The sequence below is a fragment of the Vreelandella azerica genome, from assembly GCF_013112225.1.
Taxonomy (GTDB): domain Bacteria; phylum Pseudomonadota; class Gammaproteobacteria; order Pseudomonadales; family Halomonadaceae; genus Vreelandella; species Vreelandella azerica.
Genome location: NZ_JABFHI010000007.1, coordinates 1 through 56857, shown reverse-complemented (window position 1 = coordinate 56857; position 56857 = coordinate 1). Strand labels below are relative to the sequence as shown.

Here is a 56857-nt window from a genome sequence, read left to right as displayed (position 1 = left end):
GTCGTTGAGCAACTGAGCCAGAAGTCGAGCATTAACTTCACCCGAGTAACCGCCACAGGCACCGCAGTGAAGGGCGCTGGCGTGGGCATTGTTAACCACCTGCGCGCCATGACCGGTCATCAGCACAAGACGAGCGAAGCCTTGGGTCAATGACATGGCGCGTAAGATTTTCTCCGCGGTATCAGCCTGTGCTTTGTCATCCAGCGGTGGCTCAAAACGCGGTACGGGGTCCTTAGGCTCGCTTGCGTGTGTTCGATGTAGCGCGCTGCTCAACAGCTTGGTGACGTAGAGCGGGCCGGCCGCTTCAACGAACGCGAAGGAGGACACAGCCGCAAGTTTGAATCGGTTCCAGGCTCTCACTGCCCGAGCTGTGTAGCGGCTCTTTAGGTCAGCTTCGATATCTTCTTCGCCGGTGGCGCAAGACGACACGGCGGGTGTTAATAGCACCGGGAGACGTAGCTCCGACAGGTCAGAAGCAAAGCGACGATGCGCAACCGGAATGCCGAAGAAGCCAGCAAAGCCATGCGTGCGAACGCCGGAATCGATTGACTCTAGCGCCCGACGAAAGACTTCCGAGCGTACATCAATGCAAAACGCTGCCTGCATCGTTGGGCGTGCGTCCGGCGTTTTAGTAGATGGTGCCTTCAGGGTATCGGCCAAGGCGCGCTGCGATGAGCGTTCAGCGGCTTCTTGCAAAATGGCGTCAATCACCGTTTCGGTATCCGGTTCGGGAGGAACAGAATGGGATGCCACCACGGCCTGCCACTGGTGCTTGAGCGGCGTCTGATACTGTATGAAAAGCGCTTCCTCCCAAAGTAAACGAATGGCAAGAAATTCTTGGGTAGAGTTATCAATAGAGCCGCTTTGTTCTGCCTTCCAGAGTCGATAGCGGGCACACTGTGACCAGCCACCAAGTGTCATCAATAGCTGGTGAAAGTAGGTGTCAAGCGCTTCCGGCGGTAGACCAAGTCTTTCAACCACCCGAATCATGACGTCTTCAGCCTTCTCGGGGGCATGGGTGACGTGTGTGGCAAATCCTTTGAGGCCGCCGATTTCTGGGGTTAGATCGCGGCTTGCGAAGGCCCGCCAAGCCGCATAGGCACTGGTGTCTTGCGGTGCCGCCCAAAGCGCCTGGCCCTGGTCAAAATAGGCCGCTGCCCAAGCGCCAAAGCGCTCCGCCAGGAATGCTGGCCAGTCGATGCCAGAGGTGTCCGCGGCCAAATCTGCCACCGTGGGCAAGGCTTTTGAGCGGATAGATGCCTTGGCTGCTGCCGTCTTCAATGCTTCCAGGTTAGAAGGCCTAAGCTCAGCGGGCGCCCGCGACAGTGCAGCCGAAAGGTCTTGGTCTGTTATTTCACCGCTAACAATGCGCTCGTGATACCAGCGACGCGGCATGGTAACCGAGATACCCGCGACGCGTTCCAGCCTTGCACCGGTACTCGCCAAGTCGAGTTGAGCCTGACCCAGGAAAGGATTGACTGCGACACTAGAATCCAGAGGCCAGAGTGGCGGTATGTTCAACACCGCTGCGGCAGCAGCATCAAGAACGCCGGGTTGCTGATCGGTAGGATTGACATGCGTCATTGGGAAGCCCCTTTTTTAGATTGACGCGGGCGGGCCCAGCCGCCAACAAGTCGGTCAAAGACTGCGTTGATGTACAGACCATTTGAAAGATGGACGCGTAAGCCAGCAGCGGCGGGGTGGTAAGCCCATAGGGGAAACATGGCCTGGGCAATAGCGACGAGACCGAAGCTCAGTACCACTAGAGTGAGCAGTGCCCATTCCAGCGGGCGCGGTTCTGGCGCAGGCGGCAGAGTGCCTTGGGTTAGCCACTCGGCAATAGTTTGAAGCGCAAAATAAGCAATACCGGCCAGTAGGGAATAGAGGGCTGTGCGCTGAGTCAGAATCTTGGGGGCGGTATCGGCCAACCCCTGGGCCAGCAAGTAGGCGACGCCCAGTATCAGCACGGCACCCAATGCAATCGCTTGGGGCGATTTGCTATCGAATCCAAAAAATGTGCCGACCAATCCATATAACAGCAGGGCCACCAAGAATGAGCGCGCCACCGCAGCACCGCTGGGAATCGCTATGGGGCCTGGGCGGCGCACCTTGGCGACTTGTTCGACAGCGCTACCAGCGCTGAGGAAAGCATGAGCTTTGTAGAGGGAATGGGCCACGATATGAAGCAGCGCTATGGGAAATAGTCCCAAGCCGCACTGCAACATCATAAAGCCCATTTGAGCAATCGTTGACCACGCAAGCGACGTTTTGACTGCCGATTGTGTCAGCATCGTCAGGCCACCTAACAGAGCTGTAAAACCACCGACCATGACGAGCACTGCCATGATGGCGGGCGAAAGCAGAATCACATCCGCCAGGCGAATCAGCAGAAAACCGCCAGCGTTGATGACGCCAGCGTGGAGCAGCGCTGATACGGGTGTCGGTGTTTCCATTACCTCAGTCAACCAGCTATGTAAGGGAAATTGAGCGGATTGAACCAGTGCTGCCAGCACAAGCATTGCCGCCGCCCAAGGGGCTATAGCTGGGCTTGCCCCATCACGAATGGCTTCACTGATAGCGGCTATATCGGTGGTACCATAACCGAAAGCCAGTAGCAGGACGGCAATCAGCAGTGCCAGGTTACCAAGCCGACTGGTCAAAGCTTTCTTACGGGCTGCCCGCTGAGCTGGCGCACGACCTGGATAGAACAGCAACAATTGGTGCAAGAACCCCCGATCATCAACCAGCTGATAATCAATTGGACGAGGTTTCCTGCCTGTACCAGTAGCAGGACGGTCACCAAAGTGGCGCACAGCCAGCCCGTGAAAATTCCCTGACGTGCTTCGCCTTTCATATAGTTGGAGGAATAGCGCAATACGACCCAGCCTACGAAAGACACCAGCAGCAGCATAATGGCACTGACGGAATCAAGGCGTGCCGAGAGACCTATTCCGCCTATACCCAGTAAAGGGCTGGTGCCTGGGCCATGAGTGATGAGCGTCACGCACGCTAAGATGGACAAAAGAAACGCCGTAAATGCAGAAGCTTCGGCTAACCTTGTCGTTAAGCGTAAATGTTGTTTGGAAAGAGAAAAGGCAGCGATAGATGCCATCAAAAGTAGTGCAGGTGGTAAATACGCAACAAGATAGGTAGACAAGCGCTATTCCTTCTTCGTCATCAGTTTCAAGCCAAGATACACACAAAAAAAAGATAATTTAAATATATTTATCATGATATTTTGTTCTTTTAAAAAGAACGTTAAGTGTGTACTTAGAAACTAATCGCGTGACAAATTCCATCGTGCCGAGTGGGCGAATAACCTTACCCAAACCGCCATCACCCCAAGCGGCGTTGGCTGATGGCAATGCCGAGTAGAATCATTACCAGGGCCACATAGCGGTCAGCGGAGGCGGCTTCGCCCAGAAAGGTGACGCCAGCGGCGAACGCAATCACTGGTATGATGTAGTTGATCATGGACAGAAAGCTCGGGCCCTGGCGCTTAACGATCGTAAAGTAGACCCAGTTGGCCAGCCCCGACGAGAACATCCCGAGTATCAGCACTGCCCCCAGGGGCACCCAGTGGATCTCCAGCGTCCAAGGGCGATCTACCACCAGCGCCACTGGCCATAGCATCAGGCTGCCTGCCACTAGGGTTCCGGTACCGGCCACCAGCACGGACAGCGTCGGCAGTCGTTTGGTGTAGATGCTATTGATCGAATAGCAGACGGTGGCTGCAATAATCGCCATTTGCGCCCAGAAGGCATCCCCGCCGAGGTTGGCAAGCGCCTCAGCGCCGACCAGTATCAGCACACCCAGAAAGCCAAGAACAAACCCGATTGCCTTGCGCACCGACATGGGTTCGTTGGCAATAAAGAAATGTGCCAGAATCATCACATTGATCGGCATCAAGGCCATCAAGATACCGGCCAGGCTGCTGGAGACATACAGTTCGCCCCAGGAAATCAGCGAGAACGGCATTACATTGCCAAGCACTGCCAAGGCGGCGAATCGCTGCCACCAGCCTTTATCCGTCGGTAGCCGCAAGCCTGCAGTGCGCATGATGATATACAGTGTTAGAGCGCCAAGGCTCAGCCGCACTGCCACCAGCGTCAGCGGCGGAAAAGACGGCAGCGCCAGGGCAATTAGCATGAATGCCATCCCCCAGGCCAGCGAGAGGTACAACAACAGAATCCAATCCAGCGGTGTGCGTGTCGGCATCTTGGGCAAAAGAGTGTTCGTCAGTTATTTTGGAGGAAGCGCCGAGTGTAGTGCATCCGCCACTGGCCAACCAGTGGTGGCCCTGGAGTTTAACGTCATGCGCGAAATTCCACGTCCAAGCTACGCATTGGGCGTGGATGGATAGCGCGCCGTCCGTTAGGGCGGCCTGATTGAGTTGTCGTGCGTTGTGTTTTGATATTGATACGCACCTTTTTCCTGATATATTTACAGTAGGTGTTACTCAAAAGGCGACTCATGTTTGTTAATCGCGTTGAACGCATCATCATTCGCCCCGGCCATGCCAATCATGCGGCATGCCGTCAGCTGTGTGTGGCAACGCGAAAAGTGGCCAACGCCACGTTGTATCACATTCGACAGGCACTCTTTGCCGAGGCGCCGATCAGTGCTAGTCAAGCTGACAAAATCCTCAAACGTGAGCATAAGGACGTGTATAGCCTACTGCCTTCAGCGGGTGCTCAGCGCACCACACAGCTGGTTGGCGATAGCTGGAAAAGCTGGGTCAAGGCCAAGGCAGATTATGCCCGCCATCCTGAAAAATACCGCGCGCCGCCCAAAATCCCCGGCTATGGCAAAGGCGCTCGAACCTATGTCGTCAACCGTAATGGCTATAAAATCGTCAACGGTATGATCTATTTTAGCGGTGCCAAGGCGTTCGGTTTTCAGCCCGTTAAGACCACGGTGTGCCAACACCAAGCCTTCAATGCCAAGGCCGATGAAACGGTGGTGACGGATATCCGCATCGTGCCGCTAGGCACCTCTTTTTGCATTGAGATCGGCTATACCAAGGAGACCTCTTCACCCCCACTGCTCGACATGAGCCGTGTACTTTCGCTCGATATCGGTATTGATAACCTTGTCGCCATCACCTCCAATCAGCCGGATTACTGTTCTGGTCAAGGGCAAGGTCATCAAGTCGATCAACGCGAAGTACAACAAGGACAAGGCGGCATTAGCCAAGAAAGATAAAAAGCGGCACATCCGCTCGAAAGTCGGAAAACGTCATGCGCGCATCCACGACTATTTTCACAAGGTCAGTCATTGGATCGTGAGCGAGTGCGTGCGCACCTGCACGGGCAAGCTGGTCATTGGTAAAAACCTAGGGTGGAAACAGGGCGTGAATATTGGCCGTGTCAACAACCAGAAGTTCACCGCGATCCCGCACGCCAAGCTGATTGACATGATCCAGTACAAGGCAGAAGAGCAGGGCATCGAGGTGGTACTGATGAACGAAGCCTACACCAGCAAAGCCAGCGCCCTGGATCTTGACCCCATCCCCGACTATGACGAAGCACGAAAGCAAAAACCGACCTTTAGCGGCCGGCGCGTCAAGCGCGGTCTCTACCGTATCGCGTCACGTCAGCGGATCAATGCAGACGTCAACGGTAGCGCGAATATCATGCGAAAAGAAATCGGCGACGAGTGGATCAGCGATCACCTTCGAGCCGGTAAGGGCGTTGTGGACACGCCCATGACCATCACGCATATCGATGCGCGGTTGTCATTAGAAGCTTGCCAACGCGCAAGCGAAACCACCTCTAACGGCGTAGCCGCTTAGGCGTGGTAGTTCATAGCTTTTGTACAACTAATGGTAAGTTTTGTAAAAGTTATGAACGGCAAACAAAGGTGTCCAAAAAATGACTTCGACAACATCCACCGCTGATATGAAAAAATCAGCAGCGGCCGAGCTCTTTCCGCGTACCGTCATGCTCGCAGGTCAAGACCCCGAGGCGACGCGTAAAGAGATCGAGGCCTGCTTTACCGCGACCTTCGACCGCTATGAATCGCTGTTTACCACCCTGGTCAGTGAAGAGTCCTACATTCGTAAGTCAATCCCCCTCAGACACCCGCTGATTTTCTACCTGGGCCATCCCGCCACCTTTTACGTCAACAAACTGGTGCTTGCCAAGCTGCTGCCGTCGCGTATTGACCCCAGGATGGAATCCACCTTTGCCGTTGGCGTGGATGAAATGAGCTGGGATGATCTCAACGAAGACCATTACGAATGGCCGACGGTAGATGAGGTAATGGCCTACCGTGGTAAGGTTCGCGCTGCCGTACTGCAGCTGATTCGTGAGTTGCCGTTGACCCTGCCGATCGGCTGGGATAGCCCCTTCTGGCCGATTGTGATGGGCATCGAGCACGAGCGGATTCACCTGGAGACGTCGTCGGTATTAATCCGCCAGCAGCTGCTCCACCTGGTCACTCCCCAGAAAGAGTGGGAGCCGCTGCGCATCAGTGGTGAGCCGCCGGAAAACAGCCTGATTACCGTGCCGGGAGGAGAGGTCACCCTGGGCAAGGATTTTGATGATGCCTTTTACGGCTGGGATAACGAGTACGGCCATCACAAGGGTGAAGTCGACGAATTCAAGGCCAGCCAGTTCCTGGTCAGTAACAGTGAATTCCTCGAATTTGTCGAAGCCGGTGGTTACCTGAGCGATGAATTCTGGTCAGAAGAGGGATTGGGCTGGCGCAACTTTGCCGAGGCCAAGCACCCGACCTTCTGGGTGTGGAAAAACGAGTGGCATCTGCGCCTGATGACCGAAGAAGTGGAAATGCCCTGGGATTGGCCGGTAGAAGTCAACTTCCACGAAGCCAAGGCGTTCTGTAACTGGAAGAGTGCACAGCTCGGCCAGCCGGTGCGCATGCCCACCGAAGATGAGTGGCACCGTCTGGCAGAGGAGGCCGGGGTGTCTGAGCTGGAAAATGATACCCCTGCCAATGCCAACCTGCACCTGGATCACGGCGCTTCTTCCTGCCCAGTAACCCGCTTCCAGCACGGCCAGTGGTTTGATGTCGTGGGCAACGTCTGGCAATGGATTGAGACGCCGACCTATCCGTTCCCGGGCTTTGATGTTCATCCGCTGTACGATGATTTCACCACGCCGACCTTTGATAACCAGCATAACCTGATCAAGGGTGGTTCCTGGATTTCCTGTGGCAACGAAACGCGCCTCAGCGCTCGCTATGCGTTCCGCCGTCACTTCTTCCAGCATGCCGGTTTCCGCTACGTGGTGTCGGATGCCGAAGTCAAGATGCCCAGCGCCTACTATGAAAGCGATGCCCGCATGGCCGAGTACGCTGAATTCCATTATGGCGATGAGTGGTTCGGGGTTGCCAACTTCCCACAGGCGCTAGCCAATAAGGCGTTGGCCAGCATGGCCGGTCGCCAGAAAGCTCGCGCCCTAGATCTGGGCTGCGCCAGCGGGCGCTCCAGCTTTGAGCTGGCCCGCGAGTTTGAACACGTGGATGGGGTGGATTTCTCGGCTAACTTTATCCGCCAAGGGGTGGAAATGGCTGAGCAGAAAGTGCTGCGCTATACCCGTGTTGAGGAAGGCGAGCTGGTCAGCTATCAGGAACGCACCCTGGCGAGCCTGGAGCTGGAAGATTCAGCCGAGCGCGTCAACTTCCACCAGGGCGATGCCTGCAACCTTAAGCCGCAGTTCAATCATTATGACCTGGTGCTGGCCGCCAACCTGATTGATCGCTTGTATAAGCCGTCACAGTTTTTGCAGAGCATCCATGAGCGCATCAATGCCGGGGGCATTCTGATGATTGCCTCGCCCTATACCTGGCTTGAAGAGTACACGCCCAAGGAAGAGTGGATTGGCGGCTTCAAGCGCGACGGGGAGAATGTCACCACCCTGGAAGGCCTGAAGGAACTGCTTGAACCGCACTTCCGGATGATCAGCGAGCCTGAGAAGGTGCCCTTTGTGATCAGAGAGACCATGCATAAATATCAGCATAGCCTCTCGGAAGTGACCCTCTGGGAGCGTCGCTCCTGAAGCCTCTGATGGGCGGCTAGCCAACCAGAGACTCAATCGCCCGGTTAATCGACGCCTGTTCGGTTAATCGGGCATATAAAACCTCATCAGCCGCTTCAGCGTTGATAAGCCCCAACAAGACCCCCAGCACGGCGCCTCTGTGAACGTTGTCACCGCCCACTTCAGCATTGATCTGCATGGCTTTTAGCGGGTTATCGCGGTGTTTGCATGCCAGATAGAGTACGGCTGGCCAGGCATCGGTGATGTAGCAGGCCGTTGATAGCACCCCACCAATCACTTCCCGCTCGCTATGCTGGCTTTTTACCAGAGTCGTCAGTTCACGCTTTGCCAGGCTGCGGGTGGCGCTAAGCAGCGCTTCCTCTATGTGGTCGTCCGTATCTCTGAACAGCAGGGTGTCGATCAGCTCGACATAGGCATCACACACGTCCGCCAGGAAGGTATCCGGGTGGGTCAGGGCGAGATGCTGACGGCAACGTTTACGGGTATCTGCCAAAGAGGTGCCTTTCAGGCGTTCACCTATGGCCAGCGGTGCTATGGTTACCAGTCCACCAATCGACGGGGTGTCGTGGGTGACGGCGCCACACTGCTTGGGCGGCAAGCCTTTTTCCAGGTTGGCAAAAAAACCGCGATGGTAGGATTCCGCGTAGGTATCCGGGTGGGCGGGCGTTTCGGCGGTCATCAGCTGGATGTAAGCTTCCAGAAAGGCGTCGCTGTCATAATGCTGATCAGTGTCTGCCATGCTGTGCATCAGGGTTAACGCACAGTGGGCATTCAAGGTGTTGTCACCGGGCTGCATGCCCTGGTGGTAGTGAACATTCGGGCGATTCCAGTAACCTTGCTTGCCCTTGAGTATAACGTCACCGACGATCTCGGGCTGCGGGCTGCCGGAACGCTTGCGACCGCCGCTGCTGGTGGAGTGCATCGACATGATCGACGATGGGTGATACTCAGGCGGCGCTTCAAAGGTAGTGATGCCGTCAGGGAAGGCACGGTCAATGTCATGAACGTTGTAGAACCAGTGGACAGGCATGGCTAATGCATCGCCAATAAACAGGTTCTTGAGTGCAGCGCTTGCTCGGTCGGTTACCTTGGGGGTCATCTAACGCATCCTCTGGCAGTATGTTGGAAGCAGTGCAGCTATTTACGCCCAACCCTTGGCCTCTTTGGCATAATTGTCGTCCGTGTTTATTTCCTCCAGCTTATCAATTTAAGGGGCGGTATGAGTGACTTTTTGATTGTAGGCGGTGGCGTTATTGGCATGATGACGGCACTGCAACTGGCCGATAGTGGCTTTGACGTAACCCTGGTGGAGCGCGGTGAGACCGGGCGTGAATCGTCCTGGGCAGGCGGCGGCATCGTCTCGCCGCTTTACCCCTGGCGTTACAGTACAGCGGTGTCCAATCTGTCACGCTGGTCAGAAGGTTTCTACCCTGAGCTTGCCCTGCGTCTGCTGGAAGAAACCGGCATTGACCCGGAATATCGCCAGAAAGGGCTTGTCTACCTGCGCGTGGATGATGAACAGCAAGCTCTGGACTGGGCGCGACAGGTGGGTAAGCCGCTGGAGCGAGTAGCGGGGGACTTTCTTTACGCCAAAGAACCGAATGCTGCACCGGGCTTTGAAACGGCGCTGTGGATGCCGACCCTGGGCAGTATTCGCAACCCGCGCCTGGTTCGCGCCCTGAAGGCCCGGCTGATGGCTATGCCAAAGGTAACGCTGCGTGAAGGCGTCAGCGTTACTGGTTTTGCCCGTCAGGGGAGCGGGTTTTAGGCGTTGAGACATCGGCTGGGCGAATCGAGGCCGACCAGATTATCGTGTGTGGAGGTGCCTGGACGGCAGAGCTGTTGGCGAGCCTTGATGTGCATCTGCCGGTGCGTCCCGTCAAAGGTCAGATGATTGTCTTCAAGGCTCCGCCGACCCTGGTTAACCGTGTGGTGCTGATGGACGGGCGCTATGTGATTCCACGTGCCGATGGGCGGGTGCTGGCAGGCTCAACTCTGGAAGAAGCTGGTTTCGATAAAACCCTGAGTGGCGAAGCGCGGGAATCCCTCTGGCACAGCGCCACGCGGATTATTCCTGGGTTGGCTGAGTGTGAGGTGGAACACCACTGGGCCGGATTGCGCCCCGGCTCGCCAGATGGCGTACCCTTTATCGGCTGTTTGCCGGGGTTGGAGAATCTGCACGTCAATGCCGGGCACTACCGCAACGGCCTGGTGCTGGCGCCTGCCTCCACCCGCCTGCTGGTCGATCAGCTGCTCGGGCGCACGCCTATTGTTGATCCGTCGCCGTATTTGCCATCCGCCAGCCTTACGGTAACTCCTGAATAACACCGGCCTGGCGCAGCTTGTCACGGGTCTCGTGATCGATACCCAACTCGTCAAGCACTTCCTCGGTATGCTGGCCAAGGGCTGGGCCACCGTTACCCAATCGTCCCGGTGTGGCGCTGAGCTTGGGCAACACGCCGGGTACCTTGAGCGGCTTGCCATTGGGGCGGGTAAACGCTTGGATCATCTCGCGGGCCAGGTAATGTGGGTCGCTGGCAATATCTGCTGCCGTATACGGGTAACCAACCGGCACTCGGGCGTTATCCAGCGCTGCCAGGATGTCTTCGCGGGGATGCTGTTCACTCCATGCCTGAATGGCGGCATCGATCTTGTCTGCCTGCTGGCTGCGGCCATCGTTATGGGCCAGCGCTGGATCATTGGCCAGGTCATCACGGCCAATCACGCCCATCAAGCGTTTAAAGATGCTGTCGCCGTTACCGGCAATCAACACATAGTCGCCACCCAGGCAAGGGTAGGCATTAGACGGCGTAATGCCGGGAAGAGCGCTGCCGCTGGGTTGGCGAATCTCTCCGCTGGCGTCATATTCCGGTAACAGGCTTTCCATCATGGCAAACACGGATTCGTACAGGGCGACGTCAATTTCCTGTCCGAGACCGCTGCGTTGACGTTCCTGCAGGGCCAGCAGGGTGCCAATCACAGCATACAGCGCCGAGAGCGAATCACCAATGCTGACCCCGACACGTACAGAAGGCTCATTGGGTTGGCCGGTCAGGTAGCGCAGCCCGCCCATGGCTTCGCCTATCACGCCAAAGCCCGGTTTATCGCGATAGGGGCCTGTCTGACCATAGCCTGAAATGTGCACCATGATCAGCCGTGGATTAAGCGCTGACAGATCCGACCATCCCAACCCCCAGTTATCCAGGGTGCCGGGGCGGAAGTTTTCCACGACGACATCAGCTTCACAGGCCAGCTGGCGCACCAGTGCCTGGCCTTCTTCGCTACGCAGGTCCAGCGCGACCGAGCGCTTGTTACGGGTTTGAACGTGCCACCACAGCGAGGTGCCGTCTTCTATTAGTCGCCATTTACGCAGTGGGTCGCCGGTGCCGGGTGGCTCAATCTTGATCACATCAGCGCCAAACTCGCCGAGCATCTTGGTGGCGAACGGCCCGGCAATCAGTTGGCCAAGTTCCAGAACCTTCAGCCCTTCAAGCGGCAGCTGGCGTGCTTCTGATGGTCGCATGGAAAGCTCCTTTTTTGTTGGTCTCTTGTTGGTGTCGCGCATCAGTATACAACGCAAAAAACCAGGGATTGGCAGGTGTGCCCTTGTATTTGCCTTATACATCTCCATTTAGGAGGTAAGCGTTAAGTTAACAAAGTTGAATAGCACTGTTTTCAAGCAGTCAACCTGCAGGAGCATTTATGAGTAAGCAGATTCTGGTCGTCCTGACATCACACGATCAACTGGGCGATACCGGTAACAAAACCGGCTTCTGGCTGGAAGAGCTGGCCGCCCCCTATTACGTGCTTAAGGATGCGGGCGCGACCCTGACGCTGGCATCACCGAAAGGAGGTCAGCCACCCTTGGACCCGGCTAGTGACGCTGAAGAGAGCCATACAGACGCCACTCGGCGTTTCGAAAAGGATGCTGAGGCCCAGGCGGCGCTGGCGTCTACTCATCGCTTAAGTGAGATGAAGGCCGAAGATTTTGACGGGGTCTTCTATCCTGGTGGCCATGGCCCGCTGTGGGATCTGGCGCAGGATACTGACTCGATCCGCCTGATCGAAGATTTTATTGCCCAAGGCAAGCCCGTCGCCAGCGTCTGCCACGCACCCATTGTGCTGGTCAATGCCAAGACCAGCGACGGCGAGCCGCTGGTCAAGGGCCGTGAGGTAACTGGCTTTACCAATGGTGAGGAAGAAGCAGTTGGCCTTACCCAGGTAGTGCCGCACTTGGTGGAAGAAGCACTGCAAGCCTGCGGCGGTGTCTATTCCAAGGCGGATGATTTCACTCCCTATGTGCGCGTGGATGGCCAGCTGATTACTGGCCAGAACCCACCGTCTTCAGCGCCCACGGCGGATGCTTTGCTGGAATGGTTTGAAAAGCAGTGAGTGGTTAAGCGTGAATGGTGAATAGTAAGTCGCCTTAACCCCGTCATTTCCGAGTGCTTTTAGCCGGAATGACAAATTAAAGCCCGCCCTGTTTGAACAGGGCGGGCTTTTTTGTCGCTGGTGTTTCGTCAGCGCGGGTTACTTGCCTTTCTTGGTCTTTTTGGCCTTGGTGTCTTTGGCCGTTGGGGTCTCTTTCTTAGCGCCTTTCTGAGGTTCTTCCTTGGCCTCGTCAGGCTTGGCGCTGCCCTGGTGGGCAAGCGGGCTGGCCATGTCCAGGCGTGGGTGGTTATCCAGAAATTCGCGCTTGAGATCCTTGATACCATCCAATGATTTGATGGTGTGGGTCAGGGCATGAATGGCGGCCAGCACGTCCTGGGTGTTACCCGTTTCGGAAATGGTGTGCATGTTGCGAATCGGGAAGCCAATTGAGGTGGCGGCGCTGTCTACGGAGGCCAGCACACCGGCCATGCCGTCAGTGCCGGTATCCACGCCGACAATATCGCGCTGCATGGGAATCTCGTTGTCGCTGGCGGCCTTGGCAATCACTCGGTTGAGCTGCTCGCTGGCGATGGAGCCCACGGCCATGGTGAAGCCTTTGCCCATTTCCAGCGGCTGCATGCGCTTGTCACCAATGCCCGGTGCGGCGACATAGTCATGGTTAACGTCAACGCCAATCAGCGCATCCGGCTTGAGCTCACCGGCAAACACGCGGCTGCCAAAGCGGCCGATTTCCTCGTAGCTGGCAATTGCAAACATGACGCGTACCTGCTGGGTGCCACCCGCTTCGGCAATCAGGCGTGCCACTTCAGCGGTGACAAAGCAGCCCAGGCCGTTATCCAGGTAGGCACCGTAGAAGGTGTCAGGGCTGAAGCCGGGGCGGATAGGGCGGTCAAAAATGATCGAATCGCCCGGGCGTACCCCCAGATTGAGCACCTGCTGCTTTTTATTCTCACCGTGAATCTGCAGGTCAAGATAGATCTGCTCTTTCTTGATGCCTTTATCACCGGTGCGCACCGCCGGGTCAGAGAAGTGGATGGCGCCAAGGGCTTCCACGGTGCCGCCTTCAATGCTGCGGTAGCTGCCTGGGGCTTCCGGGTCTTCGCTGAACAGCTTGACCTCATGACCAATCAGCACGGTGGGCAGGAAGGAATCGGTGTTGATCCAGATTTTGCCGTCTTCACCAATTGAGCGCACCTGCATGCGGATCTTATCGGCGTGACCAATGATCATCAGCTTGAACATGTCATCCTGGCCCGGATGCGTATCCAGCACGACACCGGCGTTGCCGCGAAACTGATGCAGCTGCCAGCTTTTTGGCGCAAAGCTCTCGAAATGCGGTTTCAGTACGCCGTAGGTCATCGCACCTTCAAGCCCCACGGGGCTGGGGGCGGCGAGAATGTCGCGCATCAGCTCGAACTGCTTTTCCGGCATGGGCTGTGCCCAGGGCTGGGTATTTGCGCTGCGTTCGCTCATTACAACCTTCTCCTTGATCGTGTGCCGATAGTGAAAAACGGCAAGGTGATTTAACCTGTCCAGTGTGCCAGACAACGACGTTGCTTGCCTTGTCTATCTTGTGCTGAGCGGGCGACACCGTTAAACGCTGGGTTGACGTTGGCAGGGGCAAACCGTCGATTTAACGCGCCAGCCAGATGCCGACCACGACGGCACTGATGACAGTGATGAAAAAAATCCAGTTGCGGCTGCGGGTATCACGGCGTTGGTTCATAAAAGCCTCTTGCAGTTAAAAAATGAGCCACCGTCGAGTTTGCTGATGAAGGCTGGCTGAGCTGAAATGGTAGCGATTCGATATCACAACGTCACCTGAAGATGGGCATAAACATGGGAGATACCAGACTTTTGGAAACAACCGTATCCGCTGATTCAGCTCAAGCGTTCACCCTGGCCGGAGGGCGCCTGGCGGCGCTGAGCTGGGGTAGCCCGTCAGCGCCGACCTGGCTGGCGCTACATGGATGGCTGGATAACGCGGCCAGCTTCAGCCGTCTGGCGCCGCGCCTTGCCAGTACCTTGGGGGTGCGTATTGTCGCGCTGGATTTTCGCGGTCACGGGCACTCAGCCAGCCTTGCGCCATCGGAATCTCAGGATATTGCGCTGTGGGACTACTGCCATGATGTGCTGGATGCCATGCAAGCTCTTGAGCTTGAACAGGTAAGCTTACTGGCTCATTCCATGGGGGCCGCGGTCAGTTGCCTGCTGGCCTCAGCACTGCCTGAGCGCGTTGATCAACTGATGTTATTAGATGGGTTAGGGGCCTTGAGCACTCCGCCTGAAGAAACGCCTGACCAGTTGCGCAAGGGGTTACTGGCCCATCGTCGGCCTGCATCAAAGCCGCCGCGTTATTCAGGGCTTGAAAGTGCCGTTGCCGCCAGGGTCGCTGGGGGCGTGACGCCCATTGATGCCGACACCGCACGGCCGTTAATGGCGCGTAATAGCTATACCGGTAACGACGGTGGCTGTTACCTGCGTACCGATAGGCGCCTGATGAAGCCTTCATTGGTGCGGTTTACGCCTGACCAGGTGTTGGCGCTTTTAACTGCAATACGCTGCCCGGTACTCCTGATTGAAGGCGATAAGGGCATTCTGGGGAACCGGCCCTGGGCAGAGCGTTGTCGTCGTGCTGTCGCCGACCTCAGCCGTCATGTGCTGGTAGGCGGCCATCATCTGCACCTGGAAAAACACACGGTTAACCAAGTCGCTGACGTTATTGTCCAACATCAGAATCTTCGAAAGGAAGCGATGAATCATGCAATCTCATGAACTATCCACTCAGCAGGACTCACCGGCAGCGCAGCGCGAGAAACTGTCTCAGGCGGGCAACAAGGTTGCCCTGATATTGGGCAGTGGTGGGGCGCGTGGTTATGCGCATATTGGCGTGATCGATGCCCTGGAAGCCCGCGGCTACGAGGTGATCGCGATTGCTGGTTGCTCCATGGGGGCCCTGGTCGGTGGCGTGTATGCCGCAGGCAAGCTGGAGGAATATCGCGACTGGGTATCTCAGCTCGACTACCTGGACGTGCTCAAGCTAGTGGATGTCACCTGGAACCCGATGGGCGCCATGCGCGCCAACAAGGTCATGCAGAAGCTCGAAAGCCTGCTCGGCGATACCCTGATTGAGGATCTGGCTATTCCGCTGACCACCGTCGCCACTGATCTGGTGCGTCAGCGCGAAGTCTGGTTTCAGGATGGTCCGCTATTGCAGGCCATTCGCGCTTCTATTGCGGTACCCGGGGTGATTACCCCAGTGCATCTAGGGGATCAGGTGCTGGTGGATGGCGGCCTGCTCAACCCCCTGCCGATTATGCCGGTGATTGCCGCTCATGAGGCGGATATGGTGCTGGCGGTGAATGTTACCGCCCACACGCCACGGCCGGTGACGCTGGAATCCTTGTTACCTGCAAACGCCGATGTTGCCAAGGCTGGCGCCGCTTCATCAGATGGCACAGATGATGACGCTGAAAACGACGATACCTGCAGCTGGGTTGACAACGTGCGCGAGACAACCCAGCGGCTCTGGAAAGGGCTGGGTAATCTGGGCGGTGAGGATGACGAAGGCGCGGAAGAACGTGGCAAGCGAGACTGGGGCAAGCTGGATATGGTGATGGAGTCCTTTGATATTACCCAGGCAGCGCTGGCCAAATATAAAGTGGCAGGTTACCCACCGGATATCCTGATTGAAGTGCCCAAAACCGTGTGCAGCGCCTATGAATTTCATCGCGCCAAGGAGCTGATCCAGCTGGGTCGAATGCTGACGGATGAAGCCCTCAACAAGCATCACCCGGTCAAAGCGGGAGACTAGTGCCCTTTGCGGCGTAACAGCACATAAAGAGCACCGGTGCCGCCATCAATGTCAGTGGCCGAGCAGAAGGCCAGTACGCCCGGCCATTCGCGCAGCCAGGTGTTGGTGTGGCTTTTAAGCACCGGATAGTCGGCATCGGTACCCCAGGCCTTGCCATGCACAATCAGGACGCTGCGCATCCGCTGGTTGATGGCATCACGCAGAAAGCCTTCCAGCTGATGGCGGGCTTCTTCCAGCGTATAGCCATGCAGATCAAGGCCTGCCTGCCAGGCCAGCTGGCCGCGTTTTAACTGGCTGAAGGTGCGCCAGGGCAGATCCGGAACGCTGAACTCCAGGTATTCAGAAGGGCGAACCGCTTCAACACGACCATCAGAGGTACGGCCGTTGGTTTGCAGCACCTGGTTTTCAACCGCCGCCCGGCGGCGCGCCTCATGGGCTGGCTGATGCTGCCTGGGGCGGCCAGGGTCAGCGCGGTTAGTGGTGATACGCCGAACGCCCGCAGCTTCCAGCGCATGGCGAAAGACATTGATCTCTTCCTCTTGGGGCGTATGGCGACGAGTCATGGCATGCTCTGATGGAAACGGGCGTAAAAATTGGACGTTAAGGGAAAAACGCTGCTTTAACACTGATGGCAAAGCGCTATTTTAAAGCTTCACTATAAAACTCTGTTAAAAAACGCAGCAGCGCACAGTATAGCGAGATTAACGCTGCTGTGAACCGGCTGGAGTGAAAGGTACAATCATTGTCATACCGCTTACTCAAGTGTGATGTCACCATTAATCAGGAGCCATTGTGGCCACGTTATCTTCCACTGAATTAGCTGACCATGCTGCTATCGGCACCTCAACGCTGTGTTTGAGCGATGTCGAACTGGCACAGGAACTCTTTACTCTACGCGACTATCTGCGCTGGACGGCCAGCGAATTTCATCTCGCTGGGCTGTATTATGGCCATGGTACCCAATCCGCCTGGGACGAGGCGGTCGCGCTTTGCCTGGGGGCCTTGCACCTGCCCTGGAACGTTGACCCAGCGGTGCTGGAAGCTCGCCTGCTGCCCATGGAGCGCAGCCGTATCGTGGCGTTGACCCGGGCGCGCGTCAAGACGCGCCGCCCGCTGCCCTATCTGCTGGGCGAGGCGTTTTTTGCTGGCTACCCCTTCAATGTGGATGAGCGCGTGCTGATTCCACGCTCGCCGATGGGCGAGTTGATTGAAGATGGTTTTGCCGCCTGGTTCACGGAGGAGCCGCCAGAGCGGGTGCTTGATCTGTGTACCGGGTCAGGATGTATCGGGATTGCCACGGCGCTGCATCTGCCGACCTGTGACGTCATTCTGACGGATATCAGCCAGGAAGCGTTGGGTGTCGCCCGTGAGAATATCACCCGCCACGCCGTGGGTGACCGGGTGCGCGCGGTTGAATCCGATGTGTTTCAGAACCTTGAAGGGCAGCGCTTTGACCTGATCGTCTCCAACCCGCCTTATGTGGATGCCCGCGATCTGGCCACCATGCCGGCTGAGTTTCGCCATGAGCCTGACCTGGCGCTGGGAGCGGGTAGCGATGGTCTGGATATCGTCCGCCAGATTCTGCGCGATGCCCGAGCGCATTTGAGCGATGACGGCTGGCTGATAGTTGAGGTGGGCAATTCTGACCGCCATCTTGAACAAGCATTTCCCCAAGTGCCATTTATGTGGCTTGAATTCGAGCGCGGTGGCCAGGGCGTATTTGCCCTGAGCGCCGCTGAACTCGACGCCCATGCGGCGTCTTTTGCGTAAAGGAAATAACGCCCATGTCCGGCAATACAATTGGCAAACTGTTTACCGTTACGACCTTTGGTGAGAGCCATGGCGTCGCGCTTGGCGCCATTGTGGATGGCTGCCCACCGGGGGTCATGCTTAGCGAGGCGGATCTGCAGCGTGATCTGGATCGCCGCCGCCCCGGCAGCTCCCGCCATACCACCCAGCGCAAGGAACCCGATCAGGTACGGATTCTTTCCGGTGTGTTTGAAGGCATGACGACCGGCGCCTCAATTGGGCTGCTGATTGAAAATACCGATCAGCGCTCCAAGGACTACTCAAAGATCAAGGATCAGTTTCGTCCGGCCCACGCGGATTACACCTACCACCATAAATACGGTCACCGGGACTATCGCGGTGGAGGGCGTTCCAGTGCTCGCGAAACCGCCATGCGCGTGGCCGCCGGTGCGATTGCTAAACAGTTTCTGGCCAGCCGGGGAGTTCAGATACGCGGCTACATGAGCCAGTTAGGGCCGATCAAGATCGACTTCAAGACCTGGAACAGCGTTGACGACAACGCTTTTTTCAGCCCTGACCCGGCCAAGGTGCCGGAGCTTGAAGCCTATATGGATCAACTGCGCCGCGACCAGGATTCTGTGGGCGCCGAGGTGACCGTTGTGGCCGAAGGGGTGCCCGTAGGGCTAGGCGAGCCGGTGTTTGATCGCCTGGATGCTGAACTGGCCCATAGCCTGATGAGCATCAATGCGGTCAAAGGCATCGAAATCGGCGATGGCTTTGCCAGCATTGACCAGCGCGGCAGCACCCACCGCGATGAAATGACCCCGGAAGGCTTTCTTTCCAACCATGCGGGTGGGGTGCTCGGCGGTATCTCCAGCGGCCAACCGATTGTTGCTCGCCTTGCTCTCAAGCCAACCTCCAGCATTACCACGCCGGGGCGCTCTATCGATATCCATGGTGAGCCTGTTGAGGTGGTGACCAAGGGGCGTCACGATCCCTGTGTCGGTATACGCGCAACCCCGATTGCGGAAGCCATGATGGCTATTACACTAATGGATCACTGGCTGCGCCAGCGCGGCCAGAATGCCCATGTCAAGGTAGATACGCCACGCCTTGGCCAGTGCTGAAAAGCACCAAAGGCATAGCGTTGATAGCCGGGTGTCATAGCAGTGTCATCCGCAGCGGTGAAACTGACTTTTGACTGCTACACTCAGGGGAGAGCGATAAGGAGCCGCCGATGAAGATTAATGTTGAATTTGATCTGACCCCTGATGAATTTCGCCGTGCGCTGGGTCTGCCGGATGTAGAAGCCTTTCAGAAAAACCTGCTGGATAATATCCAGCGTCAGATGGAGTCCGGCGTTGAGGGTTATGACCCGATGAGCCTGATGAGCCCTTTCATGCAGCAGCCAATGATGCAGCAGGGGCTATCCCAAGGGCTTTCAAACTTTGGCACCTATCAACAGATGATGCTGGATATGCTGCGTCAGGCCGGTAATGCCAGTTACTCCTCGAGCGGCAATGATAGCGACAGTTCCGCCGCCAGTAACAAAGGTTCATCAAGTGGTGATAGCAGCAGTCAGCAGGGCAGTGCCAGTAAAAACAAAACCGGTACGGCGTCAGCCAGTTCACGCGCCAAGCGGTCTAAAAGTGATTAGCCTTAAGCCTGACGCAACGGCGTAATAGCCATGTTTTCTGCATGAGACGTGGCTAAAGATTAACCCGTTACAGTGTTAACGGTTGCAACGCTGAGTATTACGGGCTAGTCTTTGTGCAGTGCAACATAGACGACAGGGCAGCTCAGTCGGCAGCCCGAATATTTTTAAAAAAAGGGTGATAACGATGCAAGATAAAATGATGGATGCTTTCAACACGCAAACTCGCCAGATGTTTGAACCGATGCGCAAGGTTAACTCGCTGATGCTTAACAACATGGAAAAGATGACCCAGTACCAGCTGGAAGCCATGAAGCGTTACAGCCAGATGGGTACTGACCGGATGCGTAGCGCCAGCGAAATTGACGATGCTGATGACCTGCGCGAATTTGCTGCCAAACAGGCAGAAATGCTCAACGAGCTCTCCCAGCAGATGCAGGAAGATGCCAAGACCATGGGCGAGATGAGCATGGAATTTAAAGCTGAAATGGAAAAACTGTTCAGCGAAGCCACTCAGCAGATGAACGATCAGGTTAACACCGCTGCGGCCAAGAAAGACGAGACGCCTGCCAAGGCTACCAGCCAGGCATCTCGCGGTAGTAGCAAAAGCTGAATAAATGATTGCACGGCGCCAGATTAACGGCGCCGTGTTTGTTTTGTCTGCTAAAAAACACTCGCCTTTTCAAGGCTAGTGTTTTTTAGCGTGACGAAGAGAATAACGGTCAATGGCCTATGCGCAAAGCTGTCATGCGCTTGCCATAAGAGTGGGAGAGTAAGTATGCAATCAGGATGGGAAATGCCATCTCAGGTCGATATGGATGCCTGGAATACCCAGTTGAAAGAACTTGGGGAACAGTATCAGGGATTGATGCAGGATCTGATGGCGCGCATGGCGCCCAGCGACGCTGCAGATTCTGTCCATAAGGACATGCGCGAAAGTTTCGAGGCCGGTGCACAGGCGCTGATGCAGAACCCCACGCTCTTATGGCAAACCCAGGCGCGTCTATTACAGGATCAATGGCTCCTGTGGCAGCAGAATGCCAGAGCCATGGCCGGCGAAAACGTTGACCCCTTGATCAAGCCTGCCAAGGGTGATCGTCGTTTCAAGGACGAAGCCTGGACCAAGGAACCTCAATATCTGGCGATCATGCAGCAATATCTGCTGTTTGCCCAACTGGTCGAGGAGCTGATCGATAATCTGGATGGGCTGGATGAGACCCATAAGCATCATCTGCAGTTCTATGCCCGTCAGTTAGTCAATGCCATGGCGCCCACCAACTTTGTGGCCACCAACCCTGAAGTGATGCGGCGCACCCTGGAAACTCGTGGCCAGAACCTGGTCGATGGCTTGGCGCTTCTACGTGAAGACCTTTCCAATTCGGCTGAAGGGATCAACGTGCGCATGACCGACCGCACCGCTTTTGCGGTAGGTGAGAATATTGCCGTCACGCCCGGTTCAGTTGTGTATGAAAATGAGCTGATCCAGCTGATTCAGTATACGCCCACCACCGAACAGACTTTCAAGACGCCGCTGCTGGTTGTGCCGCCCTGGATCAACAAGTACTACATTCTTGACCTGCGCCAGGATAATTCCATGGTCAAGTGGCTAGTGGATCAGGGTCATACGGTGTTTCTGATTTCCTGGCGTAACCCTGGGCCAGCTCAGCGCGATGTTACCTGGGCAGACTACATGCAAATGGGCCCGATCAGCGCAATTGATGCCATTGAACAGGCCTGCGGTGAAAAGTCAGTTAACCTGTTGAGCTACTGCATCGGCGGTACGCTAACGGCGTCTACCCTGGCTTACCTGACCAGTACCCGACGCGGGCGCAAGGTAAAATCGGTTACCTATATGGCGACCCTGCAGGATTTCCGTGATCCGGGCGACATCGGCGTTTTCCTCAATGAAGGCGTTATTGAAGGTATTGAAAAAACGCTGGAAACCAAAGGCTATCTGGATGGCCGCTCCATGGCGTACACCTTCAACCTGCTGAAGGAAAATGACCTGTTCTGGTCTTTCTACGTCAATAACTACCTGAAGGGCGAGCCGCCGGCTGCCTTTGACCTGCTTTACTGGAACACTGACGGCACCAACCTGGCGGCCGGTACCCATGCCTGGTACCTGCGCCATATGTATCTGGAAAACCGTCTGGTTGAACCGGGTGGTATTGAGCTGGATGGCGTCAAGATTGATCTGCGCAAGATTTCCACGCCCTGCTATTACGTTTCCACCAAGGAAGACCATATCGCCAAATGGAACAGCACCTACTATGGCGCCTTGTTGCCTAAAGGCCCGGTGACCTTCGTGCTGGGCGGTTCAGGCCATATTGCCGGTATTGTGAACCCGCCGCACAAGAACAAGTACGGCTACTGGACCAACAGCGAGCTGCCTGACAACCACGAAGACTGGATGGCCGGTGCGCAAGCCAATGAAGGCTCCTGGTGGCCTCACTGGCAGGCATGGATGGTGGAAAACGGCTTTGTTGACCAGGAGAAAATGGTGGCTGCGCGCCAGCCGGGTGAAGGTGAGTTGCCGACTATCGAAGCTGCACCGGGGCGTTACGTGCGTCAGACAATTCCTGAAATCATCAACGCAGATGAAGAAGCCACCAAGGCTGCCAGCGCTAACAGCAGCCGTTAAAGCATCAGTTCTGTAGCTCATCATGTTGATGTAGAAAGTACGTACACCACAAGGCGCCCCCAGGGGCGCCTTGTTGGTTTCAGGGTTTGTTGAAGAGCTTGCTTTGGGGTCTGGCGTGGAGGTGCTTACGCCTGATCCTTTCTGCCCAGCCGCAGGGAAGGTAGCACCAGCAGACCCGCCAGCAGCCAGACCGGCCAGCTACCCATCTGGGTGAAAGGAGTCAGGCCTTGCATGGCATAGAACTCACCGGTCAAGGTGGTGGTTTCAAACTGCGGCGCACGTTGGGTTATCTGGCCCTGCGGGTCGATGATGACGGTAATCCCATTGCTGGTAGCGCGCAGCACGTAGCGGCCGTTTTCCAGCGCACGAAGGCGTGCCATCTGCAGATGCTGGTGGGGGCCAATTGAGCGGCCGAACCAGGTGTCGTTGGAAATGGTAATGATGGCCTGGCTGTTGCGTGCCCGGCTGGCCACCAATTGAGGGTAGATAATCTCGTAGCAGATGGCATTGCCCAGAGAAATGCCTGCCGCCTGCATCGATGGCTGTTGGTCTGGCCCTGGCGTGATGAAGGAAGTGGGCAAGTCAAAGAAATTGATCAAACCCCGCAGCAGGCTTTCCAGTGGCAGGTACTCTCCAAAGGGTACCAGATGTTCTTTCTGATAATCGCCTTCGACGTTACCAACCCCTATCACGCCGTTGAAAAATTGCTGGGCCTGTTCATCCTGTTGCAGGATGCCGGTAATCAGCGCTGTGTCAGCGGGAAGGCTGGACTGCACCTGTTCGAGTACAGGGCGCGCCTGATTTTCCAGCATGGGCAGCGCGGTTTCCGGCCAGATAATCAGCTCAACGTCATCGCTGATCGCCTGGGTTTGGCGGGTATAGGTGGCAACGGCTTCGCGCTGACCGTCAGCGGTCCATTTGATCAGTTGGGGCAGGTTGCCTTGCACCATGGCGACCTTGGTGGGCTGCTCGCTGGGCGTTGTCCATTGGGTGGGCAGGATGAAGGGTGTCAACCAGATAGCCGCAAGGGGCGCGATGGCCCACAGGCGACGCTTGATCAGCAGCGTTATCAATAAGCTGCCACTGAAGGCGACCAGTAACGACAAGAGGTAAACGCCACCGATAGGTGCCCAGGCCGCCAAGGGTGAATCGACAAAACCGCTGCCAAGCAGCAGCCAGGGAAAGCCAGTAAACAGATAAGTGCGTAGCACCTCGGCCAGCACCCAGATGCCCGCAAAGCCTAGCAGTGAGTAGCGCGGTGAGGTAAAGCGTCGGTAGACCCATAGCATGGCGGCAAAAAACAACGCCAGCGCAAACACGAACAGCGCCGTGAGCAAGCCGGCAAGCAGGGGGCCGGTATGGCCATAATCGTGAATGGAAACGTAAACCCATGAAGCCCCGCTGGCAAATAGTGCCAGCCCATAGACAAGGCCCTTGAACGCGGCGTGGGCGGGCGTTAATGCATGGCTGCCCCAATAGACCAGTGCTGCGGCCAAAGGCCCCAGCCACCAGAATTCAAACGGTGAGGCGGTCAGCGTAGTGAAGCCCCCAGCAATAACGGCAGCCAGAAGCTGCCAGCCCAGGGAAGGAGAGAATCCTGTATGCATTAATGACTATCCTTATTGATAGACGCGGGTAATCTGAAGGGTGTCATCTATCAGCCTGATTAGCACACTCCGCGTAAACCTTCGCCCAATCGGGCGGAGATATAAGCGGGCAGCGCGACAGCGCTGCAAGGGGTTGACCTTTGCCCTTCGTCATTTATGATGGATAGATATACAGCTTTAATAGCCCATGCCATGCTGAAAGCCACAAAAGTACGCCTCTACCCGACCCCTGAACAGGCAGCGTTCTTGAACGCCCAGTTCGGTGCGGTACGGTTTGTGTATAACAAGGCACTGCATATCATCAGCACGCAGTATAAACGGCATGGCACCAAGTTTCGCGCCAAAAAGACCTCAAGCCGCTACTGGCGGTGGCAAAGAAGTCCCGCAAGTATTACTGGCTCAAAGATTTTGACTCGATTGCCTTGCAACAAGCCTGCATTAACCTCGATCAGGCTTTCCAGAACTTCTTTAACCCTAAGTTGCCTGCTCGCTATCCGAGGTTCAAGCGCAAGCACGGCAAGCAATCAAGCTATCACTGTACCGGCATCAAGCTTGGTCAGGGTAATATCAAATTACCAAAGCTCACGCCGATTAAAGCGCGTATCCACCGTGACATCACCGGCACGCTGAAAAGCATCACCTTAACCCGCACCACCACCGGCAAATACTATGCCTCAGTGCTGGTCGATGATGGAGAAGAGGCCCCGGTACCGCTGCAAACCGTCGATTCGGTGCTGGGGGTCGATATGGGGCTGACATACCTCTCGCCACCGACTCGGAGGGGCACAAAACCTCTAATCCCCGCTTCCTCAAGCGGGCGCGCGCCAACCTACGTCGCAAGCAGAAAGTCCTCTCCCGCTGCCAGAAAGGCAGCAAGGGCCGTGCGAAAGCACGGCTCAAACTCGCCAAGGCGCACGAGCGTCTGGCGAATACCCGTGCTGACTTCCAACACAAGCTGTCTCGACAACTCATTGACGACAACCAAGCGGTGGTGGTCGAGACCTTGAAAGTCAAAAACATGCTGAAAAACCGCAAGCTGGCCAAGCACATTGCCGATGCCAGTTGGCACAGCCTGATCCAAAAGCTGGCGTACAAGGCAGAAGCCCAAGGCAAGCACCTGGTCAAAATCGACCAGTGGTTTGCCAGCTCCAAGACCTGCGCGGGCTGCGGCCACAAGGTTGCGGACATGCCGCTGAAGGTTCGCACCTGGGATTGCCCCGTCTGTGGCACCCAAGGCATCGACCGTGACATTAACGCTGCGATCAACATTCGCCAGCAGGGCATCATCAAACTACGAGCCGAAGGACTGTCGGTTCCTGCCAGCCGAGGCATGCGTAAATCCGGCCACGTGTCGGTTGCTGCCTAAGAAGTTGGAAGCCTCGCCCGTGGCGCGTCAGCGCTTAGGGTGAGGAGCGGTCAGTGTGCCGGGCATGGCGCACATCTATAGGGTGAAAGTCCCGAGCAGTGACGTTGGGAGTAGCTGTTAGCCAACACGGCAAGGGTGTCCATCGCAAGGTGGAATCTGAAGGAAGCCTGCGGCAAATCGCTGAGCCGAGGAACACGAACCTCATACGAGGCGGGCTGCGTGGAGTAAGTGTGCTGAAGAACACAAAGCTCATCCCAACACGGCAGCGCAGTACGTATATGAGGCGGCTACCTGGCGAGAAAGATGTGCGTCTTACCCCGGGAGGTCCCTCGCAACCGCTAGAGCCAAGCCAACCGCACAGCGGGAGGGGCGGCAAGGCTGTGAGGGAAGTCAGCAGCGGCCATAGTAGGTGGCCACATTCCACCCAAGGGCCAAAGGCAAGTGAAAGGGTTTCTCTGTGATCTCTGACCAACGCGATGACAACCGACCGCAGTTTAGTAGCAGCGGCAGACCGGTCACGGGCTGGAACCCTTGCGAACCCTGCTACCCGGTTTCCATGGATGATGTGCTAGATAGCGCCAACATGGCGGATGCATGGAACCGGGTGCAGCGCAATAAAGGGGCCCCAGGCCCCGATGCACGCACCATTGAAGACACCGAATCTTACCTGAAGACATCCTGGCCTGAAATCAAGGAAGCTCTTCAGTCAGGCGCTTATCAGCCAGGTTCGGTGAGAACGGTCTATATCCCGAAGGGCAATGGCACGCACCGCATGCTGGGCATCCCTAACGTGATAGACCGCTTAATCCAGCAAGCCATCCATCAAGTGCTCAGCCCGTACTATGAAAAGGATTTCTCTGCCTCAAGCTACGGCTTCAGACCGGGCCGTAATGCCTGGCAAGCGATTGAGCAGGCTCATGACTACGCCAAACAGGGCTACACGATTGTGGTCGATATTGATCTGGAGAGATTCTTTGATCAGGTCAACCACGATATCCTGATGGCCAGACTAGCGAAACGTATTCACGATAAGCGCCTGCTTGGCGTGATTCGTCGCTATTTACAGGCCGGGATGATGATGGGGGTGTCGTCAGTCAGCGTGAGAAAGGCACACCGCAAGGATCGCCCTTGAGTCCTCTACTCAGCAATATCCTGCTTGACGATCTCGACAAGCAACTGGAAGCCAGAGGCCATCGGTTTTGCCGGTACGCCGATGACTGCCAGATCTACGTCCAAAGCCGTCGAGCGGGCCACCGAGTCAAGGACAGTGTGACCGCCTTTCTTGAGACGCGACTCAAACTCCCGGTTAACCGGGCGAAGAGCCGCGTCGTCTCTACCTCACGCAGCAACTTTCTCGGCTACAGCTTTGTAGGAAAGGCTAACCCGCGTATCCGTTGCAGTACGGAGACGGTCAATCGCTTCAAGAGACGGATCAGGCAACTGACCCGTGGGCACGACCGTGAAGCCATTGAAGTGAAGCTAGCCCGTCTCGATCGATATATTCGAGGCTGGACAAGCTACTTTCGACTGACAGAGACGCGGCGCTTGTTTGTTGATATCGACAGCTGGATACGAAGCCGCTTACGTATGTGTCTGATGAAACAGTGGTTCAAACCGCGAACCCGAGTGAGAAAGATGATCGAACTCGGGCTACCGATGGAGGAGGCGAAAGGGTACTGTCAGCACAAACGCTGGTGGTTCCTGGCGCAACTCCACCACACGCGGTTTGCGATGAACAACCGCTGGTGGCATAAGCAAGGCTTCCGTGGTGTAAGCTTCTACATGAAGCGGTTTGCTAACACTTGACCAACCGCCGTGGTACGGAACCGTATGCCCGGTGGTGTGGGCGGACGGGGACTAGCTCCCCTCCGACCCGATCCTGGTGAGGTCTTCTTCACTGCTGCTGTCGTCGAAGTGCACGTCGAGCAGGCGAATACGCCGATTGTCTGCGTTCATCACCACAAAGTGCCAGCCGCCGAGTGAGGTCTGTTCGCCCCGCCGGGGCAGGTGGCCAAACTGCTGCATGACCAGGCCGCCTACGGTGTCAAACTCATCGTCAGAAAACTGGGTGTTGAAGCGTTCGTTGAAATCTTCAATAGGGGTCAGGGCGCGAACAGCAAAATGACCGTCTTCCAGGGCACGGATATCATCTTCTTCATCTGTGTCGTGCTCATCTTCAATATCGCCGACAATCTGCTCAAGAATATCTTCGATGGTAATAATCCCAGCCGTGCCGCCGTACTCGTCCACCACAATCGCCATATGGTTGTGGGTATCACGAAACTCTTTTAGCAGGCTGTTGAGACGTTTGGATTCAGGGATAAACATCGCTGGGCGGGTGATGTCCTCCAGCTGGAAGGCATCCCGCTGGGCCTGGGTCTGGGAGAGCAGGGGCAGCAGATCCTTGACCAGCACAATACCTTTGACATCATCAAGATTCTCACCGATGACCGGATAGCGCGAGTGGCCGGTTTCCTGAATGAGCGGCAGATAGTCATCGCTGGTCTGATCAATTGGAATGGCGGCGACCTGAGAGCGAGGAATAAGGATCTCGCGTACCTGCTGGTCGCTGATCTGCAGCGCGCCTTCAATGATCATCATGGCATCCTGGTCGAGCTTCAGGCGGCCGGCCGTGTGGCGCAGAAAAGCCATCAGCTCTTCTCTTGAGCTGGGCTCATCGTTATCCCCGTCAGGGCACCAAACAGCTTCTCAAGCCAGGATTTTTGAGGGGGCGGTGCTCGATCGGTCTTCGCTCATACAGTTGATCTCTTGTTTTGATAGCGTTACTGCGTTTCACTCAGATACGGATCAGGAATATCAAACCTGGCCAGAAGCAGACGCTCAAGCTGCTCCATAGCCTCGGCTTCGTCGTCCTCAATATGATCATAACCCAATAAATGCAGGGTGCCATGTATGACCATATGCGCATAATGCTGCATCAGTGGTTTTTGCTGTTGCTGTGCTTCCTGTGCAACGACATTCTGGCAGATGACCAGGTCGCCAAGTAACGGTAGCTCAATACCCGAGGGGGCTTCAAAGGGAAAGGACAGTACATTGGTCGGTTTGTCCTTGCCACGGTAGTCAGCGTTGAGCGCCTGGCTTTCATCCGCATCAACGATGCGGATGGTCACTTCATGGCGACTTTCCTGCGGGTGCTGCTCCAGCACTGCAGCGACCCAGCGTTCAAGCTGAGCCGCATCGGGCACCTGGGTGGATTGTGTCGCCAATTGATAGTCAATCAATACCGTCACTGAAGGGAGTCCTCACGCTTTTGCAGACGCTCTTCGCGGGCTTGCTGACGTTCCTCGCGAACAGCGCGCTCCTTGGCTTCCTGCTCGGATTCAAAGCTGTCGTAGGCTTCGATAATACGCTGTACCAGCGGGTGACGGACAACGTCCTTGGCGGCAAAGTGGGTCACGCCTATCCCGGGGGTGTCCTTGAGAACTTCAAGCACCTGAATCAAGCCGGAGCGCTGGCCGCGGGGCAGATCCACCTGGGTCACATCGCCGGTAATCACCGCCGTGGAGCCAAAACCTATCCGGGTCAGGAACATCTTCATCTGCTCAGGGGTGGTGTTCTGGCTTTCATCCAGGATGATATAGGCGTTGTTCAGGGTGCGTCCGCGCATATAGGCCAGCGGCGCTATTTCAATTACCTGACGCTCGATCAGTTTGGCGACCTGTTCGAAACCGATCATTTCATACAGGGCGTCGTAGAGCGGGCGCAGGTAGGGGTCGATTTTCTGGGCCAGATCACCAGGTAGAAAGCCCAGCTTCTCACCGGCTTCAACGGCCGGACGAACTAGCAGGATGCGACGGACTTCCTGCTGGTTCAGTGCTTCAACCGCTGCCGCAACGGCCAGGTACGTCTTGCCGGTACCCGCTGGGCCAATACCGAAGTTGATATCGTGCTCACGGATGCTGGAAACGTAGCGCTGCTGATTCATCCCGCGGGGTTTGATCATGGTGCGTGGCGTGCGCATGATCACTTCGCCGTCTTCCGGTTCCTCTTCCTCGGCAAGCGCTTCAAGCCCGGATTCCTGCAGGAACAGGTGAACAGTGTCGGGGTCAAGCTCGTTGGCAGCAGTTTCCCGGTAAAGGTGTTCCAGTACGTTGGCAGCGGCCTTGATGCGGTTGGCCGCGCCCGCCAGCTGGAAGATGTTGCCGCGGTTACGCAGGGTAACGTCCAGACGGCTTTCAATCAGTTTCAGATGCTCATCCTGCTGCCCACACAGGCTAGCGAGCCGCTGCGGGTCATTGGGTTCAAGGCTGAGCGTGATAATGCGATTGGCCTGAGATGATGGCTGGCTCAAGAGTAAGAAACCCGTTAGTTAATGAGTGTGAGGTTCAGCTTACTGCCCCGAGTGGCCTCGGGGCAATTGCCTGGGCGATGAGAGTTGTTAATAACGCTCTGCCGAGGCGAGTTCACCGCGCAGGGAGTTGGGTAGCGCCTCGGTGATATCGACATCCACAAAGTAGCCGATCAGCTCGGTCGGGTTGGCTGCACGGAAATTCACAACGCGATTGTTTTCCGTACGCCCGGACAGCTGCCCCGGATCCTTGGGTGAAAATCCGCTGACCAGAATGCGCTGGCGAGAGCCCACCATACGGCGACTGATCTGCTGGGTGTGCTGGATAATCCGCTCCTGCAGAATCGCCAGGCGCTGTTTTTTGACCTCAGCGGGAGTGTCGTCTTCAAGCGAAGCCGCCGGCGTGCCGGGGCGAGCGGAATAGACAAAGCTGAAAGAGTGATCAAAGCCAATCTTGTGGATCAGATCCATAGTGGCTTCAAAATCATCCTCAGTTTCACCGGGGAAGCCGATAATGAAATCCGAAGAGAAGCTGATGTCCGGCCGGTTGGCGCGAATGCGCTCCATCTTGTCGATATATTCCTGCGCGGTATGGCCGCGCTTCATGGCGCTGAGAATGCGGTCAGAGCCGGACTGAACGGGCAGGTGCAGATGGCTGACCAGTTCAGGGATGTCAGCATAGGCATCGACCAGGCTATCGGTGAATTCAACCGGATGTGAGGTCGTGAAGCGAATCCGGTCAATGCCATCAACGGCGGCAATACAGGCAATCAGTTCCGCCAGGTCGATCTCGTCACCGTAGTCGTTCTCGCCCCGATAGGCATTAACGTTCTGGCCAAGCAGATTGACTTCGCGCACCCCTTGATCCGCCAGATGGAGAATTTCATCCATGACTGCTTCAAACGGACGCGAGACTTCTTCACCACGGGTGTAGGGCACCACGCAGAAGGTGCAGTACTTGGAGCAGCCTTCCATAATTGAAACAAACGCCGTTGCACCATCTGAAGAGGGCTGCGGCAGGTGATCGAACTTCTCGATTTCCGGAAAGGTGACATCAACAGCGGCAATCTGGTTATTGCGCTTGGCATCCAGCATCCCAGGAACGCGGTGAAGTGTTTGCGGGCCAAAGACCATGTCGACGTGAGGCGCGCGCTTGCGTAGTGCTTCACCTTCCTGACTGGCCACACAGCCACCGACACCAATTACCAGGTCGGGGTTGGCGTCCTTGAGTTTTTTCCAGCGGCCAAGCTGATGAAAGACCTTTTCCTGCGCTTTCTCACGAATAGAGCAGGTGTTGAGCAAAATGACATCCGCTTCAAGCTCGTTATCAGTGAGCTCCATCTGGTGTGATTCGCCGAGCAGGTCTGCCATGCGTGACGAGTCATACTCGTTCATTTGGCAGCCGTGTGTTTTGATGAAGAGTTTCTTCGTCATCGGTACCTGTCATCTATGGGTCGTCGGGTGACGAGGATGAATGGTGGTGCGGCGGTGCCGCGACGTTGAGTGAGCATTATACGGGCACAGTAAAGCAGGGGCTAGCATTGGAATAAATCCACACTTGACCACAGCGTTTGTATGAGTATACTACGCACCGTGTTTAGGTAGTTCCCTGATAGCTCAGTTGGTAGAGCAAATGACTGTTAATCATTGGGTCGCAGGTTCGAGTCCTGCTCAGGGAGCCAATCACCACCCAAGCACTTACACTATCAGCCCTAGCATCAACTAACTGGCAGATACTGTTAAAGATGCTGAATGTTCCTCGATAGCTCAGTTGGTAGAGCAAATGACTGTTAATCATTGGGTCGCAGGTTCGAGTCCTGCTCGAGGAGCCAACGTTCACATCGTCCTTTCGGTTATTCCCCGATAGCTCAGTTGGTAGAGCAAATGACTGTTAATCATTGGGTCACAGGTTCGAGTCCTGTTCGGGGAGCCAACCAACTTTACACTAGTTAATCCTGTGCTTTTTCCTCTCTTTTTGATCCTTCCTACCCTTTGCAAGTACCTAATTCGCTATACTAGTCGCCAGCTTCCGTTTGTGAAAGGTTGGATGATTCTGTGAATCCCACGACTGCATTACCGTTAATGCCGCTACAAGTCTTTAAATGTCTGAGCGACGACACGCGTCTGTCACTGGTGCTGCTGATTGCCCAGGAAGGCGAGCTTTGTGTGTGTGAAATGACCTACGCTCTCGAGCTCTCGCAACCCAAGGTGTCTCGCCATCTGGCTCAGCTGCGCCAATGTGGCCTGCTGAGTGATCAACGCGATGGCCAATGGGTGTACTACCGCCTTGCCTCTGGCCTGCCCGGTTGGGGGCAGGCGATTATTGAAGCAGGTCGAGAGGGTGAGCGTCAGCGTCTGGAAACCCTTACCCGGCGGCTGCAGGCCATGGGTGAGCGTCCGGGGCGTCGGGCGGCGTACTGTTAGAGCCTGATGGTGTGCCTTCACTGCTTGCCAATAAAAAACCGAGGCCATGAGGCCTCGGTCAGTATTCAGGGTGAAGAAATCAGGAAAAACGCATAGCCCGTTTTGATCACTCCCGGTTGGCTAAACGCTGTGCTGTCTGCAGCTGAGCATAATCAAGAAGAATTTCAGCAGCTTCCAGCACCTGGGCGCGTTCAGCCGGCATGACGTCTTCCTCCTCTTCTTTTGCCTGTTCGCTGCCATTTTCTTCCTCGCTGTCTACCTGGGCGCTGGTCCATTCTTCCAATGGCTGGGCGCCAAGCGCAATGCGCCGCTGGTTTTCCAGAGCAAGCTGTTCGGCTTCCTGGGCCTGCATCTCTCTTTCACGCTGTTCGCGGTTCAGGCTGACGCTGGTGTGCTGCTCACGCAGCTGGCGAGACAGTTCTGTCTGGCGCTCAAGGTAGAGGAAGTTGGGGTTATCTTCAGCGCGCGCTTGGTAGCGATTGATCAACGTATCAAGGTAGTTCTCCGGTTCCCCGTAACGGCGATACTGCACGTTTTGAACGGAATCCCAGGCCAGTGCATGGTCAAGGCTGCTTTCGCCGATTCTTTCCGGGTCAATATCCATCGGGAAGCGAATATCCGGTTCAACGCCGCGATTCTGGGTGCTGTCACCTGAAATGCGGTAGAACTTGGCGCGCGTGATCTTGATTTCACCATGGCTAAGGTCGCTCAGCGTCTGCACGGTGCCTTTGCCAAAGGTGGGGGAGCCCACCACAATACCGCGGCCATAATCCTGAATGGCGCCGGCAAAGATTTCTGACGCAGAGGCCGACAAGCGGTTGGTAAGCACTGTTAATGGACCATCGTAATGGGTGCCCGCGTTACTGTCGCCGTATAGCTGGATGCGCCCTCTGGCGTCGCGTACCTGGACGGTCGGGCCGCGATCAATAAACAGGCCAAGCAGGCTGTTGGCTTCCTGTAATGCGCCGCCGCCGTTGTCACGTAGATCCAGCACAATGCCTTCTACGCCGGCTTCCTTGAGGGCAGTGATTTCCTTGGCGACATCGCGAGTGGTACTGCGATAGTCGTCCTCGCCTGCCTGCCAGGCTTCAAAGTCAACGTAGAAGGTGGGAACGGTAATCACACCAACTTTGTGCTGCCCATCGTCACGTTCAATCTCAATCACTTCACTTTGTGCGGCCTGATCTTCGAGCTTAACCGTATCGCGGGTGATTTCCACCGTGCGGGTGCGAGTGATATCCACCGCTTTGGCAGGGATGACTTCCAGACGCACCACGCTGCCCTTGGGGCCGCGAATCAGGTCGACAACGTTATCCAGGCGCATGCCGATAACATTCACCAGATCTTCTTCGTCTTCCTGGCCAACCGCGACAATACGGTCGGCTGGATCCAGTACACCGGCCTGGTCAGCAGGGCCGCCTGGCACAAGGCTGGCAACCTTGACGTATTCACCGTCGGCCTGAAGCATGGCGCCAATACCTTCCAGTGACAGGCTCATCTGGATATCAAAGGATTCCCCCTGGCGCGGTGAAAGGTAGCTGGTGTGGGGGTCTACGGTGCCGGTGACCGCTGCCATCAGCAGGCCGAACACATCTTCAGCTTCGGTTTGTTCAACCCGCGAAAGCTGGCCTTCATAGCGTTGGCGCAGCGTGGTCTCAATCTGTTCGTTGTCCTGGTCTGCGAGTACCAGCGTCAGGGCAGCATTCTGCAGACGTTTTTCCCACAGGGCGTCAAGCTCACTAATATCAGTGGCCCAGTTGGCCTCTTCACGGTCAATTTCGAGGCGCTCATCACTGTCAAACTGATAGTCCAGGCCCTCGTCGATACGCTCAAGCAGCCAGTTCAGGCGAGCTTCACGGCGTTCGTTGGAACGTTCGTGCAAGGCAAAGGCGTCATCGATATCGCCTTCGAAGATCAAATCAGCCATCTGTGTTTCGAGGTGCCGATAAGGCGCGATATCACTTTCCAACAGATACAGACGTTGGCCGTCGAGGTTATCCAGATAGCGCTGAAAGGCTTCTGAAGACCAGTCATCGTCGAAGGTAATGTCAGCGTAGTGGCCATAGCGCAAGGAGTCCGCAATTTCAACGGCGACTTCACGCTGCTCATCGGTAGGTTCCAGTGCCCATAGCGCTGGACTTATAAAGGTCAGCGCGGTCGCCAAGGTCACCGAGCGCGTAAGAGTTGCAAACCAGCTCATTAATCAAGCTCTCCTGGATTTGTGTAAACTCGTACAGACTGCATGCTTTATATGACTGACAATCTGCCGCTGAGTTGCGAAATGCAGCCAATCACGGCCGTTAACCAACCACGTCGTTTATCTGCTGCAATAACAGTTACATGAATACTTGCATGAAACAGACAAGTATTGTAACAGCTCTTGTGCGTTGCTGAGACTACTTCATCGTTGTTAAGAGGATTTTCATGTCACACATTTTAAAGTCTGGCCTGCTGGATCGGCTGTGTGCGTTTTTACAAGCATCGCCAACCCCTGGCATGCTACCCGCAATATGGCGCTGCGCCTGGAGGCGGCGGGTTACCAGCGGCTGCAGGAAACCGCCAGCTGGCAGCTGGAAGCAGGCAAGCGTTACTACGTGACCCGTAATGATTCATCCATCATTGCCTTCCAGTTGCCTGAAGGTGGAGCGCTGAAAGACTTGCGTATGGTCGGCGCTCATACCGATAGCCCCGGCCTACGCCTGAAGCCCAACGCGACTCAGCGCAGTGCTGGCTGGTTACAGTTAGGCATTGAGGTCTATGGTGGCGCCTTGCTGGCGCCCTGGTTCGATCGTGACTTGGGCATTGCCGGCCGGGTTCATCTGCGTCAGCCGGATGGGCGCCTGACCAGTGTCTTACTGGATGTTGCTGAGCCGGTGGCTATCCTGCCGAGCCTTGCCATCCACCTTGATCGCGAAGCCAACAACGGTCGCGCGATCAACCCTCAGACCCAGATGGCGCCGGTCTTGATGCAGGACGATCAACAGGACCTTAACAGCCTGCTGCAGGCCTGGATTCAGGCACAGCATGCGATTGAAAACGCCGATATCGTCGATTTTGAATTGAGTTTTTATGATCTGCAGGCGCCGTCGCTGATCGGCGTTGAGCAATCGCTGCTTGCCAGTGCTCGGCTGGATAATCTGCTGTCGTGCTTTATCGGCCTGGAGGCGTTGCTTGCCAATGATGGCCAGCAAGGTGCGCTCCTGGTGGCCAACGATCATGAAGAAGTGGGGAGTGCCAGTGCCTGTGGTGCCCAGGGGCCGTTTCTGGGCGATGTGTTAAGCCGCCTGAATGCCCAGCTGGGCGGCGGTAGCGAGGAGTCTCTGATTCAGCTGGTTCAGTCGTCCTGTATGGTGTCTTGTGACAACGCCCACGCTCTGCACCCCAATTTTCGCGACAAGCATGACGAACAGCACGGCCCCTTGATCAATGCAGGCCCGGTCATCAAGGTGAATGCCAATCAGCGCTATGCCACCAACAGTGCCACCAGCGCGCTGTTCCGCGATCTCTGCCGTGAAGCCGACGTGCCGGTGCAAGTGTTTGTGACCCGTGCGGATATGGGCTGCGGGAGCACTATCGGGCCAATTACGGCTACTCAGGTGGGGGTGCCAACGGTGGATGTGGGCGTACCGCAGTGGGCGATGCATTCGATTCGTGAAACCGCAGGAAGCCAGGATGTAGAGTATCTGGTGCGGGCGCTGACGGCCTTCTATAACCGCGCCAACCTGGGGCTGGTCGACAGCTGATAACGCTTTCTGCCGACACAAAAAACCCGCTTGCGTTTCAGTAAACTGAAATTTCAGCGGGCTTTCTGGAATATGGTGGCTACGCCCTGATTTGAACAGGGGACCCCATCATTATGAGTGATGTGCTCTAACCAGCTGAGCTACGTAGCCATTCAACGGAGGCGGATATTACTCAGCATTTCTATCGGCGTCAAGTCTTTTCCGTCTTGTGCCAGGCAGGATGGCCGTCTAAACGTTGAAGCGGAAGTGGATCACATCACCATCCTTGACGATATATTCCTTGCCTTCCAGGCGCCATTTGCCTGCATCCTTGGCGCCCTGTTCGCCACCCAGGGTGACAAAATCGTCATAGGCGATTACTTCAGCACGGATAAAGCCTTTCTGGAAATCGGTGTGAATGACGCCCGCCGCTTCGGGTGCGCTGGCACCTTCCTTGACTGTCCAGGCGCGTACTTCTTTCACGCCGGCGGTAAAGTAGGTCTGCAGGCCCAAGAGGGCGTAACCGGCGCGAATGACTCGGTCAAGGCCAGGCTCGGACATGCCGATCTCGTCCAGGAACATGGCGCGTTCATCGTCGTCGAGTTCGGCGATTTCCGCTTCGATCTGGTTGCATACCGGCACAACGACGGCGCCTTCTTCAGCGGCAATGTCATTGACCACATCAAGATAGGGGTTGTTATCAAAGCCGTCTTCATTGACGTTGGCAATGTACATGGTGGGCTTGAGGGTCAGAAAGCCAAAACTTTTGACCTGTTGCTTTTCATCATCGCTGAGCCCGAAGCTACGCAGTGGCATGCCTTCGGCCAGATGCGGCTGAATCTTGTCCAGCACGGCTTTGGTGGCGATGGCATCCTTGTCGCCGCCTTTTACCACGCGCACCAGCCGCTGGCTGGCCTTTTCGACCGTATCCAGATCGGCCAGGGCGAGCTCAAGGTTGATGGTTTCAATATCGGCCCGAGGGTCAATCTGGTTGGCAACGTGAATGACGTTATCGTTATCAAAGCAGCGCACCACATGGGCAATGGCCTGAGTTTCACGGATGTTGGCGAGAAACTTGTTGCCCAGGCCTTCGCCTTTGGAGGCGCCTGCCACCAGCCCTGCTATATCGACAAACTCCATGGTCGTCGGAATGACTTTCTGGGGTTTGACAATCTCTGCGAGCTTGTCGAGCCGTGGGTCCGGCATGGGGACGATACCGACGTTGGGCTCAATGGTGCAGAACGGGAAGTTTTCTGCATCAATGCCAGATTTGGTAAGCGCATTGAACAAGGTGGATTTGCCGACGTTCGGCAGGCCGACGATACCGCAGTTAAAGCCCATGAGTGTTTCCTGAAAGTGTTCGATGAAGTAAGTTGAAAAGCAGTCAATAAGACGGTTTGCCAGGCATTCTACGCGACATCGCTGAATACGCTAAGCAGCGCCTGCCATCAAGGCGTCATTCGGGTACCGCCGAAAAACGATGCTGGCGATTCATGGCATTGGCCCAATCACCGCCAAGCGCCAGCGGCAGGGTGGCCAGGCATTCATCAAGCGCTTGTTCAATGGCTAATTGCTCGCTTTTACCCGGGCGCCCCAGCACGTAGTTGACGACCTGGTTGGCGCTACCCGGATGGCCAACGCCAATACGTAAACGGTGAAACTGCTTTTGATTGCCCAGGGCACTGATAATATCGCGCAAGCCGTTGTGGCCGCCGTGGCCACCGCCGGTCTTGTAGCGCGCCTGCCCGGCAGGCAGGTCGAGTTCGTCATGGGCAATCAGAAGCTGTTCAGGTGAAAGCTTGAAAAACTGACAGAGAGCGGCTACTGAAGCGCCACTGCGGTTCATAAAGGTCGTTGGATTAAGCAGGTGTAGCGTATGGCCAGAAAAGTTGACCTTGGCATAAAGGCCGAGAAACTTCTTATCCGGGCGCAGTTGGGCGTTGGCCGCACGGGCCACTGCTTCGACTGCCCAGGCGCCTGCATTGTGGCGCGTGGCAGCATACTCGGGGCCAGGGTTGCCCAGGCCGATCAAGGCCGATACGTGGCTCATCCTTAGTACCTCATAGCGTTAGGTGGGGGCTGTCCAGACGGCAAAAAAAATCAAGCGCCAGAGGCGCTTGATCATGATACTGAAAAGGGGCCATGGTGGGCATGGCCCCAGCAAGCGCTTATTCAGCGTTATCGCCTTCAGTGCTTTCACCTTCGCTGTCGCTTTCTTCATCATCATCATCGCTACCACGGACTTTCATCTTGGTAACGCTAAGGATGGCGTTATCGTGATCTTCGCCGTGGGACAGATCAACAGAAGTAACGCCCGCTGGCAGGGTCAGGTCAGACAGGTGCAGCGTCGTGCCAACCTCAACCGCGGAAATGTCAATTTCCAGGTAGTCAGGCAGGTCCTTCGGCAGGCAGCTGATGGCCACTTCGTTGGCCAGGACGTGGAGTTCGCCGTCCTGATCCTTGATGCCTACACAAGTGTCTTCGCCAGCCACGTGCAGCGGCACGTTCATGGTGATTTCATGGGTAGCATCAACGCGCAGGAAGTCAGCGTGAGTCAGCAGGGGCTTGAACGGATGGCGCTGCAGGTCACGCACAACGACCTGCTGCTTCTTGCCTTCAATCACTAGCGTGATGACTGAAGAGAAGAAGGACTCATCTTCGATAGCTTTGTAAAAAGCGGTTTTTTCAACCGAAATCGACTGCGGCTCCTGAGTGCCACCGTATACAACGGCAGGAACCTGCTGATTCGCACGACGCAGGCGGCGGCTCGCACCTTTCCCCAGGTCGTGGCGAATATCGGCGTTAAGGATAAAATCGGACATGTTTGTTGCCTCTTGGTTAAAGTAAGGAAACGCTGCCGCCCGCGACCAGACGACAGCGTTCCCAGAAGCTCTGCAATAGAGCCGTGTATGTCAGGCGCTGATGCTCACATCAGTGGAACATGGCGCTGACAGATTCTTCGTTACTCACCCGACGAATGGCTTCCGCAATCAGGCCGGCAACGCTGAGCTGGCGGATGCGACCGCTGCGGCGTGCGGTATCTGAAAGCGGGATAGTGTCGGTCACTACCACTTCATCCAGCACGGAATTGACGATGTTGTCGACCGCCGGTCCGGAAAGAATGGGGTGAGTCGCGTAGGCGACCACGCGCTTGGCGCCGTGGTCTTTAAGGGCCTCACCAGCTTTGCACAACGTTCCCGCTGTATCAATCATGTCGTCAACGACGACACAGGTGCGACCTTCAATTTCGCCAATGATGTGCATGACCTGGGCCTGATTGGCCTGGGGACGACGCTTGTCAATAATCGCCAGATCAGCATTCAGCTGCTTGGCGATGGCACGGGCGCGTACAACGCCGCCCACATCCGGTGAGACAACTACGAGATCGCTGTAATTCTGGCGTTCGATGTCATCAAGCAGGATGGGTGAGCCGTAGACGTTGTCGACTGGCACGTCGAAGAACCCCTGAATCTGGTCGGCGTGTAGATCCATGGTCATGACGCGATCCACGCCCGCTTTGACCATCATGTCAGCCACGACCTTGGCCGAGATGGGAACCCGAGCGGAGCGTACCCGGCGATCCTGACGGGCGTAGCCAAAGTAGGGCATTACCGCCGTGATACGCGTTGCCGAAGCGCGGCGCAGGGCATCCACCATCAGGATCATTTCCATCAGGTTGTCATTGGTCGGTGCACAGGTAGACTGCAGGATGAAAGCATCCTTACCGCGCACGTTTTCGTTGATTTCAACCGCGATTTCACCGTCGCTGAACTGTCCTACTGTCGCATTCCCCATGCGGCTGTCAAGGCTGTCAGCAACCTTACGAGCGAGCTCGGGATTGGCGTTCCCGGCGAAAACCATCAATTTTGACACGCGCAGCCACCTTTGCAGTGTTGAGATTCGTGGGAGAGAACGCCATTTAATGCTGAGTTGGCTGGGGTACCAGGATTCGAACCTGGGAATGCCGATACCAAAAACCGGTGCCTTACCACTTGGCGATACCCCAGCAGGATGAACTGCTTGACTGGCCAGAAATCATTCGACCGGTATCAGCAATATCAGTGCCAGATTCAGCACAGGGTGCGTTCAGTCACCCAGAGCAACATGGAGAGGAGAGCGATTCAGCCCTTTAGCTACCCAAGCGGGCCAATGCTCAAGTGCCTTGTTGGCAACATCAGCCGCCTCTGCCTGGTGCGTAAAACCGGCAAAAATACAGGCGCCCGTGCCGGTCAAACGTGTCTGCGAAGCCTCCAAGCCACTCGATGGCTGCCGCAATTGGCGGATAAGCCCGAGTAACCACGGCTTCACAGTCATTGCGCCATGACGACGCTCCCCCTGCAATGCGCGCGCCATGGTAATAGGCGGCGTGTTGCGTGTCAATTGTGGATCCTTGAACACCTCAGGCGTTGAAACGCTGACCCCGGGGTGAATGACCACAAACCAGGGCGTATCCAGAGTGACCGGGGTGAGCCGTTCGCCAACCCCTTCTGCCCAGGCGCTGGTGCCATGTATGAAGACTGGCACATCGGCGCCCAGCCTCAAACCCAGCTCGGCAAGCTGATCAGGAGAAAGGCCGAGTTGCCACAGCTGGTTAAGGCCGACCAGGGTGGTGGCGGCGTTTGAGCTACCGCCTCCCAGGCCACCTCCCATGGGCAGTGTTTTTCTTCAATGGCCAGGGTAGCGCCAAGGGGGCAGCCCGTGGTGTCTTGTAACAGACGGGCGGCGCGCATCACCAGATTGTCCTCGCTGGCGATGTCATCAAGATCATCGCGCAGTACCAGCTGGCCATCCTGGCGCAGCGTGAAAGTCAGCGTATCGCACAGGTCAATCAGCTGGAACAGGGTCTGTAACTCGTGATAGCCATCCGCACGCTGGCCAACAATATTCAATAGCCGATTAAGCTTGGCCGGGGCGGGGAGCCTCAGAGTGTGTGCGGCAGCTGCTGGGGAGATACTTGCATGCTGGGGCCCTTATTGGCTATCCGGTTGCCATTGATTGATCACCAGGGTAATTCTCACCTCGTCATACTCCATGACCAGACGGCGGGGCAGCCAGAGGTTATCGACGCGTTCCCAGTCGCGATAGTCAATCGTCCAGCCGTCCTGGGTCAGGTGGCTGGGGAAGCCAAGTTCGTCGGTTTCGAGCTGATAACTACGCTCTTCATCCGGCAGGCCACGCACCCAGAAGGGCATGGCACTGACGGGCAGCGACCAGCCCAGCTGCTTTTCCATCAAGGCTTCGGGGGATTCAGCTTCAAAGCGTCCTTCGTTGTTGGTCAGGTTGAAGCGTCCTTCGCGGCCTTCAAGTACGGTGCGCCCACCACCAAAGGGGCCGCTGACCAGCAGGCGAAAGTAATGCGGGTACTGGTTCCAGTCGAGGTTGGCGCTGGTGTTTTCTTCAGGGGAGCGCAAGCCTGCCTTGCCGGCCAGCTTCCAGGTTTCCAGGGCCTCCAGTGATGCTTGCTGGGATTCCCACTGGCCGGACTGGCGGCTGCCATCATCGACAGGTGTTGATGTGGCGCAACCAGTGAGCAGGGCAAGCGACAGCATGATGGTGGTGAAGCCGCTGGGTGAAAAGCGGCGCAGGATGTGCGGGATGGCGAGGGTAGGCATCTTGACTCCATTCAAAAAAGTAGCGTGTGGGCAGAGAGCGTGTGGACAAATCAGCGAGGTAAGCCCAGTAGTGTAAGCCCTATGGTGTAAATATCAGGGTGCCAGGCTGGGCAGCCGCTCCAACAGTTCATCAATAGCAGGGTGCTCGCTGGTCTGACGCATCAGGGCGTCGATTAGTTCACGGGCTTCTTCGCTGCGGCCTAGTGCATGCAGTACTTCAGCCAGATGAGCGGCTATTTCCTGATCTGGCATGGCCGCAAAAGCGCGCTCTAGCCAGTCAAGTGCGCGTTGAGGTTGGCCCTGGCGGTAATAGACCCAGCCCATGCTATCCAGTACGGCAGGGTCATTGGGCGCCAGTTCGTAGGCACGTTCAATCAGACGCTGGGCTTCGTCAAGGCGTCCATCAAGGTTTTTATCTGCCAGCGTATAGCCTAGGGCGTTCAATGCATTGGCATTGTCCGGCTCATTGGCCAGCAGACGCTTGAGGTCTGCTTCCATCTGCTCCAGGTCACCGGCTTCCCAGGCTCGCATGGCGCGTTGATATAACAAGGTGCTGTCATCCGGCGTGCGGGCCAGTTCGCGGTCAAGCAGCTGGTCGGCTTCCTGGCTCTGGCCATATTCATCAAGCAGCTGTATTTCCAGCGTCAACAGGCTGTTGTAATACTCATCATGCGCCATGCGCTCAATGCGCAGAAACGCCCGGGCATCCAGAAGGCGCTGGTTGTCGATCAACATGCCAGCCGCTCGGGCACGGGCAGGGATGAAGTCATCACCTTCGCCAACCTGGCGGAAATAAAGCAGGGCGTTATCAATTTCCTGCTCGGCCAGGGCGATTTCGCCCAGCAGAATATAGACACGATCCGGGTTTTGCGGTTGGCCTATAAAAGGTTGCAGCAATTGTTGAGCGGGTTCGGGATAGCCTTCATCCAGATAAAGCTGGGAGAGCGCCAGGCGCAGTTCATCACCGCCTTGATGATTTTCAAGCAGCTGATCGGTTTGTTGCTGTGCAGCGTCGATATTTCCCAGGCGAATTTCCGCTTGAGCCAGCAACAGAATGAAGCGGACATCTTCCGGGTTATCGGCAAGCCCCTGACGGGCGGCCTGACGTGCCTTTGTGTAGTTTTGGGTTTCCAGCCCCAGGCGCGCAACGGCCAACCACAGTGTGCGGCCATTGCCACCCTGTGCCCTGGCGGCCTGCAGATTGGCTTCAGCCGCATGGGTATCGCCCAAGGCGATTTCTAGCAGGGCGGTCGCAATCAGAGGATCGCTTTGCAGGCTTGCGGCGTCCTGTGTGGATACATAGGCGCGCAGGCGCTCAAGCAGGTCAGGAAGAGGGCCGTTTTCAGCGATGGCAAATTCCGCAAGAGCGGTCAGGTCGGTGTCTTCTCCCGCCTGGGTAATGGCCAGGCGCTGTTCAAGGCTTTCAACCCACTGCCCTTGCTGCAGGGCAATAGCGGCCAGCAAACGGTTCGGCGCAGTGGTATCTGGGGCCAGTGCCTGCCAGCGGCGGGTAGCGGTGAGCAGAAGCTCGGGGGCATCACTGTAACGCGCAGTAAAGGTGGCGCGTTCGGCCAGAGCAGCGACAGGATAGCGCTGGGTGGCATCCAGGTAGCCCTGGCTTGCCCGCTGGTAGTCGCCACGCTGAGCAGCCAGTTCGGCGCCAAGCAACAGGCTTAGGCCTTCAGCATCAAGGCCTTGGGTGATAGGCGGCGCGTTTTGCAATGGGTCGTCATCGGTCACGGTAAAGAAGACGAGCTGGACGGGGTGGCGACCAGCTGACAACCTCCCAGCATCAGCATTGTTATAAGAACAATGGCCATGGCGGGAAATGGGGTGTGTTGAACAGCACTTAAGCGTGGCATGCATCCCTCGATTCGTTGGCCGGATGTCCAGCATAGCGGCTTGCAGGAAGATGGCAAAGTGGTATGGGCCTGTTGAGGGTGGATTGTGCTAGAATCATTGCCTCAATATTTTGCATCAGCAAGCATCCATCTCACGTTTCAGACCGACACACTAGCGAAGACGCACAACGCATGACGCTTCTTGCCTTGGGAATTAATCATCGTACCGCCACGGTTGCCGTGCGCGAGCAGGTCGCTTTCACGCCGGCGCAGCTTGAACGTGCGCTGGAGGAATTGCGTAGTCTGCCACAAATTAGTGAGGCGGCGGTGTTATCGACGTGCAATCGCACCGAGCTCTACTGTGTGACAGACGCTGCTGGCGAGCAAACCGTACTTAAATGGCTAGGACGCTTTCACAACCTGCATGTCGATGAACTGGCGCGCTGCGCCTATCATTATCTGGATGGTGATGCAGCGCGTCATTTGATGCGCGTGGCCGTGGGGCTGGATTCCATGGTGCTGGGTGAACCGCAGATTCTGGGCCAGCTCAAAGATGCCTACCAGCAGGCGCGCGATGCGCGTGGGTTGGGGGCGAACTTGAGCGCCTGTTTCAACACACTTTTGCCGTCGCCAAACAGGTGCGCACCGAAACCGGGATCGGTAAGAACCCGGTTTCGGTGGCCTATGCAGCGGTGAGCATGGCCAGCCGCATCTTTGATGATTTCAGCCGTTCACGGGCGCTGCTCATTGGTGCGGGCGAAACCATTGAGCTGGTGGCCCGCCACTTGAGTGAAGCCGGGGTGCGCCAGCTGACCGTCGCCAACCGCACCCGCGAGCGGGCTGAGGGGGTTCGGCTGCGCTTGGAGGCAGTGCCATCACGCTGTCGGAAATTCCCGATGCGCTGGAACACGCTGATATTGTGATTTCCTCCACCGCCGCGCCCTTGCCGATTGTGGGTAAGGGCATGATGGAGCGCGCCCTGAAGAAACGTCGTCACCGCCCTGTCTTCATGGTGGATATAGCCGTACCACGGGATATCGAGCCAGAAGTGGGCGAACTCGCGGATGTATTTCTGTATACCGTGGACGATCTGGAAGAAGTGATTGAGGAAAATCGTCGCCATCGTCAGGTGGCGGCAGATCAGGCCGAATCGTTGATCGAACACGGTGTCAGTAGCTGGCAGCATGAACGCCGGGTGCGTCTTGGCGGCCACCTGATTCGTGAATATCGCCAGCACGGTGAATCACTGCGTGATATGACACGGGATCAGGCGCTGGAACGCCTGGCCCGCGGTGAAGACCCTGCTGCTGTGGTTGAGCGTCTGGCCCATCAGCTGGCCAATCGCTTGATGCACCAGCCGACCCAGTCGATCCGTGATGCTGCCTCTGTCGAGGAGCATGCCCTGCTGGCCGCTGCACCGCGTTTATTGCTGCCGGCCAAAGCCGCTTTTGAAACCCCACCTGCCGCCAAGCGCCGCCAGAAGGATAATTCACCCGCATGAAAGAATCGCTGCGCCAACGTCTGGATAGTTTTGTAGAACGTTTTGAAGAGCTGTCGCTGCTGTTATCAGAGCCTGATGTGATTCACGATCAGCAGCGCTTCCGCGATTATTCGCGTGAGTATTCTGAGCTGGAAGCCCTGGTGTCCCATTGGCAGCGCTACCGTGATATCGAAGGTGATATCGACGCTGCCGAACAGCTGATGCGCGACAGCGACGCTGACATGCGTGAGCTGGCGGAAATGGAGCTGTATGAAGGGCGTGACAAGCTGGAGGCGCTTGAAATTGAGCTCAAGCGTCTGCTGGTGCCCAAAGATCCGGACGACGGCCGCGGCGTGTTTCTGGAAATTCGTGCAGGCACAGGGGGCGATGAAGCCGCACTGTTTGCGGGCGATCTGTTTCGGATGTACGCCCGCTATGCTGAAAAACGCGGCTGGAAGGTTGAGGTGATCAGCGCCAGTCACGGTGAAATGGGCGGCTACAAGGAAATCATTTCGCGTATCAAGGGGGATAGCGTCTACGCTAACCTGAAGTTTGAATCCGGCGCACACCGAGTTCAACGTGTGCCTGCAACGGAATCCCAGGGGCGCATCCACACGTCTGCCTGTACCGTGGCGGTCATGCCGGAAGTGGATGATGTCGGCGATATCAATATCAATTCGGCCGATTTGCGTGTGGATACCTTCCGCTCCAGTGGGGCAGGTGGGCAGCACGTCAACACCACGGATTCTGCCATTCGTATTACCCACCTGCCCACTGGCGTTGTGGTGGAGTGTCAGGAAGAGCGCAGCCAGCACAAAAACCGCGCCAAGGCCATGTCGCTGCTAGCGGCGCGGCTCAAGCAGAGCGCCGAGGACGCCCAGCGTCAGTCCCAGGCCGATGAGCGCCGTTCACTGGTTGGCTCCGGTGATCGCAGTGAACGTATCCGTACCTATAACTATCCTCAGGGGCGGATTACTGACCACCGTATTAACCTGACGCTTTACAAGTTGAATGAAGTGATCAGCGGCGAGCAGCTCGACGATGTGATTGACCCCTTGATTCATGAATACCAGGCTGAACAGCTCTCGGCCCTACAGGGTGGCGAATGACCCTGGATGCGCTGCTGATTGAGGCAAGCCTGCGCCTGAGCGCCGCAGGGTCGGTTTCGCCCCGCCTGGATGCCGAAGTGCTATTGGCCCATTGCCTGGGGCGTGAACGCACCTGGCTGTACACCTGGGGAGATCAGACGTGTGATACCTGGAACCAGGCGCGTTTTGCGGCCTTGGTCGCTGCCCGTGCACAAGGGCAGCCTATCGCTTATCTGACCGGAGAACGTGAGTTCTGGGGGCTTGCGTTGGCAACTTCCCGCCAGACATTGATTCCTCGCCCGGATACCGAGACCCTGGTGGAAGCCGCCCTGCTGCGCGCGCCTCATGGGTTAGGCGCGTTGCTTGATATGGGCACTGGCACCGGCGCCATTGCGCTGGCCTTTGCCAGTGAGCGCCCCGGCTGGCAGGTGGTGGGCGTGGATATCCGCCATGAGGCGGTTGAACTGGCCGAAGGCAATGCCCGACGGCTGGGTATCGCCAACGCCACCTTTGTGTGCAGCCACTGGTTTACTGCACTGGCCAGCACAGCCGCACCTGCCCGCTTTGATCTGATTGTGGCTAACCCTCCCTATATTGCCGAAAACGACCCTCACCTTGAGCAGGGCGATGTGCGTTTCGAGCCGCGTTCAGCGCTGGTGGCGGCTGAGCAGGGCATGGCCGACCTTCACCATCTGATCAAATCTGCGCAAGGGTTTCTGCACCCGGAAGGCTATCTGCTGCTGGAGCATGGCTATACCCAGGCAGCTGCCGTGCGTCAGGCATTCATAAGTGCCGGTTATGAAAACGTTGAAAGCCTGTGTGACCTGGCAGGCCAGGAACGGGTTACGCTTGGCTGCTTTATGACATCGCCGTGATGCCTTTATTGGACCTTGCCATGAAATCAAAAAACAGAACGCTGGACCGTATTGATCTCAAGATTTTGCGCTGCCTACAGGAAAACGCGCGCATTTCCTATGTTGATCTGGCCGCTGAAGTTGGCCTTTCTACCACGCCCTGCCTGGAACGGGTCAAGCGCCTGGAACGCTCGGGGATTATTCGTGGCTATCAGGCCCTGCTCGACCCTCAGGCGTTGAAGGCCAATCTTCTGGTGTTTGTTGAAATCAGCCTGGAAACCCAGTCACCGGCAGTGTTTGACGAATTTCGACGCGCTGTTGAGCAGTTGCCGCAAATTCAGGAATGCCATCTGGTGTCCGGTCAGTTTGACTACATCCTGAAATGTCGCATTCCGGAAATGTCCGCTTATCGTCAGCTGCTGGGCGATGTGGTGCTGACCTTGCCGGGCGTGAAGGAATCCAAGAGCTATGTGGTGATGGAAGAAGTCAAAGAAAGCTTCAGCCTGCATATACCCGAGCTTGAGGAGCTTGATGATAAGCACTAAAGCCCTGTGGAGAGGAGTTCGCCAGGATGATGGATGACCAGGCCCTATTACGTTACAGCCGCCAGATCATGCTGCCGGAAGTGGAGGTCGACGGTCAGCAACGGCTGAATGACGCCCATGCGCTGATTATCGGCGCCGGTGGCCTGGGCTCGCCCGTGGCGCTCTACCTCGCCGCGGCTGGCGTCGGCAGGTTAACGATTGTCGATGCGGATGTGGTTGAGCTTTCCAACCTGCAGCGTCAGATTGCCCATCAACAGGCGGATCTGGGGCGCAACAAGGCGGCTTCAGCGGCGCAAAGTGCCCAGGCGGTCAACCCCGGCTGCCAGATCGTGGCGCTGGAAGAACATGCTGATAGGCAGCGGTTGGCGGCGCTGGCCGCCTCAGCCGATGTGGTGCTGGACTGCACCGACCGCTTTTCCAGCCGCTACGCAATCAACACTGCCTGCCTGGCCGCCGGTGTGCCGCTTGTTTCCGGGGCGGCTATCCGTTTTTCCGGTCAGCTGGCGGTATTTGACCCACGTTTGCCCGATAGCCCCTGCTACGCCTGTCTTTATCCGGACGACGGCAGCGGCGACGAAGCACTTTCCTGTGCCGAAAGCGGCGTGATGGCGCCCTTGGTCGGGCTGATCGGCTGCTTTCAGGCGGTGGAGGCGTTCAAGTTGTTGAGTGGCGCGGGCCGTGCCCACCAGGGCCTGGCCACCTTTGATGGCCTGAGCGGCCAATGGCGCCATTTCCAGGTGCCGCGCGATCCGGCCTGCCCGGCGTGTGGCAATCGTTGAGCATGTCTGCCTGACGTATCCAACATGAGAATTTTTGGCCATAAACTTGCGATAGGGATAAGAGCATCGCAGAATCTGGCGGTCATCACGGAACACAAGAGACACAAGAGGAGATGTCTTGATGGGTAATCTACAAAAACTTTCCGCAGCCGTTGTGGCCGCCACCTTGGCCACAGCGGCAGCCACCGCCCAGGCTAATGAAGTACGGGTGTACAACTGGTCAGACTACATTGCCCCGGAAACATTGGATAAATTTACCGAGCAGACCGGTATCGACGTTGTCTACGACGTGTTTGACAGCAACGAAGTGCTGGATGCTGCCCTGCTGTCAGGGCGCTCAGGTTATGACGTCGTGGTTCCCTCTACCTACTTCCTGACCCGTCAGATCAAGGCAGGTGTCTATCAGGAACTGGATCACGACAAACTGCCCAATCTGGATAACCTTGATAGCCAGCTGTTGCAGAACCTTGATGTGGTCGATGAAGGCAGCCGTTACTCAGTGCCGTATATGTGGGGCACCAACGGGATTGGCTATAACCGGGATCGGGTGACCGAGATTCTTGGCGACGATGCGCCGCTGGATAGCTGGGCGCTGTTGTTCGATGCCGATATTACCACCCAGTTGGCCGAGGCGGGCTGCGGGCTTTCAATGCTGGATTCCGGCTCTGAAATGCTGACACCGGCGCTGGCCTACCTGGGTCTTGACCCGCACAGCAATGACATGGACGACCTGCAGGCAGCAGGAGATCTGATTGCTTCCGTGCGTGACAACATGACCTACTTCCACTCCTCCCGCTATGTATCTGACCTGGCAAACGGCAATATCTGTGTGGCTGCTGGTTATTCCGGTGATGTCTTCCAGGCGGCGGATCGCGCCGAAGAAGCCGGTCGTGACTTTACCATTGCCTACTCCATCCCCAAGGAAGGCGCCGAGCTGTGGTTCGACATGATGGCGGTGCCGGCGGATGCGCCTAATCCTGGCAATGCCCACGCCTTTATCAACTTTATTCTCGAACCCGAGATTGCCGCAGAAATTACCGAGTATGTCCGCTACGCCAACCCCAATGCGGCAGCGGATGAATTCCTGCCGGAAGACATTCTTAACGACCGTGCGATTTACCCCAGCGACGAGGTGATGGAAAACCTGTATGTCATTGCTGAAAAACCGCAGGACGTTCAGCGTGCGCGTACGCGTATCTGGAACCGGGTGAAATCCGGGCGTTAATCTGTCATGCGTCACCTCGGATATTTGTTTCCTGGGTGCTGTTATCTCTGATGTCGATCGCGGCGGGCTGAAAAGCCCGCTTTCAGTTTGAGTGCCATGCTGGCTTGGCCTGGATGGCACGATTGGGGAGTAGGCATGGCCACAACACCCTTGCCGGACGAAAGTGCGGGATTAACGAACACGTCTCCAGCCGCCCAGCGTGCGCCGGGCAAAGCGCCGCGCTTTCGTGAAGATATCGTCCTTAAGGTCAACCGGCTCAGCAAGCGTTTTGATGATGCCGTGGCGGTGGATGATGTCAATCTGCAGGTCAAACGGGGGAGATCTTTGCCTTGCTGGGGGCTCCGGGTCTGGAAAATCGACCCTGCTGCGCATGCTGGCCGGGTTTGAAGCACCCAGTGAAGGGCGCATCGTGCTGGATGGCACGGACATTACCCAGATGCCGCCGCACAAGCGCCCGATCAACATGATGTTCCAGTCCTATGCACTATTCCCGCATCTCAGCGTTGCCCAGAATATTGCCTTCGGCCTGAAGCAGGATCGCTTGCCCAAGCAGGAGGTGGATGAACGCGTAGCGCACATGCTCAAGCTGGTTCATATGCAGCGCTTTGCCAAGCGCAAACCCCACCAGCTTTCCGGCGGCCAGCGCCAGCGGGTGGCGCTGGCGCGTTCGTTAGCCAAGCGCCCCAAGCTGTTGCTGCTGGATGAACCCATGGGGGCGCTGGATAAAAAGCTGCGCACTGAAATGCAGCTGGAAGTGGTGGAAATCATTGAGCAGGTCGGGGTGACCTGCATCATGGTTACCCACGATCAGGAAGAAGCCATGACCATGGCGGATCGCGTGGCGATTATGAGCGATGGCTGGATTGAACAGGTGGGATCGCCGGTGGATATCTACGAAAGCCCAGCAAGCCGTATGGTTGCTGAGTTTGTCGGCACGGTAAATATGTTCGAAGGTGAGATTGCCATGGATGCGGCTGACCATTGCCGGATTGATTCACCCGTGCTTGAGCGGCCCGTGTTTATAGATCATGGGATTACCACCCAGGCAGACAACCTGCGGGTGTGGGCAGCGCTGCGACCGGAAAAGATCTGGCTGACCCGCGATAAGCCCGAAGGTGACTACAACTGGGAGCAGGGCGTGGTAGAAGACATTGCCTACCTGGGCGGTTTTTCGCTGTATTACATCCGCACTCATCTGGGCCAGCTGATCAAGGTCAGCATGGCCAATACCAAGCGTCGCGGTGACCGTCCTACCTGGGAAGACGCTGTCTACGTCTATTGGGAAGACCACAGCCCGATTGTGTTGAACCGCTAGGGAGGAGCAACGGCATGCAGCCAATCAAAACCTGGCTCAAGCGGTTAAAACTGGGGCGTCGTGCGGTCATTGCGCTGCCGCTTGTGTGGCTGACGCTGTTTTTTCTGATGCCCTTCGCGCTGGTGTTGAAAATCAGCCTATCCGAAGCGGCGATCAGTATTCCTCCTTATGGCCCGCTGGTCGAATATGCTGATCAGACGCTGCAGGTTTTCCTCAATCTGGGCAATTATCTTTTTCTGCTCAGTGACTCACTTTATATCGCGGCCTACTGGGGCTCGATCAAGACAGCCTTTGTGGCCACCCTGGCGTGTCTGTTGCTGGGTTACCCCATGGCCTACGCCATGGCACGTGCTTCCGCGCGCTGGCAGCTGATTCTGCTGCTGCTGGTCATGCTGCCGTCCTGGACGTCTTTTCTGATCCGTGTGTATGCCTGGATGGGGATCTTGAGTAACTCAGGCCTGATCAATAACACCTTGCTGTGGTTGGGCGTGATTGAAACCCCGCTGCAAATGATGAATACCCAGCTGGCGGTGATTATCGGCATCGTTTACGCCTATCTGCCGTTTATGGTGTTGCCGCTCTATGCCCACCTTGCCCGGCTGGACAATGCGTTACTGGAAGCCGCTTCTGACCTAGGGTCGCGTAAATTTAACACCTTCATCAAGATTACGCTGCCGCTTTCAACTGGCGGCATTATTGCCGGCTCCATGCTGGTATTCATTCCTGCGGTAGGGGAGTTTGTGATTCCTGAGCTGTTGGGCGGCCCGGATACGCTAATGATCGGCAAGGTGCTGTGGGAAGAGTTCTTCCTCAACCGTGATTGGCCTGTTGCCTCCGCCCTGGCGATGGTGATGCTGTTGCTGCTGCTGATTCCGATTGTCATGTTTCATCGCTACCAGTCGCGGGAGTTGGAAAAATGAGGCTGCTATATAGACGCCCGGACTTTACGACCGTCATGCTGGTGTTGGGGTTGCTTTTTCTGTACCTGCCCATGGGGGTGCTGGTGGTGTATTCATTCAATGAATCCCAACTGGTGACCGTCTGGGCCGGGTTTTCGCCCAAGTGGTATGGCGAGCTGTTTGCTGACAGGCAGATTCTCTCGGCAGTGTGGACGAGCCTGCGGATTGCTTTCCTGGCGGCCAGCATGGCGGTATGTCTGGGAACAGTCGCAGCCTTTGTAATGACGCGCTTTGGCAAGTTTCGCGGCAAAACAGCGCTTTCCAGTATGGTCACGGCGCCTCTGGTGATGCCGGAAGTGATTACCGGGCTTTCGCTGTTGCTGCTGTTTGTGCAGATGGCCCAGCTGATTGGTTGGCCGACGGATCGCGGGATGGCCACCATTTGGATCGCTCACACTACCTTCTGTAGCGCCTATGTGGCGGTGGTAGTCGCAGCCCGTCTGCGTGAAATTGACCGTTCGATTGAAGAGGCGGCGATGGATCTGGGCTCGCCGCCGCTGAAAACCTTCTTTACCGTTACTCTGCCGGTCATCTCACCTGCCCTGGCGGCAGGCTGGCTGCTGGCGTTTACCCTGTCGCTGGATGACCTGGTGATTGCAAGCTTCGTGTCCGGCCCGGGTGCCAATACGCTGCCCATGGTGGTGTTTTCATCGGTACGCATGGGGGTATCCCCGAAAATTAACGCCCTGGCTACCTTAATTATCCTGGCAGTATCGGTGGCGACCCTGATTGCCTGGTGGTTGATGCATCGCAAGGAGAAAAAACGTCGTCTGGCGCTGCAGGAAGCTGAAAGCCAATAACTCCGTGCGATTAAAGCACGTCGTCATCGCGCCCGTAGCGTATCTGTTCAAGTTCGCCGGAAACCGGGGATACGGTTACCTCCAGCTGGATGGGAGCGCAGCATCGCTGGCAATCTTCCCAGGTGGTGTGGCTACCTTGAGAGGCATCAATCAAAAGTGTCATGGGTGTGGCGCAGTAAGGGCAGTCAATCTCATACGAGATTAGCGCATCATCGACCATAAGGCCTCCTTGGATAGTTGGGACAGGCTTGGATAGAAGTATAGCCAACGATGATGGCGGGGGCGCATCTTGACGCCGAATCGGTTACGATGACTTACTAACATCATTTAACACAGTGAGGATAACATGTCTTTTCGTATCTTTTTGGCCGCAGCGGCTTTGACGCTCCCTTTGGCGGCCCAGGCGGAATCGCCTAATGTGACGCCAGGTGAATGGGAGTTTGTCAGCGTGACTGAAGTGATCGCAGACGTTGATATTCCTGACCAGACCAATACCGAGCGCCAATGCATCAGCCAGGAAGAACTTGATAGCGCTGATTTTGGGTTTATTGAAGAAGAGCAAGATTGCGAGCTGCTTGATCAGACCATGAACGCCGACGGTTTGACCTACAGTATGATTTGCCGCGCTGATGGTGGAGAAGCCACCATCGAGGGTGAAAATGCGCTTTATGGGCGAACAGATCGAGGGCGACGTGGATATCGTGGCTGAATCGCCCATGGGCGCCATGACCATGAAAACGCGCATCGAAGGTGAGCGCCTCGGCGACTGCTAGTCTGACTGAACCTTGTTACGCCCCTCTGAAAACACCGCCCCACTGAAAAGTGGGGCGGTGTTTTGCTTATGGCATGTTAGTGGTTCCCTTCCTGGGAGCTGGCCAGTTCGCGCTCCAGCTGATGGCTGATGGCCTTGGGTGAACTGGTGCGGCGTGCCAGCAGGTCATAGGCAACCGGCACCACAAAGAGAGTAAATAGTGTCGCCGCGCCAACCCCCGCCATAATGACAGTACCGATCACCAGGCGCGATTCAGCCCCTGGGCCGGTAGAAATAATCAGCGGTATGGCGCCCGCCATGGTGGTGATGGCAGTCATCAGTATCGGCCGCAGGCGCGTGGTGGAAGCGTCAATCAGCGCGTCTCTGAATTCAAAGCCCTGGTCGCGCAACTGATTGGTGAATTCCACAATCAGGATGCCGTTCTTGGCCGCAAGACCAATCAACATGACCAACCCCACCTGGCTATAGATGTTCAGCGACTGCCCGGTGAGGTATAGGGCAAACAGCGCCCCGCTAATCGCCAGTGGAACTGTCAGCATGATCACGAAAGGGTGGACGAAGCTTTCAAACTGCCCGGCGAGTACTAGGAAGACCACCAGTACGCCCAGGGCCAGCAGGAAGGTTGTCGCGCCACTGGCTTCCTGATAATCCCGGGAAGCCCCTTTGACATCTGTCTGAGCCTCGGCAGGCAGTACTCGCTGACGGCATTATTAAGGTATTCCAGCGCTTCACCCAGCGGGTAGCCATCCACCAGATCAGCTCGCTATGGTGACGGCACGCAAGCGATTGAAGCGGTTGAGGTTACTGGGGCCGGCAAAGTCGGTCAGGGTAACCAGGTCACGTGGCAAATGCGGAATCAGCTCGCCTGAACGCGCCGAGCGTAGGACTTGGATTGGCACCACTTTCAGCTTCAAGAATCACATCATATTCCTGGCCGTCATCTACATAGCGGGTAAACGCTGCGCCCGCCGAGCAGAGTTTCTAGGGTGCGACCAATTTCGGTGATAGTGACGCCCAGCGCAGCTGCCCGTGTATAGTCGATATCTACCCTGAGCTGAGGCTGACTTTCCCTCGAAATCGCTGTCAATTCTGGTCAGTTTTGGGTTGTCGTCTTCAATATGCGCAATCAGGGTGTCGCGCCACTCGGCAAGCTGCTCATAGGTACCCCCGCCAGTACAAACTGGACCGGCTTTTCCGTTCTGCCGCCAAAGCCCTGTCGCATTACCGGGAAAGCTCTGATGCCGGGTAAGTCACTCAGCAACTCACGGACCTCCTGCATGATGGGCCAGGCGCTACGCCGCTCATCCCAATCGGCGAGGTTGACGATGACGAAACCGCCATTGAAATTTTCAATATTGCCCCAGCCGCGGGTGCCCGCACCAGCACCCGCTCGACCTCGCCATCGTCCAACATGGGTAGCATGCGCGCTTCGATTTCATCCATGTAATCGAGCATATAGGAATAGGTCGCGCCAGGTGGACCATTAACGATGACAAAAAAGTTACCACGATCCTCCTGAGGGTATATTCATTGGGCAGCTGTTCGTTGAGCCATAGCATGGCGCCCACCAGCGCAAAAAGCCACGACCACCAGCCAGCGCAGGGTTAATACGCCCCTGTCAACATACGCCGATAGGTGCGGCGTGCTGCATCCAGAGTCGCGTGAATGGCTCTGGCAATAGGGCTTTCGTGCATATCGGCGCTGAGGATTTTCGACGCCATCATCGGCGTCAGGGTCAGCGCCAGCACGCTGGATATGCGCCACGGCGGCGGCCAGGGTGAGGGGCGAATCCGAGAACAGGCGGCCAATGTCCCCTGCAGGAAGCTTAAAGGTACAAAGACGGCAATCAGTACCAGAGTCGTCGCCACAACCGCAAAGGCAATCTGGCGCGAACCACGAAAGGCAGCGACTAGAGGGTCTCACCGTATTCCTGCATGTCGATGGATATTTTCCAGTACTACAATCGCATCATCAACGATCAGGCCGATGGCTAATACCAGTGCGAGTAGGGTTAGCAGATTGATCGTGAACCCCATGACTGCCAGAGGGCGGCAAAGGTGCCAATCAAGGCAATGGGAACCGTGATCGCCGGGATAAAAGTGGTACGGATGTTACCCAGAAAGGCAAAGATCACGATCACCACCAGGCCCATGGACACAAATAGGGTGATCATTACCTCCTTGATGGCACCGGATACAAACACCGATGCATCAAAGTTCAGGCTAAGTGACATATCATCCGGCAGGGTGGCCTGAAGGCGTTCCATCTCAGCCTGCCCTGCCGGATGATATGCGGGCACTGATGCATCATCGAAACGCTAATGTCATAGGCCTGGTGTGCCAGGCAACATCCCGGCCCGCCGCACGCTCCGGCGATCACGGTTGTGCCTTGATTACTGCCTGGCTGTCTGCAACCTACTTTGTGTCAGCCATCGACTGATGTTGATATTATAGCTGGAAAATCCATCGTCTGCTGACGAGAGATTAATCGCGCCTTTGTTCGCCCGCGGCGGCGACTCTATTTGCTGACCGATGTTTTCCTGCCAGCTGCGCGGGGTCTGTTCTCGGGGCCTGGCCTGCTGATAGCCCGTTTGCCGGCGACGGCGTCATCCTCGGCGCCGGTAGCGCCTCCGCCGGAGCCGCGACTCTGAATTACTGCACGCCGCCTATCGGCGGTGAAGCTGGTGTCGTGTGCGATAAATGCTGGCACGACTGTTCCTGCCATGTACATGGATAGCTTCGCGATAACGGCGTCAGCCGCAGCACGCCCGACTGGCAATGTGGCGACGATCATCGTCCGCCTCGCCGGCGTAGCACTGGCCCATCTGCAGGTAGCGAGACCCGGCATCGGAAACTTTCCCGGCCTGTCACGACGGGGCTGAAGCTGAAAAGCCGGTGTTGTACGGTACAGAGCAGCGGCCTGGCCTGTTGCATGTGAGCGACAACCAAAACTGACAGGGTAACGGCGATTTCGAGGAAAGTCAGCTGCTCAACTCAGGGGCAGATATCGATATGCCTGACGGCCAAGCGGCAATACCATGCTAAAGTACAGCCACCCCGCGTCAGATGACGACGCGAGAGACCTTTGATGTGTTCTTGGCTGAGTGTGCGGGAAATCCCGGTACGCTCTTCGGCGGCAATTCCGCACGCCCGGCCTGGCCGATGACTGCCGCCTTGCTGCCGATTGGCTTTACTATCTGCCAACTGAATCGGCTTGCCTGCCGGCTCAGACATGTGACCAATGGCGACGACCTGAGCGCGCGCGGTGTTCTCTGCTGCCGGGCGGTGCCCAACAAGATGCCCGCCTGCTGATATGCTGGTCCACTGACACCGAGAATACGCCCGCAGTCTCTGGGTGATCTTTGACTTAGGCTGTGTCCCCTGATGAGTCGCAATCATGCGCGACCGAAGCCAATCAGAGACGCGCTGTTCGACGCTCCACTGCACGCCTGACGCCGGCTAAACCAACTGCCATCACCCGCCATACCGCTGTTCTACCGGCCCAGGGGTATGGCAGGTGGCATTACTCTCTTTGTGGTTGCCGGTGCCTGCCTGGCACACTGGTTCGCAGGCCATCTGTCCTTTGAACAACCAGCTTCCCAGGAAGGAGCCACTAACATGCTGCATCACTCATGCAATATTTCTGCCACTGCATTTCGATGGTGGCTTCTCTAACTTTATCTTCTAAATTTTCAAGCTTTAAATCGACGTTAGCTTTTGGCTGCTAACAATATCAACAAGCAAAATCGCATATCAATTCTTTCGGCTTTGATGCATTGACTTTCATTATTGGTCGGGATGGCATAAATCGCTGTTCAAACTGTTCACCGGCGTCGCCAAGCGATTCAGAAACGTCCAGCGCCTCGCCGAAGGCATGTTATCACTGTGT

The 56857-nt window shown here is 56.5% G+C and carries 52 protein-coding genes, 5 tRNA genes and 7 pseudogenes (1 of these 64 cut by a window edge); 34 read left to right on the top strand and 30 right to left on the bottom strand.

Translation table 11 applies throughout. The annotated features are described in order from the left end of the window. The 4 genes and pseudogenes from HLB35_RS14495 to HLB35_RS14485 form a co-directional block, all read right to left on the bottom strand. A pseudogene (locus tag HLB35_RS14495) lies at positions 1–1584 on the bottom strand (YbcC family protein); it reaches 815 nt to the left of the window's first position. Further along, complete coding sequence (locus tag HLB35_RS14490; RefSeq protein ID WP_235937245.1) at positions 1581–2660, bottom strand: proton-conducting transporter transmembrane domain-containing protein; 1080 nt, start codon at positions 2658–2660, stop codon at positions 1581–1583. The pseudogene HLB35_RS14495 and the gene HLB35_RS14490 overlap by 4 nt, the downstream one beginning before the upstream one ends. Next, positions 2657–3157, bottom strand: a complete 501-nt coding sequence (locus HLB35_RS16635) for a hypothetical protein (RefSeq protein ID WP_216601575.1) — start codon at positions 3155–3157, stop codon at positions 2657–2659. Before HLB35_RS16635 ends, HLB35_RS14490 begins: the two co-directional genes overlap by 4 nt. A gap of 179 nt (positions 3158–3336) precedes the next feature. Beyond that, complete coding sequence (locus HLB35_RS14485; protein ID WP_235937252.1) at positions 3337–4218, bottom strand: DMT family transporter; 882 nt, start codon at positions 4216–4218, stop codon at positions 3337–3339. 255 nt (positions 4219–4473) lie between these two features. Here HLB35_RS14485 and HLB35_RS14480 point away from each other — a divergent pair, with 255 nt between their 5' ends. The 3 genes from HLB35_RS14480 (at position 4474) to ovoA (ending at position 8021) form a co-directional block, all read left to right on the top strand. After that, positions 4474–5205 carry a hypothetical protein gene (locus HLB35_RS14480; protein WP_171703124.1) on the top strand — a complete coding sequence of 244 codons (732 nt, stop codon included), beginning with the start codon at positions 4474–4476 and terminating at the stop codon, positions 5203–5205. Then, entirely contained in the window at positions 5093–5794 is a 702-nt protein-coding gene (locus HLB35_RS14475; protein WP_171703123.1) for an IS200/IS605 family accessory protein TnpB-related protein, read from the top strand. The genes HLB35_RS14480 and HLB35_RS14475 overlap by 113 nt, the downstream gene beginning before the upstream one ends. A 79-nt stretch (positions 5795–5873) precedes the next feature. Continuing rightward, positions 5874–8021 (top strand): 5-histidylcysteine sulfoxide synthase, encoded by a 2148-nt coding sequence (ovoA, locus tag HLB35_RS14470; RefSeq protein ID WP_171703122.1) that lies wholly within the window; start codon positions 5874–5876, stop codon positions 8019–8021. Between the two features lie 16 nt (positions 8022–8037). Here ovoA and HLB35_RS14465 read toward each other — a convergent pair whose 3' ends face one another. After that, on the bottom strand, positions 8038–9120 hold the full coding sequence (locus tag HLB35_RS14465) for an ADP-ribosylglycohydrolase family protein (protein WP_171703121.1): 1083 nt from the start codon (positions 9118–9120) through the stop codon (positions 8038–8040). Positions 9121–9240: 120 nt separating this feature from the next. Here HLB35_RS14465 and thiO point away from each other — a divergent pair. Then, positions 9241–10346, top strand: a pseudogene (gene thiO / locus HLB35_RS14460) (glycine oxidase ThiO). On the opposite strand, the gene HLB35_RS14455 reads toward thiO, so the two are convergent. Next, entirely contained in the window at positions 10327–11544 is a 1218-nt protein-coding gene (locus HLB35_RS14455) for a CaiB/BaiF CoA transferase family protein (RefSeq protein WP_171703120.1), read from the bottom strand. The pseudogene thiO and the gene HLB35_RS14455 sit on opposite strands and share 20 nt — an antisense overlap. A 179-nt stretch (positions 11545–11723) precedes the next feature. On the opposite strand from HLB35_RS14455, the gene HLB35_RS14450 reads away from it, so the two are divergent. Beyond that, the gene (locus HLB35_RS14450; protein WP_171703119.1) at positions 11724–12413 is read left to right on the top strand and encodes a type 1 glutamine amidotransferase domain-containing protein; all 690 of its coding nucleotides are present in this window, start codon (positions 11724–11726) and stop codon (positions 12411–12413) included. A gap of 138 nt (positions 12414–12551) precedes the next feature. Here the strand turns inward: HLB35_RS14450 and HLB35_RS14445 are convergent, their stop codons facing one another. Next, on the bottom strand, positions 12552–13886 hold the full coding sequence (locus tag HLB35_RS14445) for a M20/M25/M40 family metallo-hydrolase (RefSeq protein WP_235937244.1): 1335 nt from the start codon (positions 13884–13886) through the stop codon (positions 12552–12554). A gap of 384 nt (positions 13887–14270) precedes the next feature. Between HLB35_RS14445 and HLB35_RS14440 the strand changes: the two genes are divergently transcribed. Together HLB35_RS14440 and HLB35_RS14435 are read left to right on the top strand one after the other, a co-directional pair. Then, positions 14271–15188, top strand: a complete 918-nt coding sequence (locus tag HLB35_RS14440; protein WP_235937243.1) for an alpha/beta fold hydrolase — start codon at positions 14271–14273, stop codon at positions 15186–15188. Beyond that, positions 15175–16227, top strand: coding sequence for a patatin-like phospholipase family protein (locus HLB35_RS14435; RefSeq protein ID WP_171703117.1), 1053 nt, complete (start codon positions 15175–15177; stop codon positions 16225–16227). The genes HLB35_RS14440 and HLB35_RS14435 overlap by 14 nt, the downstream gene beginning before the upstream one ends. On the opposite strand, the gene HLB35_RS14430 is transcribed toward HLB35_RS14435, so the two are convergent. Beyond that, positions 16224–16790 (bottom strand): Smr/MutS family protein, encoded by a 567-nt coding sequence (locus tag HLB35_RS14430; RefSeq protein WP_171703116.1) that lies wholly within the window; start codon positions 16788–16790, stop codon positions 16224–16226. The genes HLB35_RS14435 and HLB35_RS14430 overlap by 4 nt on opposite strands. 229 nt (positions 16791–17019) lie before the next feature. On the opposite strand from HLB35_RS14430, the gene prmB reads away from it, so the two are divergent. From prmB to phaC, 5 genes are all read left to right on the top strand, one after another. Next, complete coding sequence (prmB, locus tag HLB35_RS14425; protein WP_422822466.1) at positions 17020–17997, top strand: 50S ribosomal protein L3 N(5)-glutamine methyltransferase; 978 nt, start codon at positions 17020–17022, stop codon at positions 17995–17997. A gap of 14 nt (positions 17998–18011) precedes the next feature. After that, entirely contained in the window at positions 18012–19103 is a 1092-nt protein-coding gene (gene aroC / locus HLB35_RS14420; protein ID WP_171703115.1) for a chorismate synthase, read from the top strand. A gap of 110 nt (positions 19104–19213) precedes the next feature. Next, positions 19214–19633, top strand: a complete 420-nt coding sequence (locus tag HLB35_RS14415; RefSeq protein WP_171703114.1) for a DUF6489 family protein — start codon at positions 19214–19216, stop codon at positions 19631–19633. A gap of 184 nt (positions 19634–19817) precedes the next feature. Beyond that, on the top strand, positions 19818–20243 hold the full coding sequence (locus HLB35_RS14410; RefSeq protein ID WP_171703113.1) for a phasin family protein: 426 nt from the start codon (positions 19818–19820) through the stop codon (positions 20241–20243). Positions 20244–20408: 165 nt separating this feature from the next. Next, positions 20409–22271 carry a class I poly(R)-hydroxyalkanoic acid synthase gene (gene phaC, locus HLB35_RS14405; RefSeq protein ID WP_171703112.1) on the top strand — a complete coding sequence of 621 codons (1863 nt, stop codon included), beginning with the start codon at positions 20409–20411 and terminating at the stop codon, positions 22269–22271. A gap of 125 nt (positions 22272–22396) precedes the next feature. Here the strand turns inward: phaC and lnt are convergent, their stop codons facing one another. Further along, positions 22397–23878, bottom strand: a complete 1482-nt coding sequence (lnt, locus tag HLB35_RS14400) for an apolipoprotein N-acyltransferase (RefSeq protein WP_171703111.1) — start codon at positions 23876–23878, stop codon at positions 22397–22399. A gap of 156 nt (positions 23879–24034) precedes the next feature. Between lnt and HLB35_RS17555 the strand changes: the two genes are divergently transcribed. From HLB35_RS17555 to HLB35_RS17940, 4 genes are all read left to right on the top strand, one after another. After that, entirely contained in the window at positions 24035–24508 is a 474-nt protein-coding gene (locus HLB35_RS17555; RefSeq protein ID WP_328732114.1) for a helix-turn-helix domain-containing protein, read from the top strand. Between the two features lie 127 nt (positions 24509–24635). After that, positions 24636–25244 (top strand): RNA-guided endonuclease InsQ/TnpB family protein, encoded by a 609-nt coding sequence (locus tag HLB35_RS17550; RefSeq protein ID WP_328732156.1) that lies wholly within the window; start codon positions 24636–24638, stop codon positions 25242–25244. Between the two features lie 457 nt (positions 25245–25701). Next, entirely contained in the window at positions 25702–26376 is a 675-nt protein-coding gene (locus HLB35_RS17545; RefSeq protein WP_216601574.1) for a reverse transcriptase domain-containing protein, read from the top strand. After that, complete coding sequence (locus HLB35_RS17940) at positions 26373–27050, top strand: group II intron maturase-specific domain-containing protein (protein WP_216601573.1); 678 nt, start codon at positions 26373–26375, stop codon at positions 27048–27050. The genes HLB35_RS17545 and HLB35_RS17940 overlap by 4 nt, the downstream gene beginning before the upstream one ends. Before the next feature lie 51 nt (positions 27051–27101). Here HLB35_RS17940 and HLB35_RS14385 read toward each other — a convergent pair. The 4 genes and pseudogenes from HLB35_RS14385 to miaB form a co-directional block, all read right to left on the bottom strand. Continuing rightward, positions 27102–28001 (bottom strand): annotated as a pseudogene (locus HLB35_RS14385) (HlyC/CorC family transporter). Positions 28002–28027: 26 nt separating this feature from the next. After that, a complete protein-coding gene (gene ybeY, locus HLB35_RS14380; RefSeq protein WP_171703110.1) occupies positions 28028–28495 on the bottom strand; it encodes an rRNA maturation RNase YbeY in 468 nt (155 codons plus the stop codon). Further along, positions 28492–29556 (bottom strand): PhoH family protein, encoded by a 1065-nt coding sequence (locus HLB35_RS14375; RefSeq protein ID WP_171703109.1) that lies wholly within the window; start codon positions 29554–29556, stop codon positions 28492–28494. The genes ybeY and HLB35_RS14375 overlap by 4 nt, the downstream gene beginning before the upstream one ends. 87 nt (positions 29557–29643) lie before the next feature. Next, positions 29644–30987 (bottom strand): tRNA (N6-isopentenyl adenosine(37)-C2)-methylthiotransferase MiaB, encoded by a 1344-nt coding sequence (miaB, locus tag HLB35_RS14370; protein ID WP_171703108.1) that lies wholly within the window; start codon positions 30985–30987, stop codon positions 29644–29646. 172 nt (positions 30988–31159) lie between these two features. Here miaB and HLB35_RS14365 point away from each other — a divergent pair. The 4 genes from HLB35_RS14365 (at position 31160) to HLB35_RS14350 (ending at position 31977) form a co-directional block, all read left to right on the top strand. Further along, positions 31160–31235 (top strand) — tRNA-Asn (locus tag HLB35_RS14365). A gap of 74 nt (positions 31236–31309) precedes the next feature. Continuing rightward, positions 31310–31385, top strand: a tRNA-Asn gene (locus tag HLB35_RS14360). Positions 31386–31410: 25 nt separating this feature from the next. Beyond that, a tRNA-Asn gene (locus tag HLB35_RS14355) sits at positions 31411–31486 on the top strand. A 149-nt stretch (positions 31487–31635) separates the two neighbouring features. Next, positions 31636–31977, top strand: a complete 342-nt coding sequence (locus tag HLB35_RS14350) for a metalloregulator ArsR/SmtB family transcription factor (RefSeq protein ID WP_171703160.1) — start codon at positions 31636–31638, stop codon at positions 31975–31977. A gap of 106 nt (positions 31978–32083) precedes the next feature. On the opposite strand, the gene HLB35_RS14345 is transcribed toward HLB35_RS14350, so the two are convergent. Continuing rightward, positions 32084–34177, bottom strand: coding sequence for a carboxy terminal-processing peptidase (locus HLB35_RS14345; RefSeq protein WP_171703107.1), 2094 nt, complete (start codon positions 34175–34177; stop codon positions 32084–32086). Positions 34178–34401: 224 nt separating this feature from the next. Between HLB35_RS14345 and HLB35_RS14340 the strand changes: the two are divergent. Further along, positions 34402–35720, top strand: a pseudogene (locus HLB35_RS14340) (M18 family aminopeptidase). Between the two features lie 73 nt (positions 35721–35793). On the opposite strand, the gene HLB35_RS14335 reads toward HLB35_RS14340, so the two are convergent. From HLB35_RS14335 to HLB35_RS14295, 10 genes are all read right to left on the bottom strand, one after another. Further along, positions 35794–35870: transfer RNA gene (locus HLB35_RS14335), tRNA-Met, on the bottom strand. A gap of 78 nt (positions 35871–35948) precedes the next feature. Continuing rightward, positions 35949–37040, bottom strand: coding sequence for a redox-regulated ATPase YchF (gene ychF / locus HLB35_RS14330; protein ID WP_171703106.1), 1092 nt, complete (start codon positions 37038–37040; stop codon positions 35949–35951). 115 nt (positions 37041–37155) lie between these two features. After that, positions 37156–37749, bottom strand: coding sequence for an aminoacyl-tRNA hydrolase (gene pth, locus HLB35_RS14325; protein WP_171703105.1), 594 nt, complete (start codon positions 37747–37749; stop codon positions 37156–37158). A gap of 118 nt (positions 37750–37867) precedes the next feature. Then, positions 37868–38521 carry a 50S ribosomal protein L25/general stress protein Ctc gene (locus HLB35_RS14320; protein WP_171703104.1) on the bottom strand — a complete coding sequence of 218 codons (654 nt, stop codon included), beginning with the start codon at positions 38519–38521 and terminating at the stop codon, positions 37868–37870. A gap of 109 nt (positions 38522–38630) precedes the next feature. After that, the gene (locus HLB35_RS14315; RefSeq protein ID WP_171703103.1) at positions 38631–39572 is read right to left on the bottom strand and encodes a ribose-phosphate pyrophosphokinase; all 942 of its coding nucleotides are present in this window, start codon (positions 39570–39572) and stop codon (positions 38631–38633) included. A 58-nt stretch (positions 39573–39630) separates the two neighbouring features. Beyond that, positions 39631–39705 (bottom strand) — tRNA-Gln (locus tag HLB35_RS14310). 80 nt (positions 39706–39785) lie between these two features. After that, the gene (gene ispE / locus HLB35_RS14305; protein ID WP_235937240.1) at positions 39786–40349 is read right to left on the bottom strand and encodes a 4-(cytidine 5'-diphospho)-2-C-methyl-D-erythritol kinase; all 564 of its coding nucleotides are present in this window, start codon (positions 40347–40349) and stop codon (positions 39786–39788) included. Continuing rightward, positions 40238–40588 carry a 4-(cytidine 5'-diphospho)-2-C-methyl-D-erythritol kinase gene (locus HLB35_RS17535; RefSeq protein WP_235937239.1) on the bottom strand — a complete coding sequence of 117 codons (351 nt, stop codon included), beginning with the start codon at positions 40586–40588 and terminating at the stop codon, positions 40238–40240. Before HLB35_RS17535 ends, ispE begins: the two co-directional genes overlap by 112 nt. An 81-nt stretch (positions 40589–40669) precedes the next feature. Then, on the bottom strand, positions 40670–41248 hold the full coding sequence (lolB, locus tag HLB35_RS14300; RefSeq protein WP_422822468.1) for a lipoprotein insertase outer membrane protein LolB: 579 nt from the start codon (positions 41246–41248) through the stop codon (positions 40670–40672). A gap of 156 nt (positions 41249–41404) precedes the next feature. After that, on the bottom strand, positions 41405–43093 hold the full coding sequence (locus tag HLB35_RS14295) for a tetratricopeptide repeat protein (protein ID WP_235937238.1): 1689 nt from the start codon (positions 43091–43093) through the stop codon (positions 41405–41407). 251 nt (positions 43094–43344) lie between these two features. Between HLB35_RS14295 and HLB35_RS19000 the strand changes: the two genes are divergently transcribed. From HLB35_RS19000 to HLB35_RS14250, 11 genes and pseudogenes are all read left to right on the top strand, one after another. Further along, complete coding sequence (locus tag HLB35_RS19000; protein ID WP_422822465.1) at positions 43345–43848, top strand: glutamyl-tRNA reductase; 504 nt, start codon at positions 43345–43347, stop codon at positions 43846–43848. Positions 43849–43850: 2 nt separating this feature from the next. Beyond that, positions 43851–44194, top strand: a pseudogene (locus HLB35_RS18995) (NAD(P)-binding domain-containing protein); the annotation flags it as partial. Positions 44195–44200: 6 nt separating this feature from the next. Further along, a complete protein-coding gene (locus tag HLB35_RS18990) occupies positions 44201–44653 on the top strand; it encodes a glutamyl-tRNA reductase (protein ID WP_422822467.1) in 453 nt (150 codons plus the stop codon). Beyond that, complete coding sequence (gene prfA / locus HLB35_RS14285; RefSeq protein ID WP_171703100.1) at positions 44650–45741, top strand: peptide chain release factor 1; 1092 nt, start codon at positions 44650–44652, stop codon at positions 45739–45741. Before HLB35_RS18990 ends, prfA begins: the two co-directional genes overlap by 4 nt. Then, positions 45738–46595: a peptide chain release factor N(5)-glutamine methyltransferase gene (gene prmC, locus HLB35_RS14280; protein ID WP_171703099.1), complete on the top strand. Its 858-nt coding sequence runs from the start codon at positions 45738–45740 to the stop codon at positions 46593–46595. Before prfA ends, prmC begins: the two co-directional genes overlap by 4 nt. A 20-nt stretch (positions 46596–46615) precedes the next feature. Further along, positions 46616–47119 carry a winged helix-turn-helix transcriptional regulator gene (locus HLB35_RS14275; RefSeq protein WP_171703098.1) on the top strand — a complete coding sequence of 168 codons (504 nt, stop codon included), beginning with the start codon at positions 46616–46618 and terminating at the stop codon, positions 47117–47119. 26 nt (positions 47120–47145) lie between these two features. Continuing rightward, a complete protein-coding gene (locus tag HLB35_RS14270) occupies positions 47146–47898 on the top strand; it encodes a HesA/MoeB/ThiF family protein (protein WP_171703097.1) in 753 nt (250 codons plus the stop codon). A gap of 121 nt (positions 47899–48019) precedes the next feature. After that, on the top strand, positions 48020–49123 hold the full coding sequence (locus HLB35_RS14265; RefSeq protein ID WP_171702764.1) for a polyamine ABC transporter substrate-binding protein: 1104 nt from the start codon (positions 48020–48022) through the stop codon (positions 49121–49123). 135 nt (positions 49124–49258) lie between these two features. After that, positions 49259–50438: pseudogene (locus tag HLB35_RS14260) on the top strand (ABC transporter ATP-binding protein). A 14-nt stretch (positions 50439–50452) separates the two neighbouring features. After that, on the top strand, positions 50453–51358 hold the full coding sequence (locus HLB35_RS14255; protein ID WP_171702763.1) for an ABC transporter permease subunit: 906 nt from the start codon (positions 50453–50455) through the stop codon (positions 51356–51358). Beyond that, on the top strand, positions 51355–52197 hold the full coding sequence (locus tag HLB35_RS14250) for an ABC transporter permease subunit (protein ID WP_171702762.1): 843 nt from the start codon (positions 51355–51357) through the stop codon (positions 52195–52197). The genes HLB35_RS14255 and HLB35_RS14250 overlap by 4 nt, the downstream gene beginning before the upstream one ends. Before the next feature lie 10 nt (positions 52198–52207). On the opposite strand, the gene HLB35_RS14245 is transcribed toward HLB35_RS14250, so the two are convergent. Continuing rightward, complete coding sequence (locus tag HLB35_RS14245; protein WP_171702761.1) at positions 52208–52417, bottom strand: zinc ribbon domain-containing protein; 210 nt, start codon at positions 52415–52417, stop codon at positions 52208–52210. A gap of 126 nt (positions 52418–52543) precedes the next feature. Between HLB35_RS14245 and HLB35_RS14240 the strand changes: the two genes are divergently transcribed. Beyond that, positions 52544–52906, top strand: coding sequence for a DUF3617 domain-containing protein (locus HLB35_RS14240; protein ID WP_328732107.1), 363 nt, complete (start codon positions 52544–52546; stop codon positions 52904–52906). Positions 52907–53046: 140 nt separating this feature from the next. On the opposite strand, the gene HLB35_RS17530 is transcribed toward HLB35_RS14240, so the two are convergent. From HLB35_RS17530 to HLB35_RS17935, 5 genes and pseudogenes are all read right to left on the bottom strand, one after another. Further along, the gene (locus tag HLB35_RS17530; protein ID WP_235937250.1) at positions 53047–53661 is read right to left on the bottom strand and encodes an efflux RND transporter permease subunit; all 615 of its coding nucleotides are present in this window, start codon (positions 53659–53661) and stop codon (positions 53047–53049) included. Positions 53662–53724: 63 nt separating this feature from the next. Further along, positions 53725–53868 (bottom strand): hypothetical protein, encoded by a 144-nt coding sequence (locus HLB35_RS17525; RefSeq protein WP_235937237.1) that lies wholly within the window; start codon positions 53866–53868, stop codon positions 53725–53727. A gap of 355 nt (positions 53869–54223) precedes the next feature. After that, positions 54224–54424: a hypothetical protein gene (locus tag HLB35_RS17520; protein ID WP_235937236.1), complete on the bottom strand. Its 201-nt coding sequence runs from the start codon at positions 54422–54424 to the stop codon at positions 54224–54226. 149 nt (positions 54425–54573) lie between these two features. Next, positions 54574–55005: pseudogene (locus HLB35_RS17515) on the bottom strand (efflux RND transporter permease subunit). Beyond that, the gene (locus tag HLB35_RS17935) at positions 54981–55235 is read right to left on the bottom strand and encodes an efflux RND transporter permease subunit (protein ID WP_268895929.1); all 255 of its coding nucleotides are present in this window, start codon (positions 55233–55235) and stop codon (positions 54981–54983) included. The pseudogene HLB35_RS17515 and the gene HLB35_RS17935 overlap by 25 nt, the downstream one beginning before the upstream one ends. Positions 55236–56034: 799 nt before the next feature. On the opposite strand from HLB35_RS17935, the gene HLB35_RS14230 reads away from it, so the two are divergent. Further along, positions 56035–56280: a hypothetical protein gene (locus HLB35_RS14230; RefSeq protein WP_171703096.1), complete on the top strand. Its 246-nt coding sequence runs from the start codon at positions 56035–56037 to the stop codon at positions 56278–56280. Positions 56281–56857 lie beyond the last annotated feature (577 nt).

Excerpts from the sequence above, each read along its gene's own strand:
- aroC (WP_171703115.1), top strand. The coding sequence starts at position 18,012 with ATGTCCGGCAATACAATTGGCAAACTGTTTACCGTTACGACCTTTGGT.
- HLB35_RS14480 (WP_171703124.1), top strand. The coding sequence starts at position 4,474 with ATGTTTGTTAATCGCGTTGAACGCATCATCATTCGCCCCGGCCATGCC.
- HLB35_RS14265 (WP_171702764.1), top strand. The coding sequence starts at position 48,020 with ATGGGTAATCTACAAAAACTTTCCGCAGCCGTTGTGGCCGCCACCTTG.
- HLB35_RS14445 (WP_235937244.1), bottom strand. The coding sequence starts at position 13,886 with ATGAGCGAACGCAGCGCAAATACCCAGCCCTGGGCACAGCCCATGCCG.
- HLB35_RS14275 (WP_171703098.1), top strand. The coding sequence starts at position 46,616 with ATGAAATCAAAAAACAGAACGCTGGACCGTATTGATCTCAAGATTTTG.
- ovoA (WP_171703122.1), top strand. The coding sequence starts at position 5,874 with ATGACTTCGACAACATCCACCGCTGATATGAAAAAATCAGCAGCGGCC.
- HLB35_RS14455 (WP_171703120.1), bottom strand. The coding sequence starts at position 11,544 with ATGCGACCATCAGAAGCACGCCAGCTGCCGCTTGAAGGGCTGAAGGTT.
- lnt (WP_171703111.1), bottom strand. The coding sequence starts at position 23,878 with ATGCATACAGGATTCTCTCCTTCCCTGGGCTGGCAGCTTCTGGCTGCC.
- HLB35_RS17555 (WP_328732114.1), top strand. The coding sequence starts at position 24,035 with ATGATGGATAGATATACAGCTTTAATAGCCCATGCCATGCTGAAAGCC.
- HLB35_RS14350 (WP_171703160.1), top strand. The coding sequence starts at position 31,636 with ATGCCGCTACAAGTCTTTAAATGTCTGAGCGACGACACGCGTCTGTCA.
- miaB (WP_171703108.1), bottom strand. The coding sequence starts at position 30,987 with ATGACGAAGAAACTCTTCATCAAAACACACGGCTGCCAAATGAACGAG.
- HLB35_RS14245 (WP_171702761.1), bottom strand. The coding sequence starts at position 52,417 with ATGGTCGATGATGCGCTAATCTCGTATGAGATTGACTGCCCTTACTGC.
- HLB35_RS14270 (WP_171703097.1), top strand. The coding sequence starts at position 47,146 with ATGATGGATGACCAGGCCCTATTACGTTACAGCCGCCAGATCATGCTG.
- HLB35_RS14430 (WP_171703116.1), bottom strand. The coding sequence starts at position 16,790 with ATGACTCGTCGCCATACGCCCCAAGAGGAAGAGATCAATGTCTTTCGC.
- phaC (WP_171703112.1), top strand. The coding sequence starts at position 20,409 with ATGCAATCAGGATGGGAAATGCCATCTCAGGTCGATATGGATGCCTGG.
- HLB35_RS14410 (WP_171703113.1), top strand. The coding sequence starts at position 19,818 with ATGCAAGATAAAATGATGGATGCTTTCAACACGCAAACTCGCCAGATG.
- lolB (WP_422822468.1), bottom strand. The coding sequence starts at position 41,248 with ATGCTGTCGCTTGCCCTGCTCACTGGTTGCGCCACATCAACACCTGTC.
- HLB35_RS14450 (WP_171703119.1), top strand. The coding sequence starts at position 11,724 with ATGAGTAAGCAGATTCTGGTCGTCCTGACATCACACGATCAACTGGGC.
- pth (WP_171703105.1), bottom strand. The coding sequence starts at position 37,749 with ATGAGCCACGTATCGGCCTTGATCGGCCTGGGCAACCCTGGCCCCGAG.
- HLB35_RS14240 (WP_328732107.1), top strand. The coding sequence starts at position 52,544 with ATGTCTTTTCGTATCTTTTTGGCCGCAGCGGCTTTGACGCTCCCTTTG.
- ychF (WP_171703106.1), bottom strand. The coding sequence starts at position 37,040 with ATGGGCTTTAACTGCGGTATCGTCGGCCTGCCGAACGTCGGCAAATCC.
- HLB35_RS14255 (WP_171702763.1), top strand. The coding sequence starts at position 50,453 with ATGCAGCCAATCAAAACCTGGCTCAAGCGGTTAAAACTGGGGCGTCGT.
- HLB35_RS17520 (WP_235937236.1), bottom strand. The coding sequence starts at position 54,424 with ATGCTCGATTACATGGATGAAATCGAAGCGCGCATGCTACCCATGTTG.
- HLB35_RS14250 (WP_171702762.1), top strand. The coding sequence starts at position 51,355 with ATGAGGCTGCTATATAGACGCCCGGACTTTACGACCGTCATGCTGGTG.
- HLB35_RS17935 (WP_268895929.1), bottom strand. The coding sequence starts at position 55,235 with ATGGAACGCCTTCAGGCCACCCTGCCGGATGATATGTCACTTAGCCTG.
- HLB35_RS14435 (WP_171703117.1), top strand. The coding sequence starts at position 15,175 with ATGCAATCTCATGAACTATCCACTCAGCAGGACTCACCGGCAGCGCAG.
- HLB35_RS19000 (WP_422822465.1), top strand. The coding sequence starts at position 43,345 with ATGACGCTTCTTGCCTTGGGAATTAATCATCGTACCGCCACGGTTGCC.
- HLB35_RS14485 (WP_235937252.1), bottom strand. The coding sequence starts at position 4,218 with ATGCCGACACGCACACCGCTGGATTGGATTCTGTTGTTGTACCTCTCG.
- prfA (WP_171703100.1), top strand. The coding sequence starts at position 44,650 with ATGAAAGAATCGCTGCGCCAACGTCTGGATAGTTTTGTAGAACGTTTT.
- HLB35_RS14465 (WP_171703121.1), bottom strand. The coding sequence starts at position 9,120 with ATGACCCCCAAGGTAACCGACCGAGCAAGCGCTGCACTCAAGAACCTG.
- HLB35_RS14320 (WP_171703104.1), bottom strand. The coding sequence starts at position 38,521 with ATGTCCGATTTTATCCTTAACGCCGATATTCGCCACGACCTGGGGAAA.
- ispE (WP_235937240.1), bottom strand. The coding sequence starts at position 40,349 with ATGGGAGGTGGCCTGGGAGGCGGTAGCTCAAACGCCGCCACCACCCTG.
- HLB35_RS14345 (WP_171703107.1), bottom strand. The coding sequence starts at position 34,177 with ATGAGCTGGTTTGCAACTCTTACGCGCTCGGTGACCTTGGCGACCGCG.
- HLB35_RS14230 (WP_171703096.1), top strand. The coding sequence starts at position 56,035 with ATGACGACGCGAGAGACCTTTGATGTGTTCTTGGCTGAGTGTGCGGGA.
- prmC (WP_171703099.1), top strand. The coding sequence starts at position 45,738 with ATGACCCTGGATGCGCTGCTGATTGAGGCAAGCCTGCGCCTGAGCGCC.
- HLB35_RS14415 (WP_171703114.1), top strand. The coding sequence starts at position 19,214 with ATGAAGATTAATGTTGAATTTGATCTGACCCCTGATGAATTTCGCCGT.